Origin of the sequence: Paraburkholderia sp. CNPSo 3076 (assembly GCF_026343935.1) — a bacterium.
In the GTDB taxonomy this organism is placed as follows: domain Bacteria; phylum Pseudomonadota; class Gammaproteobacteria; order Burkholderiales; family Burkholderiaceae; genus Paraburkholderia; species Paraburkholderia nodosa.
The window spans coordinates 1-56151 of sequence record NZ_JAPMAL010000003.1 but is presented as its reverse complement, the minus strand read 5'-3'; the positions used below and the strand labels follow the sequence as shown (position 1 = coordinate 56151).

General features: G+C 66.5%; 52 protein-coding genes and 1 pseudogene (1 of these 53 only partly in view). 23 read left to right on the top strand and 30 right to left on the bottom strand.

The window, feature by feature from the left end:
• Nucleotides 1-1275, bottom strand: partial view of a methyl-accepting chemotaxis protein gene (locus M3A49_RS04030; RefSeq protein WP_266227826.1) — the 5' portion only. 273 nt of this gene lie to the left of the window's left edge; 1275 of the gene's 1548 nt are visible here — the first part of the coding sequence; its start codon is at nt 1273-1275; its stop codon lies beyond the left edge, outside the window.
• Between the two features lie 418 nt (nt 1276-1693).
• Between M3A49_RS04030 and aepX the strand changes: the two genes are divergently transcribed.
• From aepX to M3A49_RS04015, 3 genes are read left to right on the top strand one after another with little or no spacing between them, the layout of a single operon-like run.
• Nucleotides 1694-3400 carry a phosphoenolpyruvate mutase gene (gene aepX / locus M3A49_RS04025; protein ID WP_266227561.1) on the top strand — a complete coding sequence of 569 codons (1707 nt, stop codon included), beginning with the start codon at nt 1694-1696 and terminating at the stop codon, nt 3398-3400.
• Nucleotides 3397-4596 (top strand): phosphonopyruvate decarboxylase, encoded by a 1200-nt coding sequence (gene aepY / locus M3A49_RS04020; protein WP_266227560.1) that lies wholly within the window; start codon nt 3397-3399, stop codon nt 4594-4596. Before aepX ends, aepY begins: the two co-directional genes overlap by 4 nt.
• 10 nt (nt 4597-4606) lie before the next feature.
• Nucleotides 4607-5674: a 2-aminoethylphosphonate aminotransferase gene (locus M3A49_RS04015; protein ID WP_266227559.1), complete on the top strand. Its 1068-nt coding sequence runs from the start codon at nt 4607-4609 to the stop codon at nt 5672-5674.
• Nucleotides 5675-5746: 72 nt separating this feature from the next.
• Here M3A49_RS04015 and M3A49_RS04010 read toward each other — a convergent pair whose 3' ends face one another.
• Genes M3A49_RS04010 through M3A49_RS04000 form a run of 3 tightly spaced genes read right to left on the bottom strand, consistent with a single transcriptional unit; the run spans nt 5747 to nt 8891 of the window.
• The gene (locus M3A49_RS04010; protein ID WP_266227558.1) at nt 5747-7204 is read right to left on the bottom strand and encodes a YfcC family protein; all 1458 of its coding nucleotides are present in this window, start codon (nt 7202-7204) and stop codon (nt 5747-5749) included.
• A 20-nt stretch (nt 7205-7224) separates the two neighbouring features.
• Nucleotides 7225-7995, bottom strand: coding sequence for an IclR family transcriptional regulator (locus M3A49_RS04005; protein ID WP_254357100.1), 771 nt, complete (start codon nt 7993-7995; stop codon nt 7225-7227).
• 8 nt (nt 7996-8003) lie between these two features.
• Nucleotides 8004-8891, bottom strand: coding sequence for an N-formylglutamate amidohydrolase (locus M3A49_RS04000; RefSeq protein ID WP_309249195.1), 888 nt, complete (start codon nt 8889-8891; stop codon nt 8004-8006).
• 445 nt (nt 8892-9336) lie between these two features.
• Between M3A49_RS04000 and M3A49_RS03995 the strand changes: the two genes are divergently transcribed.
• Nucleotides 9337-10437 carry a porin gene (locus M3A49_RS03995; protein WP_028202542.1) on the top strand — a complete coding sequence of 367 codons (1101 nt, stop codon included), beginning with the start codon at nt 9337-9339 and terminating at the stop codon, nt 10435-10437.
• Nucleotides 10438-10454: 17 nt separating this feature from the next.
• Here the strand turns inward: M3A49_RS03995 and M3A49_RS03990 are convergent, their stop codons facing one another.
• The 8 genes from M3A49_RS03990 to M3A49_RS03955 all read right to left on the bottom strand — a co-directional run bounded on the left by M3A49_RS03990 (nt 10455) and on the right by M3A49_RS03955 (nt 20047).
• Nucleotides 10455-11684 (bottom strand): PepSY-associated TM helix domain-containing protein, encoded by a 1230-nt coding sequence (locus M3A49_RS03990; RefSeq protein ID WP_266227557.1) that lies wholly within the window; start codon nt 11682-11684, stop codon nt 10455-10457.
• 263 nt (nt 11685-11947) lie between these two features.
• Nucleotides 11948-12097, bottom strand: a complete 150-nt coding sequence (locus M3A49_RS03985; RefSeq protein WP_169739093.1) for a hypothetical protein — start codon at nt 12095-12097, stop codon at nt 11948-11950.
• A gap of 121 nt (nt 12098-12218) precedes the next feature.
• Nucleotides 12219-12806: a nucleotidyltransferase family protein gene (locus M3A49_RS03980; protein WP_254357098.1), complete on the bottom strand. Its 588-nt coding sequence runs from the start codon at nt 12804-12806 to the stop codon at nt 12219-12221.
• Nucleotides 12807-12967: 161 nt separating this feature from the next.
• Nucleotides 12968-15199 (bottom strand): xanthine dehydrogenase family protein molybdopterin-binding subunit, encoded by a 2232-nt coding sequence (locus M3A49_RS03975; protein ID WP_266227556.1) that lies wholly within the window; start codon nt 15197-15199, stop codon nt 12968-12970.
• A complete protein-coding gene (locus M3A49_RS03970; RefSeq protein ID WP_266227555.1) occupies nt 15196-16209 on the bottom strand; it encodes an FAD binding domain-containing protein in 1014 nt (337 codons plus the stop codon). Before M3A49_RS03970 ends, M3A49_RS03975 begins: the two co-directional genes overlap by 4 nt.
• A 16-nt stretch (nt 16210-16225) precedes the next feature.
• The gene (locus M3A49_RS03965) at nt 16226-16942 is read right to left on the bottom strand and encodes a (2Fe-2S)-binding protein (protein ID WP_266227554.1); all 717 of its coding nucleotides are present in this window, start codon (nt 16940-16942) and stop codon (nt 16226-16228) included.
• A gap of 353 nt (nt 16943-17295) precedes the next feature.
• Nucleotides 17296-18948 (bottom strand): FAD-dependent oxidoreductase, encoded by a 1653-nt coding sequence (locus M3A49_RS03960; protein WP_266227553.1) that lies wholly within the window; start codon nt 18946-18948, stop codon nt 17296-17298.
• A 163-nt stretch (nt 18949-19111) separates the two neighbouring features.
• Nucleotides 19112-20047, bottom strand: coding sequence for a LysR family transcriptional regulator (locus M3A49_RS03955; RefSeq protein WP_266227552.1), 936 nt, complete (start codon nt 20045-20047; stop codon nt 19112-19114).
• A gap of 97 nt (nt 20048-20144) precedes the next feature.
• Between M3A49_RS03955 and M3A49_RS03950 the strand changes: the two genes are divergently transcribed.
• Nucleotides 20145-21215 (top strand): zinc-binding dehydrogenase, encoded by a 1071-nt coding sequence (locus M3A49_RS03950; RefSeq protein ID WP_266227551.1) that lies wholly within the window; start codon nt 20145-20147, stop codon nt 21213-21215.
• 83 nt (nt 21216-21298) lie between these two features.
• Here M3A49_RS03950 and M3A49_RS03945 read toward each other — a convergent pair whose 3' ends face one another.
• Complete coding sequence (locus M3A49_RS03945; RefSeq protein ID WP_266227550.1) at nt 21299-22591, bottom strand: aspartate carbamoyltransferase; 1293 nt, start codon at nt 22589-22591, stop codon at nt 21299-21301.
• A gap of 451 nt (nt 22592-23042) precedes the next feature.
• Between M3A49_RS03945 and dapA the strand changes: the two genes are divergently transcribed.
• Nucleotides 23043-23897 (top strand): 4-hydroxy-tetrahydrodipicolinate synthase, encoded by an 855-nt coding sequence (dapA, locus tag M3A49_RS03940; protein ID WP_266227549.1) that lies wholly within the window; start codon nt 23043-23045, stop codon nt 23895-23897.
• Nucleotides 23898-24089: 192 nt separating this feature from the next.
• Here the strand turns inward: dapA and M3A49_RS03935 are convergent.
• The 6 genes and pseudogenes from M3A49_RS03935 to M3A49_RS03910 all read right to left on the bottom strand — a co-directional run.
• Nucleotides 24090-24320, bottom strand: a pseudogene (locus tag M3A49_RS03935) (DUF2866 domain-containing protein); the annotation flags it as partial.
• Nucleotides 24321-24584: 264 nt separating this feature from the next.
• A complete protein-coding gene (locus M3A49_RS03930) occupies nt 24585-24785 on the bottom strand; it encodes a DUF3562 domain-containing protein (protein WP_028202533.1) in 201 nt (66 codons plus the stop codon).
• Between the two features lie 257 nt (nt 24786-25042).
• On the bottom strand, nt 25043-26104 hold the full coding sequence (locus tag M3A49_RS03925) for an alkene reductase (protein ID WP_266227548.1): 1062 nt from the start codon (nt 26102-26104) through the stop codon (nt 25043-25045).
• 100 nt (nt 26105-26204) lie between these two features.
• Complete coding sequence (locus tag M3A49_RS03920) at nt 26205-26528, bottom strand: ArsR/SmtB family transcription factor (RefSeq protein ID WP_028202531.1); 324 nt, start codon at nt 26526-26528, stop codon at nt 26205-26207.
• A gap of 107 nt (nt 26529-26635) precedes the next feature.
• A complete protein-coding gene (locus M3A49_RS03915) occupies nt 26636-27916 on the bottom strand; it encodes an MFS transporter (protein WP_266227547.1) in 1281 nt (426 codons plus the stop codon).
• Nucleotides 27917-27942: 26 nt separating this feature from the next.
• Entirely contained in the window at nt 27943-29391 is a 1449-nt protein-coding gene (locus M3A49_RS03910) for a M20 family metallopeptidase (RefSeq protein WP_266227546.1), read from the bottom strand.
• Between the two features lie 134 nt (nt 29392-29525).
• Between M3A49_RS03910 and M3A49_RS03905 the strand changes: the two genes are divergently transcribed.
• On the top strand, nt 29526-30425 hold the full coding sequence (locus M3A49_RS03905) for a LysR family transcriptional regulator (RefSeq protein WP_266227545.1): 900 nt from the start codon (nt 29526-29528) through the stop codon (nt 30423-30425).
• 12 nt (nt 30426-30437) lie between these two features.
• Here the strand turns inward: M3A49_RS03905 and M3A49_RS03900 are convergent, their stop codons facing one another.
• A complete protein-coding gene (locus M3A49_RS03900; RefSeq protein WP_254357087.1) occupies nt 30438-31019 on the bottom strand; it encodes a cytochrome b in 582 nt (193 codons plus the stop codon).
• Between the two features lie 262 nt (nt 31020-31281).
• On the opposite strand from M3A49_RS03900, the gene M3A49_RS03895 reads away from it, so the two are divergent.
• Together M3A49_RS03895 and M3A49_RS03890 are read left to right on the top strand one after the other, a co-directional pair.
• A complete protein-coding gene (locus tag M3A49_RS03895; RefSeq protein ID WP_266227544.1) occupies nt 31282-32760 on the top strand; it encodes a methyl-accepting chemotaxis protein in 1479 nt (492 codons plus the stop codon).
• 166 nt (nt 32761-32926) lie between these two features.
• The gene (locus tag M3A49_RS03890) at nt 32927-33364 is read left to right on the top strand and encodes a hypothetical protein (protein ID WP_266227543.1); all 438 of its coding nucleotides are present in this window, start codon (nt 32927-32929) and stop codon (nt 33362-33364) included.
• Between the two features lie 194 nt (nt 33365-33558).
• Here M3A49_RS03890 and M3A49_RS03885 read toward each other — a convergent pair whose 3' ends face one another.
• Nucleotides 33559-34245 carry an NADPH-dependent F420 reductase gene (locus tag M3A49_RS03885; protein WP_266227542.1) on the bottom strand — a complete coding sequence of 229 codons (687 nt, stop codon included), beginning with the start codon at nt 34243-34245 and terminating at the stop codon, nt 33559-33561.
• A gap of 103 nt (nt 34246-34348) precedes the next feature.
• Between M3A49_RS03885 and M3A49_RS03880 the strand changes: the two genes are divergently transcribed.
• Nucleotides 34349-35335, top strand: coding sequence for a LysR family transcriptional regulator (locus M3A49_RS03880; RefSeq protein ID WP_266227541.1), 987 nt, complete (start codon nt 34349-34351; stop codon nt 35333-35335).
• Here M3A49_RS03880 and M3A49_RS03875 read toward each other — a convergent pair whose 3' ends face one another.
• Nucleotides 35336-36169: an isocitrate lyase/PEP mutase family protein gene (locus M3A49_RS03875; protein WP_266227540.1), complete on the bottom strand. Its 834-nt coding sequence runs from the start codon at nt 36167-36169 to the stop codon at nt 35336-35338.
• A gap of 302 nt (nt 36170-36471) precedes the next feature.
• On the opposite strand from M3A49_RS03875, the gene M3A49_RS03870 reads away from it, so the two are divergent.
• Nucleotides 36472-37467, top strand: a complete 996-nt coding sequence (locus M3A49_RS03870; RefSeq protein WP_254358218.1) for a LacI family DNA-binding transcriptional regulator — start codon at nt 36472-36474, stop codon at nt 37465-37467.
• A gap of 6 nt (nt 37468-37473) precedes the next feature.
• On the opposite strand, the gene M3A49_RS03865 is transcribed toward M3A49_RS03870, so the two are convergent.
• Nucleotides 37474-38220, bottom strand: coding sequence for an IclR family transcriptional regulator (locus M3A49_RS03865; protein ID WP_266227539.1), 747 nt, complete (start codon nt 38218-38220; stop codon nt 37474-37476).
• Nucleotides 38221-38419: 199 nt separating this feature from the next.
• Here M3A49_RS03865 and M3A49_RS03860 point away from each other — a divergent pair, with 199 nt between their 5' ends.
• Entirely contained in the window at nt 38420-39607 is a 1188-nt protein-coding gene (locus M3A49_RS03860) for a pyridoxal phosphate-dependent aminotransferase (protein WP_266227538.1), read from the top strand.
• On the opposite strand, the gene M3A49_RS03855 is transcribed toward M3A49_RS03860, so the two are convergent.
• The 3 genes from M3A49_RS03855 to M3A49_RS03845 all read right to left on the bottom strand — a co-directional run bounded on the left by M3A49_RS03855 (nt 39604) and on the right by M3A49_RS03845 (nt 40845).
• Nucleotides 39604-40008 (bottom strand): nucleotide triphosphate diphosphatase NUDT15, encoded by a 405-nt coding sequence (locus M3A49_RS03855; RefSeq protein ID WP_266227537.1) that lies wholly within the window; start codon nt 40006-40008, stop codon nt 39604-39606. The genes M3A49_RS03860 and M3A49_RS03855 overlap by 4 nt on opposite strands.
• A 100-nt stretch (nt 40009-40108) precedes the next feature.
• On the bottom strand, nt 40109-40342 hold the full coding sequence (locus tag M3A49_RS03850; protein ID WP_069261806.1) for a hypothetical protein: 234 nt from the start codon (nt 40340-40342) through the stop codon (nt 40109-40111).
• A gap of 38 nt (nt 40343-40380) precedes the next feature.
• Entirely contained in the window at nt 40381-40845 is a 465-nt protein-coding gene (locus tag M3A49_RS03845) for an Lrp/AsnC family transcriptional regulator (RefSeq protein WP_266227536.1), read from the bottom strand.
• 136 nt (nt 40846-40981) lie between these two features.
• On the opposite strand from M3A49_RS03845, the gene M3A49_RS03840 reads away from it, so the two are divergent.
• Nucleotides 40982-41608, top strand: coding sequence for a LysE family translocator (locus M3A49_RS03840; RefSeq protein WP_254358224.1), 627 nt, complete (start codon nt 40982-40984; stop codon nt 41606-41608).
• 88 nt (nt 41609-41696) lie between these two features.
• On the opposite strand, the gene M3A49_RS03835 is transcribed toward M3A49_RS03840, so the two are convergent.
• Nucleotides 41697-42203 carry a DUF1993 domain-containing protein gene (locus M3A49_RS03835; RefSeq protein WP_028202511.1) on the bottom strand — a complete coding sequence of 169 codons (507 nt, stop codon included), beginning with the start codon at nt 42201-42203 and terminating at the stop codon, nt 41697-41699.
• A 444-nt stretch (nt 42204-42647) separates the two neighbouring features.
• On the opposite strand from M3A49_RS03835, the gene M3A49_RS03830 reads away from it, so the two are divergent.
• Nucleotides 42648-43151, top strand: a complete 504-nt coding sequence (locus tag M3A49_RS03830) for a hypothetical protein (RefSeq protein WP_416338917.1) — start codon at nt 42648-42650, stop codon at nt 43149-43151.
• Nucleotides 43152-43505: 354 nt separating this feature from the next.
• Complete coding sequence (locus M3A49_RS03825; protein ID WP_266227535.1) at nt 43506-43775, top strand: RNA-binding protein; 270 nt, start codon at nt 43506-43508, stop codon at nt 43773-43775.
• A 17-nt stretch (nt 43776-43792) separates the two neighbouring features.
• On the opposite strand, the gene nadE is transcribed toward M3A49_RS03825, so the two are convergent.
• Complete coding sequence (nadE, locus tag M3A49_RS03820; protein WP_266227534.1) at nt 43793-44671, bottom strand: ammonia-dependent NAD(+) synthetase; 879 nt, start codon at nt 44669-44671, stop codon at nt 43793-43795.
• Nucleotides 44672-44826: 155 nt separating this feature from the next.
• Here nadE and M3A49_RS03815 point away from each other — a divergent pair, with 155 nt between their 5' ends.
• Entirely contained in the window at nt 44827-46107 is a 1281-nt protein-coding gene (locus M3A49_RS03815; RefSeq protein ID WP_416338916.1) for a L,D-transpeptidase, read from the top strand.
• A gap of 41 nt (nt 46108-46148) precedes the next feature.
• On the opposite strand, the gene M3A49_RS03810 is transcribed toward M3A49_RS03815, so the two are convergent.
• Nucleotides 46149-47063: a DMT family transporter gene (locus M3A49_RS03810; RefSeq protein ID WP_266227821.1), complete on the bottom strand. Its 915-nt coding sequence runs from the start codon at nt 47061-47063 to the stop codon at nt 46149-46151.
• A 202-nt stretch (nt 47064-47265) separates the two neighbouring features.
• The gene (locus M3A49_RS03805) at nt 47266-48840 is read right to left on the bottom strand and encodes an ABC1 kinase family protein (protein WP_266227533.1); all 1575 of its coding nucleotides are present in this window, start codon (nt 48838-48840) and stop codon (nt 47266-47268) included.
• A gap of 178 nt (nt 48841-49018) precedes the next feature.
• On the opposite strand from M3A49_RS03805, the gene M3A49_RS03800 reads away from it, so the two are divergent.
• The 7 genes from M3A49_RS03800 to M3A49_RS03770 all read left to right on the top strand — a co-directional run bounded on the left by M3A49_RS03800 (nt 49019) and on the right by M3A49_RS03770 (nt 55630).
• The gene (locus M3A49_RS03800; RefSeq protein ID WP_028202504.1) at nt 49019-49774 is read left to right on the top strand and encodes a DeoR/GlpR family DNA-binding transcription regulator; all 756 of its coding nucleotides are present in this window, start codon (nt 49019-49021) and stop codon (nt 49772-49774) included.
• 431 nt (nt 49775-50205) lie between these two features.
• Nucleotides 50206-51288, top strand: a complete 1083-nt coding sequence (gene phnS / locus M3A49_RS03795; protein WP_266227532.1) for a 2-aminoethylphosphonate ABC transporter substrate-binding protein — start codon at nt 50206-50208, stop codon at nt 51286-51288.
• Between the two features lie 78 nt (nt 51289-51366).
• Nucleotides 51367-52476, top strand: coding sequence for a 2-aminoethylphosphonate ABC transport system ATP-binding subunit PhnT (gene phnT / locus M3A49_RS03790; RefSeq protein ID WP_416338915.1), 1110 nt, complete (start codon nt 51367-51369; stop codon nt 52474-52476).
• Nucleotides 52454-53368: a 2-aminoethylphosphonate ABC transporter permease subunit gene (locus M3A49_RS03785; protein ID WP_254358229.1), complete on the top strand. Its 915-nt coding sequence runs from the start codon at nt 52454-52456 to the stop codon at nt 53366-53368. Before phnT ends, M3A49_RS03785 begins: the two co-directional genes overlap by 23 nt.
• The gene (phnV, locus tag M3A49_RS03780; protein ID WP_266227530.1) at nt 53358-54233 is read left to right on the top strand and encodes a 2-aminoethylphosphonate ABC transport system, membrane component PhnV; all 876 of its coding nucleotides are present in this window, start codon (nt 53358-53360) and stop codon (nt 54231-54233) included. Before M3A49_RS03785 ends, phnV begins: the two co-directional genes overlap by 11 nt.
• Before the next feature lie 157 nt (nt 54234-54390).
• Nucleotides 54391-55002, top strand: coding sequence for a GntR family transcriptional regulator (locus M3A49_RS03775; protein ID WP_254358234.1), 612 nt, complete (start codon nt 54391-54393; stop codon nt 55000-55002).
• A 73-nt stretch (nt 55003-55075) separates the two neighbouring features.
• A complete protein-coding gene (locus M3A49_RS03770) occupies nt 55076-55630 on the top strand; it encodes a phosphonate degradation HD-domain oxygenase (RefSeq protein WP_266227529.1) in 555 nt (184 codons plus the stop codon).
• The last annotated feature ends 521 nt before the right edge of the window (nt 55631-56151 follow it).

The window sequence follows — 56151 nt, the reverse complement described above, 5'->3', positions numbered from 1 at the left end:
GCCTTCGGTCACGGTGCCGGTCGACTTTTCGATCAGCGCCTTGATTTCCTTCGCAGCGGTGGCGGAGCGCTGCGCGAGGCTGCGCACTTCGGCGGCTACCACTGCGAAGCCGCGGCCCTGTTCGCCCGCGCGTGCCGCTTCCACGGCCGCGTTCAAGGCGAGGATATTGGTCTGGAATGCAATGCCGTCGATCACGCCGATGATGTCGCCGATCTGCTGCGAGCTCGTCGTGATGTCGCCCATGGTGCGCACGACGTCGTCGACTACGGCGCTGCCGCGCGTCGCGACGTCGGCGGCCTGGCTCGCGAGCGATGCCGCATGCTGGGCGCTATCCGCGTTCTGGCGCACGTTGGCCGTCATCTGATCCATGCTCGACGCGGTCTGCACCAGCGCCGCCGCCTGTTCCTCGGTGCGCTGCGAGAGATCCGTGTTGCCGGCCGCAATCTCGTTCGCGCCCACGTTGATGTTTTCCGCGCCGCTGCGCACGCGCGAGACGGTTTGCACGAGCGCCGTCTGCATCGTGGCGAGCGCACGCATCAGGCTGGTCTCGTTCGTGCCCTGCACCTGCAGGCGCAAGGTGAGGTCCCCCTCGGCGATGCGGTTGGCCGCGTCCACCGCGCCTTCCAGTTCGCCGCCGATACTGCTGCGCACGCTGCGCACCACGAGCACCATCACGGCGGTGGCGGCGCCGCCCAGCAGGAAGGTCACGCCGAGCCAGCGCAGCAGGCTGTCGTAGAACTCGGCGCGCACGTCGTCCATGTACATGCCCGTTACGATCACCCAGTCCCACGGCACGAAGCGGTGGCCGAAGCTCAGCTTGGGAACGGGTTCGCTGTGGCCCGGCTTGGCCCAGAGGTAGTCGAGGAAGCCGCCGTTCGGGCCGCTCGCGGCATTCACGAGACCGGTGAACACGTGAGTGCCCGCGGGGTCGGTGAAGTCGCTCAGGTTCTTGCCGTCGAGCTCGGGCTTGATCGGATGCATCAGCATGACCGACTGCGAGTTGTTGATGCTCAGATAGCCGTCGGTGCTGTAGCGGATCGAGCCGATCACGGTGAGCGCCTGCTTCTGGGCGTCGGCTTCGGGCATGACGTTGCGTTGCGAGAGGCCGTAGTAGTAGTTGGCGATGCTCATCGCTTCGTCGACGAGCGTGGTGAGCTGCGCGCGCCGCTCGCGGATCATCGACTCGCGGCTTTGCCAGGCGCCAAAGGCGACGATCAACAGCAGGCCGATCCAGAGGATCGCGATCATCGAGCGGAGCTTCTTGTTGAGGGTCATGGTCTGCATGGTCGGTCGGGTATTTCACAGGGCAGGATCGGTTCGACTGGCGATACGTTGCCGCCAGAGTGTGTTTACGGCCCACGCAAACGTGCGCGAGACCCAGGGGGAACCCTGCTTAGGCAGATTTTCTTCATACAAAACAGAGATCTTTGATCTGGATCATATGACGCGACGCTGAAACACCTGCGAACGCGCCGACAAAAGCCACAAATTTCACTGTAACTCCATGATTTGCCACTCTCTGCGGTGATCGACTGCGGATAGGAATCATTTCCGTTATAGTCGCGACTTTGCCCCCGGCCGGCCGGACTTCGAGGCCCGCGATGACGCCGGGATGAAGGACCTTTCCCAACGATGCGACGCACACGGCGCAGTTCCCGCTGCCGCCCTCATGACGTCCACTGGAGCAACAAGAATGAACGCACGCGAACCCGCCCTGGTCCCCGCCGCTATTGCCACATCGCGCAGCGCGCGGCTGCGCCAGATGCTGACCAGCAACGAACTCGAATTCCTGATGGAAGCGCACAACGGCCTTTCCGCACGCATTGCGCGCGAAGCGGGCTTCAAGGCGATCTGGGGCTCGGGCCTCTCGATCTCCGCGCAGTTCGGCGTGCGCGACAACAACGAGGCGAGCTGGACCCAGGTGGTCGACAACCTCGAATTCATGGCCGACGCGAGCGACCTGCCCATCCTGCTCGACGGCGACACCGGCTACGGCAACTTCAACAACGTGCGCCGTCTCGTGCGCAAGCTGGAGCAGCGCGGCATTGCGGGCGTGTGCATCGAAGACAAGCAGTTCCCGAAGACCAACAGCTTCATCAAGGGCGAGGCGCAGCCGCTCGCCGACATCGACGAGTTCTGCGGCAAGATCAAGGCCGGCAAGGACTCGCAGACTGACGAGCACTTCTCGATCGTCGCGCGCGTCGAGGCGCTGATCGCGGGCTGGGGCATGGACGAAGCGCTAAAGCGCGCCGAGGCGTACCGCCTGGCCGGCGCGGATGCGATCCTCATCCACAGCAAGCTCTCGAAGCCTGACGAGATACTCACGTTCGCGCGCGAGTGGGCGGGCCGCGGCCCGCTCGTGATCGTGCCGACCAAGTACTACAGCACCCCGACCGACGTGTTCCGCAAGGCGGGCATCAGCACGGTGATCTGGGCGAACCACCAGATCCGCGCGGCCGTTTCGGCCATGCAGTCTGTCACCAAAACGATTTACGACACGCAAACGCTCGTCGACGTCGAAGACCGCATTGCTACGGTTAACGAAATTTTCCGTCTGCAGGACGCCGACGAATACTCGCAAGCCGAGGACCGCTACCTTTCGGCTACGTCGCGCGGCGCAGGCTCGGCGATCGTGCTGGCCGCGAGCCGCGGCTCGGGTCTCGACGTCTACACCGAAGACAAGCCCAAGGTGATGCTGCCGGTTGCGGGCAAGCCGCTCCTGCGCTGGCTCGTCGATGCGTTCAAGAAGCAGTCGGTCAACGACATCACAGTGGTGGGCGGCTACAAGGCCGAAGCCATCGACACGGCGGGCATCAAGCTCGTGCGCAACGAGCGCTTCGCGCAGACGAACGAGCTCGCTTCGCTCGCGTGCGCGGTTCGCGCGCTCGAAAACGACACGGTGATCTCGTACGGCGACCTGGTGTTCCGCAGCTACATCCTGCGCGATCTCGTGGAAAGCGAAGCGGACTTCAGCGTGGTGGTGGATTCGTCGCCCGAGTCGGAGAACAGCAGCACGCGCGACTTCGCATGGTGCTCGGCCGCCGACGAGCGCGATCTGTTCGGCAACAAGGTGTCCCTCGACCGTGTGGCGAGCGATCCGGCCGCGAACGGCGCGGCCCCGCATGGCCGCTGGATTGGCCTCGTGAACGTGCGCGGCGCGGGGCGCGCGAAGCTCGCGAAGAAGCTCGCACAACTGCAAACGCGCGCCGACTTCGACACGCTCGACATGCCGGCGCTGCTCAACGCGCTGATCGCAGATGGCGAGAAAATCGAAGTGCAATACGTGCACGGCCACTGGCGCGGCGTGAACGACCTCGAAGACTTCCGCCGGGCAGGAGATTTCGCTCAGGGCGTCTATACGCACGCGCAAACGCCGCTGGGCGCGGAGGGCCAGGCATGATCGAAGCCGCACAGTTTGTCGAAGCGGCGCGCTCGCGCGGCTTCGAGTGGTATGCCGGCGTGCCGTGCTCGTACCTCACGCCCTTCATCAACTACGTGCTGCAGGACGACTCGCTGCACTACGTGAGCGCGGCCAACGAAGGCGACGCGGTCGCGGTCATCGCGGGCGTGGCGCTCGCGGGCAAGCGCGGCGTCACGATGATGCAGAATTCGGGCCTCGGCAACGCCGTGAGCCCGCTCACGTCGCTTACGTGGACGTTCCGCCTGCCGCAACTGCTGATCGTGACGTGGCGCGGCCAGCCAGGCGTGGCCGACGAGCCGCAGCACGCGCTGATGGGCCCGGTCACGCCGCAGATGCTGGAAACGATGGAAATTCCGTGGGAGACGTTCCCCACGGAAGCCGATCAGATTGCGGCGGCGCTCGATCGGGCCGTCAAGCACATGGACGAAACGGGCCGCCCGTACGCGCTCGTCATGCAGAAGGGCAGCGTGGCGCCATACGAACTCACGGGCGGCGGCGCGATGCCGGCAAAGCACGCGCTGAGCGTCGCGCAGGCCAAATGGAGCGGACGGACTCCTGATCAACTGCCCTCGCGCCAGCAGGCGCTCGAGCGCGTGATCGCCGCGACGCCTGCCGAGTCGACGGTGGTCGTCGCCTCGACGGGTTTCTGCGGCCGCGAACTCTACGCGCTCGACGACCGCTCGAACCAGCTCTACATGGTGGGCTCGATGGGCTGCGTCACGCCGTTCGCGCTCGGCATCGCGCTTGCGCGGCCCGACCTGAACGTGGTCGCGCTCGATGGCGACGGCGCGGCGCTCATGCGCATGGGCGTGTTCGCCACGCTCGGCGCCTATGGCCCCGCGAACCTCACACACGTGCTGCTCGACAACGGCGCGCACGATTCGACGGGTGGCCAGGCCACCGTGTCGGGGCAGGTGTCGTTCGCCAACGTGGCCGCCGCGTGCGGTTACGCCGACGCCGTGGAAGGCGACGATCTCGCCATGCTCGACAGCGTGCTCGCCGCCGCGCGCGAACGCGCGATGAGCGCTTCGGGTGTCGAAGGTACGCGCTTCGTACGCCTGACGATTCGCCGCGGCACGCCCGACGGCCTGCCGCGCCCTACGATCACGCCGCCCGATGTCAAGACGCGCCTCATGCGCCACATCGGCGCCGCTGTCGACACGTCAGCTAAATAAGGAACTACCGATGCTGCTGCTCAATCCCGGCCCGGTCACGCTCACCGAACGCGTGCGCCAGAGCCTCCTCCAGGAAGACCTGTGCCATCGCGAAAGCGAGTTCTTCGACGTGCAGGAAGAGGCGCGCACGCGCCTCGTGGGCGTCTACGATCTCGACCCCGCGCAATGGCAGGCCGTGCTCATGACGGGCTCCGGCACGGCTGCGGTCGAAAGCATGATCTCGACGCTCGTACCTGCGAACGGCAAGCTGCTGATCGTCGAGAACGGCGTGTATGGCGAGCGCATCACCGCGATCGCGAAGCAGTACGGCATCGCGCATGAGGTCGTCAAGCACGACTGGATGCAGGCGCCGGACCTCGCGCGCATCACGGCCGCGCTCGACGCCGACAAGTTGGTCACGCACGTCGCGATCATTCATCACGAAACGACCACGGGCCGCCTGAACGATCTGCGCGCACTGGGCGAGGCGTGTCGCGAGCGCGGCGTGCAGATGCTCGTGGACGGCGTGAGCAGCTTCGGTTCCGAAGCGATCGATTTCGGCGACGCGAGCATTGCGGCGGTGGCGGCGACGGCGAACAAGTGCCTGCACGGCGTGCCGGGCGCGGCCTTCGTGGTGGTGCGCCGCGCCACGCTCGCGCAAGCGCATAGCCGCGCGTACTATCTCGACCTCAAGCGTCTTGCCACGCTGCAGGATCAGCGCAATACGCCGTTCACGCCTTCCGTGCATGCGTATTACGCGCTCGTCGAGGCGCTGCGCGAACTCGCCGACGAAGGCGGCTGGCAGGCGCGTCACGCGCGCTATGCAGCGCTTTCCGGGCAGGTGCGCGCGGGGCTCGCCGCGCGCGGCATGGAGTGCGTGCTGCCGAAGGACGAATCGTCAGTGGTGCTGCGCGCTTTCCGCTTGCCCGCGGGCGTCGATTATCCGTTGCTGCATGACGGGCTCAAGGCGCGCGGCTTCGTGATCTATGCGGGGCAGGGCGGCTTGTCGGCGGAACTGTTCCGCATTTCGACGATGGGCGACATTCACGCCGCCGATGTCGAGCGCTTGCTGGCGGCGTTCGATGAAGTGACGCGTTAAGAGCGTATTTCGAATATTGCGAAAGCGATTGGCGGGCGGCTTCGGCCGCCCGTTTGCTTTTGCGGCCGGGCTTCAATATCCCGTGACCACCGCAAGCGCCAGTGTCGCCGATGAGAGCACGAGCAGCACGAAAAAGAGCGGCAGAATGAAGCGTATCCACTCGCCAAAGCCCACGCGCGCCGTGGCGAGATACGCGAGCAGCATGCCAGAGGTGGGCGTGACCATGTTCGTGAGGCCGCCGCCCAGCACGAATGCGAGCACCGAGGTCTGGCCGCTCACGCCAGAAAGCTGTGCGATAGGCCCGATGATCGGCATGCTCACCGCGGCTTTGCCCGACACCGAGGGAATGAACACGTCGAGCAGCATCTGCACGGCCATAAGTCCGTTGGCGACCCAGACGCTCGAGCGTCCGTGCGCGAGGCGCGTGAAGTAGTCGATCAGCGTGTCGAGCACGAAGCTGTTCTGGAGGATCAACTCGACGGATGCCGCAAGCCCGATCAGGAGACCCGCGAGCACCATGCCCTTCATGCCGTCGACGAAGGCCTCGGACGCGCTGCGCGAATCGAGCCGCCCCACGAGCGCTGTCACGATGCTGATCGCCACGTAGAACGCGGAAAGCTCGACGTTGCCCCACTTCAGTTCCCGCGTGCCGAACACGAGTGCGGCAGCCGCAACGGCGAGGATGACGAGCGTCGCCTTGTGGCGGCGCGAGAGCGGCGTGGGCGCATGCAGCGCCTCGACGGCGGCCTCGCGCCGGTAGCCGCTGCGACGCACATAGAGCAGCAGATACGCGACGCCGATCGTCAGAAACACCACGAACACGCCAAGCCGCAACGCCAGCCCGCTGAAGAGCGGCACGCCGACGATAGGCTGCGCCACCGCGAGCGAAAGCGGATTCGTGACCGAGGCGATGTAGCCTATCTTCGCCGCAATCGCGACGAGCGCCACCGCGAACAGATTCGAGAGGCCGAGCCGTTTCGCGAGCAGCATCACCATCGGAATGATGACCAGGTACTCCGAAATAAATCCGAGCAGCGTGCTGCCAAGCCCGATCAGGATCATGAGCAGCGGCGCGAGCACGTAGACGTTGCCGGCGGTAAGCTGGAGCAGGCGGTCGATGCCGGCGTCCACTACGCCCGTGCGCTTCATGACGCCGAACATGCCGCCCACGAACATCACCATGACGATGAGCGGCGCGTTCTTGATGAGCCCGTTCGGTATGGCGACGAACACCGAGACGAGGCTCGCGGGCGCCGCATGGTCGGGCGTGCTCTTCGTCACTGCCGGCGCGACGAGCGTGGCGAGATCGCCGCTTTTCGGCACCACATGGTAGGTGCCTGGAATCACGAGCTTGTCGTGGCGCTCGAAGCGGCCCGCGTCGACGAACCAGGTCATCGCCAAGGCGGCGGCGAGCACCCAGAGCATCATGACGACAGGGTGCAGCATCTTGCCGTGCGGCCTCGTTTCCTCTTTCGCGCCTTCTGCGGGCGGCGTGTCTTCACGCGGGGAGGAGGGCGGAGCGGTGATCATAAGGAATCCTCCATGCGCGCTCAGGCGGAAAGCGCCGCGGCGCGTGCGCCCGTATAGCCGAGTTCGGCGGAGATCGCCTCGGCGCAGGCCTGAAGGCGTTCGAGGTAGTCGGGAATCTCGGCGCGGCCAATGCGCATTTCCGGCCCCGAAATGGCGACGGCCGCCACCGTCGCGCCCGACATATCGCGCACCGGCGCGGAGATCGCCACTGCGCCGGCCGTCACTTCGCCGAGACTCACGGCGTAGCCCTTGCGCGCGATCGCATCGAGTTCCTCGACGAGTGCGATCAGGTCCGGCGCCTCGGGCATCTTCTTCATGCGCGCGAGATAGTCGGTGCGCACGGCACCGGGTGCGAACGCGAGCAACACCTTGCCCGAAGCGCCGTGATTGATCGAGCGGCGGTTGCCGACCGCGCCGACGGCGCGCATCTGGTGCGTGGTCTCGCAACGCGCGACGCAAACCGTCTCGAGGCCCTCGCGCACGCGCAGCACGATCGTCTCGTTGATGGCCTGGTTGAGCGCGAGCATGTGGCGCGAGGCCGAGCGCACGAGCGTGTTCTGCTGCGTGGCCGCCACGCCGAGCACGAAGGCTTGCGGGCCGAGCGCGTAGGTGGCGGTTTGCGCGTCCTGCACGACATAGCGGTGCAGTTCCAGCGTGCAAAGCATGCGATAGGTGCGCGATTTGTTGATGCCCAGTTGCGTGGACAACTCCGTTACGCCAAGGCCGGGATGCTCGGCCACATAGCTGAGCAGTTTGAGCGCGTTGTCGACGGCATCGACGATGTAGGTCATGGCTAAGCTCACTTTGCGTTGAGTTGCACACGCACCCAGTTGGCGAGGGCGTCGGCGAAGGCGTCGAGGTCGCGCTTGAGCGTGTCGAAACCCGCATGCTTCGCAAACGCGGCTTCGTCCATGTAGAGCGCGCGGTTCAGTTCGATCTGGATGCTGTGGCGGTTGCGTGCCGGATCGCTCACGGCGCGCAGCAGGTCGCCGCCCTGGTACGGCTCGTTGATCTGCACGCGATAGCCGGCGGCCGCAAAGTGGTCGGCGACCCATTGCGTGAACGCCGGATCCGATGTCGTGCCGCGCCGGTCGCTGATGACGAAATCGGGGCGCGCCTCGCCCGAGTCGACGTTCATTTCGTTGCCGCGCGATTTCATGGAGTGACAGTCCACATGCCACAGCGCGCCGTGCTGCGCGTAGGCCGCTTCGGCCGCCTGCGCGAGCGCCGCGCGATAGGGGCGGTAATACGCGTCGATGCGGTGCCGGACTTCATCGACGGAAAGCTTGCGCTCGTAGAGCGGCACGCCGGGCAGCGCGTAGCGGCGGATCAGGCCCATACCCCGCTGCGTGTACGGTTCGGGCGCGAGCGGCTCGGGCCAGGGCTCGGCGAGGAGTTCGGCGTCGATGTCGGTGATGGCGCGGTTCGGGTCGATATAGGCGCGCGGAAATCGTGCGCCGATCAGCACGCCGCCGCGTCCGGGGACGCCGCCCCACAGTTCGTCGACGAACGCGTCCCACGAGCTGAGGATCGCCTCGCGCGGCGCGACGGTGCCGAAGTCGTCCGGCAAGGTGATGCCGCTATGCGGGGAGTCAAACACGATCGGCAGGGGCGCGGCCTGTGCCGCAACGATGAAGCAGGGCGCGTGTTCGTTTGCGTGGGAGGAAGGTGGGTTGGTGTTCGTCATCGCTAGTCAGTTGCCTGTCGCATGTTTTAATGATTAAAACAGCGTTTCAATTTCAATAGACAGCGTAGCGCGCGATAAAAATTGGGCCGATTGGGGTTTCCCCTGGAATGGCTCGGTAAAAATGGCGAATTGAACCAGCGGTAAAGGATTGCAGCGTTTTTTACGGACGCCGCGACGCCCCACTCAGTGTCGCGGGTGTGGGACAGATTCTTGACGAGACGGAAAGCCGGCCCGAATAATAAATAATACGCTGTTTTAAACAATAAAACAAGCGGGCGATAAGACGAGCCGTCGCCAACGGGGAGCGCAAGCGGGCAGCCGTTGCTCTGCGCCGCGCAGCGAGGCCGTTTCATCAGGATTACAAAAGATAGATCGCACCTCGCGGCGCGCATCTGGAGATCAACGTCAATTCACGGCACATCGAATGCCAGAAGGAGAAAAACGCATGTTTCAAGCATCCCGGCGCAGCCTCGCACTCGTCATCGGCGGTCTCGGTCTCGCGGCCTCGCACGCTAACGCGCAGTCGAGCGTCACGCTTTACGGCATCGCCGACGGCGGCTTCACCTACACGAGCAACCAGGGCGGCAAGTCGAACTTTCAGGCGACGGCCGGCAGCGAGCAGGGCTCGCGCTGGGGCCTGCTCGGCAGCGAGGATCTGGGCGGCGGCAATCGCGCGATCTTCCGCCTCGAGAACGGCTTCAACCTGCAGACCGGCACCGCGAGCGCGAACGGCCGCATCTTCGGCCGCCAGGCGTGGGTGGGGCTCGCGAGCGACCGCTGGGGCTCGCTCACGTTCGGCCGCCAGTACAACGCGGCGCAGGACTCGCTCGAACCGCTGCAAATGGCCGTGGAGACTTCGCAGTACGGTACGCACCCGTTCGACACCGACGACCTGAACAACACGTTCCGCACCGACAACTCCGTCAAGTACGTCACGCCCAAATTCCACGGTCTGACGATCAACTCGATGTACGGTTTCAGCAACAACGCAGGCAACTTCGGGACGAACCGTTCATGGAGCGTGGGCGCGAGCTACGCGGGCGGCCCGCTGCAGTTCGGCGCAGCCTATGTGCAGCTCGATCATCCGGCTACGGACACGACCGGCGCGATTCCTTCGGACAACTACTTCACGTTCCTGAAGGGCATTACGCAGCAGCGCATCTGGGGTGCGGGCGGTGTTTACACCTTTGGTAATCTCGGCGTGGGCGCGATGTACACGAACGTCGCGTTCGAACTGACGCCGCAAAGCCAGTACCAGCACTATCAGAACGCGGAAGTCAGCCTGCGCTATGCGATCACGCCGTCCATCCATGCCGCGATCGGCGAAACCTGGACGGGCGTGAATGCGAACGGCCAGAAGGATAGCTGGCACTACTGGCAAACGACCAGCGCGCTGCAGTACTTCCTCTCGAAGCGCACGGACGTCTATCTCGACCTCATCTATCAGCGCGCGACGAATGCCGTGGCGCAGATCGAAGGGACCTCGGGCGCATCGAGCAACGGCAACCAGTTCCTCGCGGTGACGGGCATCCGCCACAAGTTCTGATCGGCTGACCCGGGTGGTCAGTTCGCGGCCCGCTCGCGCGTGCCGATCGTGCTGGCCGCCTTCGCTTGCTTCGCGGGCTTGCGCCGCGCGCGCGCCTTCTTGAGCCAGATGAGCACGCCGGTCACGCTGAGCATCGCGACGACAAGGCCGGTAAAGCTGATGGCGATGCGTCCCGGCAGCCCGGCGATGCGCCCCGAATGCAACGGAAACTGCGCTTGCATGAAGATGTCGCCTGCGCTGCCGTGGCCGGGAATCTGCCTGCCGAGCACCTGGCCCGTGCGCGCGTTGATGATGAGCCAGGCATTGCCGAGGCCCGCGTCGCCGTGATCGTTGCCCGCCTCGAAGTAGCCCACGCCATACACGCCGGAGGTGGGCAGCCCGAAGACTCCGCCGGGCGGCGCCATGATGCCTTCGCGACGGCCCATCCCGGCGGCTTCGGCCACGATGCGTTCGCGCGCAGCCGTTGCTTCGTCAGGCGTGAGCGCAGGGCCCGGCGCGACGATGCGGAACGGGTCCGGCGCGAGGGTCGAGAACACCGACGCCACGGGGCGCACGACCTGCGCGCCGAGGTTCATCGAAATCGATGTCACGGCCACGACGATCAGGAGTCCCCAAAGCCACACGCCGCCCGAACGGTGCAGATCGAACGTGAGCGCATAACCGCCGCGCTTCACGCGAAAGGCAAGCGACTTGCGCCAGCTTTTCAGGCTCGGGAATGCGAGCGCGATCGCGATGAAGCCGTCGAGCAGCCATACCATCCCGACCACGCCCATCGTCCATACGCCGAAGTCGATGCCCATCTTCGTCGGCATGAACAGCGTGTAGTGGAGCTGGTAGAGAAAGGGGATCAGGTTCTGGCGCGCAAGCGAAGCCTTGCCCCACATGCGGCGGCCTTGCTCCTCGCCTGTGACGGGATCGAGCGCGACCTGGTTGAAGTCGAGCGCATAGGGCGCCTGGCTTGCGGGGTTTAGGCGCGGCGCCACCTGCGCGATCCAGGTGTGGCCGGGCTCGACGGAAAGCGGCATGAAGGTCACGACCGCGTGCGGTTCCCCGGCCTCGAGGCGCTTCGCGAGTTCGAGCGCGGGCAGCGGTGTGCCCGGCGTCGCGCTACGGAAGAACGACGGGTTGAGCAACGCATCGAGTTCGTGGTCCCACGCGATCACCGCGCCGGTGAGTCCGGCGAGGAACAGGAAGGCTGCGGTGCCAAGACCGAACCAGCGGTGCAGGCGGACCAGCAGCGGTCTCATGCGAAACCTCGGGACGCCGGCCGGCGCGCGGGGGCGAACGCGATCACAATTGGGCTCACGGCAATCTTGAAAGTTACTGCAAATAGGAATCGTTTGCATTCTACGGATCGACCGTCGAAGGCGCAAGCTTTGCGAAAGGCGGGGATATGGGGTCGGAAGAAGCGCGGAGCGCGCAAGGATGACTGCGGCGCTTGCGAACCGTCGTCGCGGGCGCTGCTACGGCCGTGAGACGCGATGCCCGGCCGTGGAGACCGGGCGCGCCATCACACGGGGTCCTTGTCAGGCGGTCCCTCGGGCTGCTGCGGTTCGTCGTTGTGATGGCCCGGTGCCGGCGGGGCGAGCGGGTCGCGTTCGGGGTCCCGCGTCGGATCGGCGAGTGGATCGGGAAGCGGATTCGTGTGCGAGCAGATCATCGCGAGGTCCTCTTGCGCTAAAGCGTGTGGCCGTGTGGTGCGCGTCAGCTTATAGCGTAGGCGATCGATTGCATGCCTGGCACTCGCAATTGAACAATCGCAGCGCGCGAGTGCGCGCGAATCAGAGCCCGTTGAGGTCGGCCGGCGTGTCGACGTCGCGCAGAATGCCTGGGTCGTCGACTTCGATGCGCGTCAGCGGCTGTGTGCTCAGCAGGGCGCGTGCGCCCGCGTCGCCATCGAGCGCGACGAGCGCCGCGCGATGCGGGTAGCCGAAGCCCACCGGATGCCCGCGCTGCCCACGATAGAACGGCGCAACGAGCGATGCGCCGCCATCCAGCGCACGCGCCACGGCTTCGATCGATTCGACGGCAATGCATGGCATGTCGGCCAGCGCGACGATCCAGCTTTCCGCTTCATGATCGGTTTCCACGCCGGCAGCCAGGCTCGCGCCCATGCCGCGCGCGGCGTCGGGCGCGAACACCACGTCGCAGCCCGCATCGTTGAGCACATGCGCGAGTGTTTCCGCCCCGGGACGCACCACGGCGATCACCTTGGGTACGACGCGCAGCAGCCGTTGCGCGGACTCGCGCGCGACGCACGTACCTTCTGGAAGTGGAGCGAGGAGCTTGTTGCGCAGACCGTTGGGATCGAAGCGCGAACCGGTGCCGGCGGCGAGCAACACGCCGGTGGCGAACGAAGCATAGGCCATGGGTGTGGTACGCCCGCGAAGAGGGTGAGCAGTGATTGTGCGGCGCAAGCGCACGTGAGGCAAGCCCCGTGCGCGGCATTTGCCTGGCTTTCTCCTGCATTTACCGACCGCTCATGCACTATGCGGGTGCAGGACCTGCATGGCAGGCCGCACAGTGCCGATCATGCGAGTGAGTTCATCTGCGGAACGACCTTGTCGAGCGTGATCGGCAAATCGCGCACGCGCACGCCGGTGGCGTGATAAACAGCGTTCGCAATGGCCGCCGGGACGCCGGTAATACCGATCTCGCCGATGCCGCGCACGCCAAGCGGGTTGAAGCGCAGATCCGGTTCGCCGACGAACAGCACGTCCAGTTCGCCGATGTCCGCGTTCACGGGCACGTGGTATTCGGCGAGATTGTTGTTCGCAATGCGCCCCATGCGCGTGTCGAAGAGGCCCTCTTCGTGCAGGGCTGTGCCCACGCCCCACACCATGCCGCCCATCAACTGGCTGCGCGCCGTTTTTTCGTTGAGCACGCGTCCCACGTCGTACGCGCCGACGATGTGCGCCACCTGTACCGTTCCGGTATCGGCATCGACGTGCGCTTCGGCGAACACCGCGCCGAATGAGTGAAACGCATACTGCTGCTTTTCCGCGCCTGGCTTCGTCGCGACCTGCGCCTCGACCGGCTGGCCGCCCGCGCGGGCGATGACGGCGGCGGCCGGATCGCGGCGCGAGCTGTCGCTGCGGCTCACGACCCAGCCGTCCTGCACGGTCACGTCGTCGTCGGCGAGTCCGTAGACGGGTGAGCCGCGATCGGCGCGCGCGAGCGCAATGAGCTTGTCGCGCACGGCTGTGCATGCGGCCTGCACGGCGGGCGAGACACTCGCCGCCGACTGCGAGCCGCCCGAAACCGGTGCGATCGGCAAGGTCGAATCGCCCAGCGCAAAGCGGATGCGATTGGGCGGGAAGCCGAGCGCGTCGGCGGCCACCTGGGTCATCACCGTGTAGGTGCCGGTGCCGATGTCCTGAGTGCCCGACGCGACCATCGCGTTGCCGTCGGGCAGGATGCGCGCCACGGCGGCGGCTTCGCTGCGATTCGCGGGATAGGTCGCGCTCGCCATGCCAAGGCCGATGAGCGTGTTGCCGTTGCGCATGGCGCGCGGCGTGGCGATGCGCCGCGACCAGTTGAAGCGCTGCGCGCCCGCCTCATAACATTGGCGCAGCGCCTTCGAGGACCACGGCTTGCCGTCCTGCGGTTCGCTTTCTGCGTAGTTCTTCAGGCGCAGCGCAACCGGGTCCATTTTCAGTTGCCACGCCAGCTCGTCCATAGCCGATTCGAGCGCGAACGAGCCCGTGGTTTCACCGGGCGCGCGCGTGAAGGTCGGCGTGCCGACATTCAGGGGTACGACACGATGACTCGTGCTGCAATTGGGCACCGCGTACATCATGCGCGTAACGAGGCCGCACATCTCGAGCCAGTCTTCGAACGTGGACGTGTGGGCAAGCGTGTCGTGGCGCAGGCCCGTGAGTGTGCCGTCCGCGCGCGCGGCGAGCGCGAGATGCTGCTCCGTGTGCGGGCGCGAGCCGACCGGCCCGAACATCTGCGGCCGCGCGAGCGCGAGCCTCACCGGGCGTCCCGTCTGCTTCGCGGCCATCGCGCACAGGCTCACATGCGACCACGACGAACCCTTGCAGCCGAAGCCGCCGCCGAGGAACGGCGAAATTACGCGCACGTTGTCCGGCGCGATGCCGAAGACGGCCGCCACCGCGTCGCGCGCGCCGCTCACGCCCTGGGTGGCGTCGTAGAGCGTGAGGTCCGGGCCGTCCCAGTGCGCCATCGTCGCATGCGGTTCCATCGGGTTGTGGAACTGCGTGGGCGTGGTGTAGACGGCCTCGAAGCGCACCGCGCCTTCGTGTAGTCCAGCTTCGACGTTGCCGCGCGTCGATTCGACCGGGCGGCCCATCGGGCTTGGCGGCGCGTGCGCGTCGCCTTTCGCACGGTTGAAGTCGAGCGTGGCCGGTGTCGGCGCGTAGACGATGTTGACGTGGCGCGCGGCATCGGTGGCGTGTTCCAGCGTGTCGGCCACCACGACCGCAACCGGCTCGTTGCTGTAGCGCACGACGTTGTCCTGCAGCAGCGTGAGGTGTCGTCCCGCCGGCGGCTTGAGTGGCGAGCGCCCGCCGTTGGGCAGCCGCATCGCGCTCTGGTACGTCATGACGAGCAGCACGCCGGGCATGGACTGCGCGCGGCTCGTGTCGATCGAGGTGATGGTGCCGCTCGCAATCGTGCTGGTGACGAGCACGGCGTGGGCGAGTCGCGTCTCTGGGAAATCGCTCGCGTAGAGCGCGCCGCCCGTGACCTTGAGCATGCCGTCGATGCGATCCATCGGTTGTCCGGTCAACGTGCTCATGCGAAATCTCCGGTGTTGTTGCCTTGCGTGCCGGCGGCGAGCATCGTGGAGCGGACGATCGCGCGTTGCGCGAGCCCGAGCTTGAACGCATTGCCGCTCAGCGGCTTTGCCTGCGCGAGTTCCGCCGCAGCGGCCTCGCGTAACGTCGACTCGTTGAGCGTCTTGCCCGCGAGATGCTGCTCCGCCACGCTCGCGCGCCAGGGCCGATGCGCCACGCCGCCCAGCGCGATGCGCGCCGTGCGGATGCGGTGTCCGTCGAGTTGCAGCGCGCTCGCGACCGAGACGAGCGCGAAGGCATAGCTCGCGCGGTCGCGGATCTTGAGGTAGTGCGCATGCTCGCTGAACAACGCTGGCGGCAAGTCGACCGAGGTGATCAGTTCACCTGATTGAAGCGTCGTGTCGAGATCGGGCCGGTCGCCGGGCAGGCGATGAAACGACGCGAACGGAATCGTGCGCGCGCCGGCCGGACCGCTCACCTGCACGGTGGCGTCGAGCGACGCGAGGGCGACGCTCATATCGGACGGATTGACAGCCACGCATTGTGCGCTTGCGCCGAGGATCGCATGCATGCGGTTGAAGCCGCCAATCGCCGCACAGCCGCTGCCGGGCGCGCGCTTGTTGCATTGGGTGAACGCAGTGTCATAGAAATACGGGCAGCGCGTGCGTTGCATGAGATTGCCGCCCACGGTCGCCATGTTACGCAGTTGCGGCGAAGCGCCGGCGAGCAGCGCTTGCGAGAGCAACGGGTAACGCGTGCGCACAAGCGTGTGATTGGCCGCGTCGCTGTTGCGCACGAGCGCGCCGATGCGCAGGCCGCCGTTGGGCAGCGTTTGAACCTGGTCGAGCGCCTCGATGCGCGTAATATCGATGAGCGTCACCGGATGCGCGACGCCGCCTTTCATGAGATCGAGCAGATTCGTGCCGCCGCCGATGAACATCGCACCTGGACGCTGCGCGGCGGCAATTGCGCCGTTCACGTCGGCGGCGCGCTGGTACGAGATGGCATCCATTTCTGTGCCTCCGTGCTCAGGCGCTGGCCGTGTGCGCGTCGCGCACGGCGGCCACGATGTTGACATAGGCGCCGCAGCGGCAGATGTTGCCGCTCATGCGCTCGCGTATTTCGGCATCGCTCAGTTGCGCGGGGCGTGTGCGCACGTCGGGCGTGGCGGCGCTCGCTGCGCCTGCCGCGAATTCGCTCAGGCATGCCGTTGCCGAACACAACTGGCCCGGCGTACAGAAGCCGCACTGGAAGGCGTCGTGCTCGATAAAGGCGCGCTGCACGGGACTCAACGTGGCCACGCCCGCGAGCCCTTCGACCGTGGTGATGCGCTGGCCTTCGTGCATCACGGCCAGCGTGAGGCAACTGTTGATGCGCCGTCCTTCGACGAGCACCGTGCAGGCGCCGCACTGGCCGCGATCGCAGCCCTTCTTCGTGCCGGTGAGGCCCGCATAGTCGCGCAGCGCATCGAGCAGCGTGACGCGCGGTTCGATATGCAGCGCGTATGCGCGGCCGTTGATGTCGAGCCGGGCCGGTTGCGCGGGCGCGGGCGGCGGCGCTTCGGTTGGGGCCGTGGCCGGCGGCGCATTCTGTGCATGCAGATGAGGCGTCGCGCTCAACGCGGCAGCGGCGGCCGCCGATTGCAGGAAGCGGCGGCGTGCGACGTCGGCGGGCGCGCGGGAGGGGGAAGCTTGGGAGGCGTCGTCGCAATCGCACGGCGCATCGAGGGGACGTTCGTTGGACATGACGATTTGCGGACTCCAGGATGAAGACGGAACATAATCCGGGACTTCAGGCGCTGGCCGCGCGGGGTTGCGCAGGGCTTCGTCGCGCAGCGGCGCGCTTCTTTCGTGAAGCAATTCCGATGCCGCGGTGGCTCGGCCGGGCACTGCAGAACTGCAAATTGCACTTCTCGAACACGAAAGTAAAGCGCTTACGCGTGAATTTTTCGCTGCCTGGTGCTTGATGGCGCAACGCTGTCGCATGGCTGACGCCAGCCCGGCGCGAAGCTGGCGTCGTGGACAGAAACGCAATGCGGCAAGCGGTAAAAGCGTATTGAAAGATCGTGCGCGGCGCGAGCGCGTTGCTTCGCGCAACGCTATGCGCGGTCTTCCTGAAGGTAACGATGCACGAAGGCGATCGCCATGCTGCCTTCGCCAACGGCAGAGGCTACCCGCTTGACCGGGCTCAGCCGCACGTCGCCGCAGGCAAAGATGCCGGGTACGCTCGACTCGAGCAGGTAAGGATCGCGCCGGTGCGACCAGCGCCCGGCTTTCACGCTATCGTCGCCGGTCAGCACGTAGCCGCGCTTGTCGCAGGCGATCTCCTGCGGCAGCCAGCCCGTTTCCGCGTCCGCGCCAATGAATACGAACAGGCCGCCACATTCGCGGCGGCTCACGCTTGCGCTGGCCGTATTGAGCACGTCGATGGCGTCGAGATGCGTCTCTCCATACACGCCGACCACTTCCGAATTCAGTTCGACGCGGACGTTCTCCTTTCCCACCAACTGCTCGACGAGATAGCGCGACATCTTGTTCTCGAGCGACTCGCCGCGCACGATGAGCGTCACGCCGCGCGCATGATTGGCGAAGTACAGCGCGGCCTGTCCCGAAGAATTGCCGCCGCCGATCAGATACACGTCGAGTCCGTGCGTGCCGCTCGCCTCACTGCGCGCCGCGCCGTAATAGATGCCTTTGCCGATGAAGCGGTCGAAGCCTTCGATCGCAAGACGCCGCCAGGTGACGCCCGTCGCGAGAATGAGCGTGTGCGCGCGCACCACGTCGCCGCCGTCGAGGTGGACTTCGCGCGCGGCGGTATCGACGCGTGCAACCGCGCGCGTGACGAGGATTTCGGCGCCGAGGCGCCTTGCCTGCTGCAACGCGCGGCTCGCCAGTTCGTCGCCGGAAATGCCGCCAGGAAAGCCCAGATAATTTTCGATGCGCGAAGAGGTGCCCGCCTGGCCCCCCGGGGCTTCACGCTCGACCACAATGGTACGGAGTCCTTCCGACGCACCATAGACAGCGGCAGCAAGGCCAGCCGGGCCGCCGCCGATAATCAGCGTGTCGTATTCCGCGAGACGCGGCTGGGTTTGCAGCCCCAGGCGTTCCGCCAGGTCGCGCGTCGCGGGGCGGCTCAGCAGGGTGCCGTCGGCGAGGCGCAAGGCGGGGCAGTGCTGGTCCTCGGGGCAGGGCCCGTTCCAGCGTGTTTTGAGTTCGGGCGCGTCGGGCGTCATCCACTCGCAGCTGATCTGGTTGCGCGCGAGAAATTGGCGGAGGTTCGCGCAAGCCGGGTCCCAGCGCGCGCCAACGAGCGTGACGCGTGTTTTCGGCGGCTCCGCGGAAAGGCCCTGCAATCCGCCTATGCGTTCGCGGGCGAGCGCGCCCATGCGCGTGGCGACGTCTGACGAGGCGGCGGCGAGCGCGTAGTAGTGCTGCGCGTCCACGCGCATGACGCGCGAGGGCACGGCTGCGCGATACGCGCCGGGAAACGGCGAGCTGAGCGCAAGCGGCACCTCACCGAAGATCGTGCCGGGCAAGCGCCATCCAAGCGTGCGCTCGATGCCGTCAAAGAGCTTGACGACCTCCATCTTGCCGGACAGCACGGCATAGAGCGCACGCTCGCCGCCTTCGTGCACGGCGTACTCACCGGGACTCAGGTGCAGGTCCGCGGAGGTGTGGGCGAGGCGTTCGAGTTCGGCTTCGGGAAGCGTGGAGAACAGCGGGATCGCGCGGATTTCGTCTGTGGTCAGCATGGCTTCGCAAGTCGCGGACAAGCAGGAAACGACGATGGGACAGCGGCGCGGGGACCGGGCCTTCGTGTTGCGGCGCGGCCGTTTTTTTGACATCTCATGCAGTATAGGCGGCGCGCATGCGGACAATCGCCGAATTAATCGACTGACGAATTGCGCACGAGTGTCATTCAAGAGGATCGCTAACGATGTCGTCGGTGTCTAGTGCAGCCACGGCCTCGCGCAGCCAGACGAGCGCCGGATCGGCGTGATTGCGCGGATGCCATGCCGCATGCATCGAAAAGCCGCGTGCCTCGAACGGCAGCTCGAACAGGTCCACGCGGTCCTCGTGGCGTGCGATGAGCCGGTAAGGCAGCGTCGCCACGTAGTCCGTGCGCGCGAGCACCTCGGGCACGAGCGTGAAATGCTGAACCGAGTGCGCCACGCGGCGGCGGCGGCCAAGCGCTTCGAGATGCTCATCCATGAAGCCGAAGAAGCTCGCGCCGCTGGTCGAAACGAGCACGTGCTCGAGCGCGCAATAGCTGTCCAGGTCGAACGGGGCCGCGCCGCGCGGGTGGCCTTTGCGCTGCGCCACGACGAAGCGTTCGTCGTAGAGCTTTCTGGCCTTCAGCGTTGGCGGCACCTGCTGCGCGGAGCCGAGCAGTAAATCGATTTCGCCGCGCTCGAAGCGCTCCGCGAGCGACCCGGATTCAATGGCGATGAACGCCAGCTGCAGTCCAGGTCCGGCCAGACGCGGCCACGCGATCATCAGCGGCAGGCCGAGCACGGCCACGCACTGGTCGCTCGCGGCGACCACAAAGCGCCGCATGCCCGTGAGCGGATCGAACGCGGGCTCGCGGCGCACCACCGTTTCGAGCGTCTTGAGCGCCGCATGCAGCGGCTCCATGAGTTCGAGCGCGCGCGCCGTGGGCGTCATGCCGCGGCCATTGGCGGCGGGAATGAGCAGCGGGTCGTCAAAGAGCTGGCGCAGCCGCGCGAGCTGCGCCGAAACGGCCGGCTGCGTGAGATTCAGGCGCGCGGCGGCGCGCGTCACGTTCGACTCGGCGAGCAGGGCGTCGAGCGACACGAGCAGGTTCAGGTCGACGCCAGAGAGATCAATCACAGTGATACGTGGAATGTCGGCAATTGATTTCAAGAATACGTCTTGCTCGCCTAGAGTTCAATCCGTCAGATGCGCACCCTTTCTGCTAGGAGAAGCCATGAAAGCCTGGATGCTCGATCAACCCGGCCAGCCGCTCGCACTGCGCGACGTGCCGCAACCCGAACCGCGCCGCGGCGCGTTGCTGGTGGGCGTGGAGGCCGTGCCGCTCCTGAGCTATACGCGCCAGTACGTGCAGGGCAAGCTGCCCTACGGCTACCCGCAGGGGCCGTTTTCACCGGGGACCAACGGCATCGGCCGGGTGCTCGCCGTCGGCGCAGGCGTGTACGGCTATCGCGTCGGCCAGCGCGTGGCGCTGAGCCCCTACTGGGTTGCCGACGAAGCGCTGCGCGAACCCGCCCAGGCGCTGCTCGGGCTCACGGCGATCAGCCCGGACAGCGCGCCCATGCTCGGCGATTTTCCGCACGGCACGCTGCGCGAGGCGGTCGAGTTTCCGGCCTCGACGGTGTTCCCGCTCGATGGCCTCGATCACGTCCCCTCGGCGCAGCTCGCGGCGCTCGGCAAGCTCGTGGTGCCGTTCGGCGGCCTGCGGCGCGGCCGGCTCGCGGCAGGCGAAACCGTGGTGGTGAACGGCGCGGCCGGCGCATTCGGCTCGGCGGCCGTGCTCGATGCGCTCGCACTCGGCGCGGGCCGTGTGGTGGCGCTCGGGCGGCGCGCGGCGGCGCTGGCGCCGCTCGCGAAGCTCGGCGGCGCACGCGTGGTCACCGTCGCGCTCAGCGGCGAGATGGCGCGCGACGTGGAGGCGATCCGTGCCGCCGCGAACGGCGGCGCCGATCTCGCCTTCGACATGGTGGGCCACGCCAGCGACCCGGGCGCCACGCTCGCCGCGCTGCGCAGCCTGCGCCGCAACGGCCGCATGGTGCTGATGGGCAGCATGGAGGTGGAGTTGCCGATCAAGTATGGCGAGATGCTCATCAACAACTGGGAGCTGATGGGCCACTTCATGTACAGCGGTGCGGACTACCGTGCGCTGATCGCGCTCGTGCAGTCCGGGCAGCTGCCGCTCGAGGCGATCGACGTGCAGCGCCACGCGTTCGATGCGCTGGAGAGCGCGATCGACGCGGCGGAAAAGGCGCAAGGGCTGACCTGCGTGACGGTTTGCACGTCGTAAATCGTTTGAGCACGCCATAAACAAATCGGCCCGCAAGTGCGCTTGACGCTTGCGGGCCGCTGACGTTGCGAGTGCAACGACGCTCAGTCGATGCCGTGGAACACGGCGTCGTCCGGGCCGAGGTACGCGGGCGGACGCCACACGGCGTCGCGCATCGAGTGCTGCACGAGATTTTCCACGCCCAGCAGTACCGCGAAAATCGCCATGCGCACCGGAATGCCGTTGTCGGTCTGGCGGAAGATCGCAAGGCGCGGGTCGTGGTTCAGATCGGTCGAGAGATCGTTGGCGCCCGGGCGGCTGTCGCGCGGCAGCGGGTGCATCACGAGCGTTTCGGCGCTGCAGCACTCGTCCATCAGCGCCTGGTTGATCTGGAATTCGGGCGTGTAGCCTTCGAACGACTCGTCGGCGAAGCGCTCCTTCTGGATGCGCGTGGCGTACACCACGTCCGCGCCGCGCAGACCCGCGCGCAGATCATGCGTCTGCTCGACTACGTGGCCGTTGGTCGAGATCTTGTCGACGATGTATGCCGGCATTTCGAGCTGCGGCGGCGAAATGAGCGTGAACTTGATGCCGCGATAGAGCGCAAGCAGTTTCACGAGCGAGTGCACCGTGCGGCCATACTTGAGGTCGCCCACGAGCGCGATATGCGCGCCGTCGACGATCTTGCCGAGGCGCGAGAACTCACGCTGGATCGTGTAGAGGTCGAGCAGCGCCTGGCTCGGGTGCTCGCCGGGACCGTCGCCGCCATTGATCACGGGGATGTTCACGGCGCGCGCGAATTCGGCCACCGAGCCTTGATCAGGATGCCGAATCACCAACGCATCCACGTAGCCGGCCATCACGCGGCTCGTGTCGTAGATCGATTCGCCCTTGGCCATCGAAGAGAACGTGAAGCCGGTCGTGTCGCACACCGAACCGCCCAGGCGGCAGAACGCGGCGCCAAAGCTCACGCGTGTGCGTGTGCTGGCCTCGAAGAACAGGTTGCCGAGCACCGCGCCTTCGAGGACGCGCGAGATTTTCCGGCGGCGCGCGATGGGCTGCATGATGTCGGCCACGCGGAACAGGGCTTCGACGGATTCGCGCGCGAACTGGTCGACGGAAAGCAGTTGCGGCTTGCCCTCGAACTGCATCTGACTGGCGAGCGAACGCGAATCTACGCTTTGCGTATAGTCTTCGCGCGGCTCGCCGTTGCCGACGATTTCCGAAACGAAGCGCTCGACGATCTCCGGCATGGCGCGCGATTCCTGCGACTCTTCGGGCAGCAGCCATGTGTCGAGCGCACGACGCGACACGCCGATGCGGCTCGCAAATGCGTCGCGGGTCATGTTCAGACGCCGCATGGCGTCACGGAGGAAGGATTGTTGCGGAACGCTCATGCTGGCACCCGTGATTGCTGGTTAATGTACGCGGTGCGTATATTAGTTCGGTGGCGCGAGAAGTCAAGTTCTTTTGTCGGAAGAGCACTCGAGAGACCTTGCCGCGCGAGTGAGCGCGTACCGCGCGCGTAGCACGTCGCCTGCTGGCGCGCGCCCGAACACGTGCGATCTCGTTTACACTGCGCGACATGCTACGTAACCCGCTCCGCCACGATCTGCAGAATGTCACCGCCGCCACGCGCGCGGTGCCGTCGCTCGCGCAGGCCGCAACGGTGTGGGTGAAAGCCAAAGCCAAAAAACAGCCGCTCATCTGACCGGAGTCTGCTGTTCCGTCAGATGTGCGACGGAACAGCCAGCCGAAGGCGCCCTGCCTTCCGCCTCACTCCCGGCTTGCTTCCCTCCTGCGCACCGCTGAACGGGCCTTCCATACGGTCGAGTTCAAGGGAAAGTCATGTCTGAGTTTTCGGGTATCTGGATTCCGCTCATCACGCCGTTCAACGCCGGTGCAGTCGATCATGCTGCGCTCGACGCGCTCGTGCGCCACTACGTCGAGGCCGGCGTGGCCGGCTTCGTCGCGCTCGGCACGACCGGCGAGCCCGCCGCGCTGAGCGACGCGGAAGCGGACGACGTGCTCGCCACCGTACTGGCGTCGGCGGGCGGCCTGCCGGTCGTGGCGGGCGTGAGCGGCAATCATACGGCGGCCGTCTGCGAGCGGATCGCGGCGCTCAACGAGCGGCCCATCGCCGGTGTGCTGGCGGCTGCGCCTTACTACATCCGCCCTGCGCAGGCGGGCGTGATCGGCCACTTCGCGGCGCTCGCCGATGCGAGCCGCAAGCCCCTGATCGTCTACGACATCCCCGCGCGTACGGGCGTGCGAATCGAGTTGCCGAGCCTGCTCGAACTCGCCGCGCACGAGCGCATTGTCGCGGTGAAGGACTGCGGCGGCTCGCTCGACAAGACGCTTGCGCTGATTCTCGACGGCCGTTTGCAGGTGCTCTGCGGCGAGGACATCGACATGTTCGGCGCGATGTGCGCGGGCGCGAGCGGGGCGATTGCGGCGTCGGCGCATTGGCGCCCGGAGCGTTTCGTGGGGATGGCGCGCGCGCTGCGGGAAGGGCGTCTCGCCGATGCGCGCGCGATCTGGCACACGCTCGTGCCGCTCGTGCGCGCGGCGTTCGCGGAGCCGAATCCGGGGCCGGTGAAGGCGGGGCTGGCTGCGTGCGGGCTGATCCGCAATGAACTGCGCGCGCCGATGACGCGTGTGAGCGGTGAACTGGAGGCGTCGCTGGCGCGCCTCGTGGTTTGACGCCGCCCGTGCGGGAAGGAGGCGTGGCGGGATGAGATGCTGGGGGAGGAAGCGCGGCGCGTGCCGCCGCGAGTACGCCGCCCGAAAGCGGCGCCTCTAGCGCGCCGCGCGTGCGTTTGCGGCGCTGGACGCGCGACGGCGGCGCGTGCGAGGGCGTTCGACCGCGGCGGGTTCGCCGTTTAGCAAAATGCGGCGGCCGGGCACGTGCTGCGCGACGAGGCGGGCGATGTCGAGCGCCGTGCTTTCGGCGGGCACGACCTGGCGGCGGGCGCTGTCGTCGAGCGGCGTCGTCCATTCGACGAGCCGGTAGGCGCGGCCCCACGGATGCTGGAGCGGCGTGGAGACCCGGCACGACGCGACTGTCGAAGCCGCGCCATCGCGCAGCAGGGACTGCAGGTGCACCAGCACATCGTCTTCAACCATGACCTCGCTCCTCCTAGGCTTGCCGCACAAAAAAACGCCGCCGATCTTCCGGCGGCTCAACAGGGGTTGACCCTATGGTTGCAGCAAAGAATTAAACCAACCTTAAGAGAGGAAGTTGGGCGATGCGTGCCGGGGTGTGCCCGAGTGGGCCAATGCATGCGACGGTGCGAGCCCTATGCGGGCGCGCACCGCCCAGAAAAACGCGGCGGGGTGGAGCGGCCGGCCTCTGTGTGGCCGGCGCAAAGACAAGCTGACAGGCGGTGACTAGTGCGGCTTCGTTCCATTTTGCCGCAGCGTCGCGCGTGTCTTGCGCGCGGCGAAAAGCGGCAGATAGTCCTGGATGCGCGCTTGCGCTCGATATTCATTGAGCGTGTCGGCGTAGATGCGCGCGACCGTTTCTTCCGGCGTGTTGGTTTCTTCGGCGATGGTATGGACGATCTCGGAAGCGTCGGCGGTCTTCGGCATGACTTGGCTCCGATCAGCGAGGAGGGTTGGTAGGCGGCTTTGTATTCAAGGATATCCGGGCGCGGGATACCAATTGAATCCGCCTATCGAGCAAAATCGCCGCACGCACGTCGAAAGCGTGATCTGTCTGAGCTTTAACGCCCGCTCGCACGCGAGTCCCGTATTTTCAGGACTTCCAGCGAAAAACGGCCACGGCGAGACAGAATGCCTGCGCCGTGGCCGCCTGGTGGCATGCGGCCATGGGCCGCATGCGTTCTTTACGCCGCGCTTTCGAGCGACGGGTAGTCCGTGTAGCCCGTTTCGCCGCGCGCGTAATACGTCGACGGATTCGGCGCGTTGAGCGGCGCGTTCAGTTCGAAACGGCGCGCCAGATCGGGGTTCGCGATGAAAAGCTGACCCCACGCGACCGCGTCGGCTTCGCCTGCGGCGAGCACGGCCTGCGCCGATTCGAGCGAGAACCTTTCGTTGGCGATGAACGGACCGCCGAATTCGGCTTTCAGCTGCGGCCCAAGACGGTTGTCGCCAAGCGATTCGCGCGCGAACAGGAACGCGATTTTGCGCTTGCCGAGCTCGCGCGCTACATAACCGAACGTTGCCGCCGGATTCGAATCGCCCATCGTGTGGGCGTCGCCGCGCGGTGCGATATGCATGCCCACGCGATTCGCGCCCCACACATCGATACACGCGTCGGTGATTTCGAGCAGCAGGCGCGCGCGATTTTCGATCGAGCCGCCATAGGCGTCCGTGCGCTGGTTGGTGCTGTCCTGCAGGAACTGGTCGAGCAGATAGCCGTTCGCGCCGTGAATTTCCACGCCGTCGAAACCGGCCGCCTTCGCGTTGACCGCGCCCTGGCGGAATGCAGCGATCACGCCGGCGATCTCTTCGGTTTCGAGCGCGCGCGGCGTGACGAAGCCGCGCTGCGGACGCACGAGGCTCACGTTGCCTTGCGGCGCGATGGCGCTGGGCGCCACCGGCAGGTCGCCGTTCAGGAACACAGGGTCGGACACACGGCCCACGTGCCACAGCTGCATGAAGATGCGGCCGCCGGCGGCATGCACCGCATCAGTCACGATCTTCCAGCCTTCCACTTGCTCTTGCGACCAGATGCCAGGCGTTTCGGCATAGCCGACGCCTTGCGGCGTCACCGAGGTCGCCTCGCTGATGATGAGGCCGGCCGTGGCGCGCTCGGCGTAGTACTTCGCCATGAGTTCGTTGGGCACGCGCACTTCACCTGCGCGTTGACGCGTGAGCGGGGCCATGATGATGCGGTTCGGCAGCGTGAGGTCGCCGATCTGGATGGGGTCGAAAAGCGTTGCCATGTAGGGTCACCTTGTCTGCGGGCGCGGCCCGCGGGCTGAAAAGCGATACGGGAATCGAAACGGACGATGCAAATCCAGCGGATGTTTCGTCGCCGGGCAATCACAACTGCGCGTTCATATGGGCGATAAACGCCTCGATGACCGGCTCGTTGCGCTTGAAGAACACCCACTGCCCCACGCGTTTGGACGTGACGAGTCCGGCCTTCTGCAACACGGCCAGATGGGCGGACACCGTGGATTGCGAAAGCTCGCAATGCGCGTCGATCTTGCCCGCGCAAACGCCGTTTTCGAGCGGCAGCGCCTGGTCGCCGAAGTGCATCTGCGGCTCGCGCAGGCACGCAAGAATCTCGCGGCGCACGGGATTGGAGAGCGCCTTGCAGATCGCGTCGACGTCCAGATCGGGAGTGGTAGAGGGGTTCTTCATCGAGGCTGCATCGTAACTGTCCGAATCATATATCGGAATTCTACGATATGGGCGATGACACTGATTTCAATAGGGTTGTCGACACATTTCCCTTTTCCTCGCTCGATTTACGCCGTCGCCCGCTGCGCAACCGTGGCCGCGACGCGCACGCGGCTTACATACGCCAGCGCGGACAAACTGATCATGGCGGTCGCAATCAGCCAGTAACTCGGCGCGCTCTTGTCGCCGGTGGCGCTCAGCATCCACGTGACGATGGCCGGGGTGAAGCCGCCGAATACGGTCACGCCGATGTTGTAGCCGATCGACATGCCGGTGGCGCGCGTCGCGGCCGGGAAGATTTCGGCCATGAGCGCGGGCAGGGCGCCGAAGTAGATCGACTTCAGGAGCGCGAGCCACGCAATCAGCACGAAGAGCGGCACGGCACTCGCATGGCTGGTCGCCCAGGCGAAGCCGGGGTAGGCGCTCGCGAGAAAGAGGAGCGCCACGCAGATCATCTGCGTGCGCCGCCCGATGCGGTCGGACAGATGCCCCGCGAACGGCGTGACGACGGTGAGAATCACGCCGCCCGCCATTGTCGCCGCGAAGCCGGTTGCCGCTGGCAGATGCAGCTGGCGGATCGCGAACGTGGGAATGTATTGCAGCAGATAGTTGACCGCCGTCGAGACGGTCATCAGGCCGATCGCCGTGAGCACGAGCCGCTTTTGCTGGCCCAGCACTTCGCGCACGGGCGTTTCGGTGCGCGCGGTGCGCTTGAAGTCCTCGGCGTCTTCAATGAAGCGGCGCAAATAGAGACCCACGGGACCAATCAGTAATCCAAAGAAAAACGGCAGACGCCAGCCCCAGGCCGCGAGGTCGGCAGGCGCCATGAGGCGGGCGAGACCATAGCCGAACGAGGCCGCGAGCAGTGTGGCGAGCCCTTGCGTGGCGAATTGCCAGCTCGCGAAAAAACCGCGCCGGTGCGGCGCATGCTCGATCAGCATGGCCGTGGACGCACCGAACTCGCCGCCCGCCGAAAAGCCCTGGATGAGCCGCGCGGCGAACACCGCGAGCGGCGCGGCGAGACCTATCGTCGCGTAGTCGGGAATCAGCGCGATGATCGCTGTGCCGACCATCATGAGGCTGACCGAGAGCATCAGCGCGGCCTTGCGTCCGCTGCGGTCGGCATAGGCGCCGAGCACCGCGCCGCCGAGCGGCCGCACGAGATACGACGCGCCAAAGGTGCCGAACGTGAGCAGCATCGAAACGGATTCGTTGACCGCCGGAAAGAAATGCTTGCCGATGTACACCGCGAAGAACCCATAAATGGCGATGTCGAACCATTCGAGCGCGTTGCCGGCGGACGTGGCGATGACGAGCCTCGCAAGGCTCACGGGTTGTTTTGCGGACATGGCGGCAGGCACCTTTATCTTGGTCGTCAGGCGAGGGCGTCGGTGGGTTGCGTCGCGTGCGCTTTCGCCGATGCGCGGGTCGCGGCGAGACGCGCGGCATCGTCGCCGAGGTCCCACCAGAGTCCGGCCATCACGGCGAGCGCCTCGCGCGCGACGGAGCCGAGCAGGTGTTCATTTGGCGCGTGCTGCGCGCAGGCCGGATACGAGTGCGGGACCCAGAGCGTCGGCAGGCCGAGCGTGTACGCGAATACATCGTTCGGCACCGTGCCGCCGAGGTTCGGCAACAGCGCGGGCTTCTTTCCAGTCGACGCACGCAGTGAATCGAGCGCCCAGTGCACCCAGGCATCGTCGGGGTCGAGCCGCGTCGCGGCGGACGTCTGCGTGACCCGCACCTGCACGTCGTCAAAGCCAAGCCGCGCGAAGTGCGCTTCGAGATGCTCGCCCACGCGCGCGGCGTCCGTGCCCACCACGAAGCGCAGTTGGCAAGTGGCCTTGGCCGTGGGCGGGATCGCGTTGACCGGCGCATCGGGGTTGCCGGTCTTGAACGCGAGCACTTCGAGCGTGTTCCAGGCGATCACGCGCTCGGTGGGCGTGAGGCCAGGCTCGCCCCAGTCGGGATCGATCGCGGGGGCGTCTTCGTCGCCGCCGAGCACGATGTCGCCAAGCGCCTCGCGCACGCTCGCAGGCACGGGCGGCGGACGCAGCCCGTCCACGGCGATGGCGCCGCGCCGGTCGACCAGGCTCGCGATCGCGTGCGACAACACGACGGCCGGATTGCGCAGCGCGCCGCCCCAGTTGCCCGAGTGATGCGCGCCACGGCGCAGATCGACGAGCAGTTCGAACGTTACGCCGCCGCGCGAGCCGAGGAAGAGTGTGGGGCGTTCGGCCAGCACGCGGGGGCCGTCTGAGGCGATGAACACGTCCGCCGCGAGCGCGTCGCGATGGGCCGCGCAAACCGCGTCGAGGCCCGGCGAGCCGATTTCCTCGCCGGTTTCGAAGATCAGCTTCACGTTGTAGCCGAGCTTGCCGCCGCGCGCGTCCAGCACCGCGGCGAGCGCGGCGAAGTTCACGGAGTGCTGGCCTTTGTTGTCGGCGGTGCCGCGGCCATACCAGCGGTCGCCTTCCACGGTGACGGTCCAGGGCGCGAGACCTTCGCGCCACTGCTCGTCGTAGCCGCGCACGACGTCGCCGTGGCCGTAGGTCAGCACACCCGGAAGCGCAGGGTCTTCGATGCGCTCGGCGATCAGAAACGGCGCGCGCCCGCCCGCGGGATTCTCGACCACGCGGCACGTGAAGCCGAGCGGCGTGAGGGAGGGCATTACCTCGTCGGCGAGGTAGGCGACGAGCGCGCGGGCCTGCTCCGGATTCTGGCTTTCGGTGCGAAAGCCCACGCGGCGCTGGAGGTCGGTGAAGAACGCGCCGGAATCGTAGACGCGCACGGCGCGGTCGATGGCGGTTTGTCGGGTCTCGTTCAAAAGGGCTCCTCTCATGCCTGGGTGCGGGGAATGAAAGCAGTCTAGGAACGTCAAAAATTCGCAACAATTTCAAAATTTGCGGATAGCATTGCCGAAATGGCAACGCAATGAACGCCCACTGAGCGGATAAGCCGATGCTCCATGGAATCGCCTTGCGCTACTTCGTCGAGGTCGCGCGCACCGGGTCGCTGGCCGCGGCCTCGGAGAACCTGCACGTCGCCGTTTCGGCGATCAGCCGGCAGATCAGCAAGCTGGAGGAAGACGTCGGCACGGCGCTCTTCGAGCGCATGCCGCGTGGGATGGTGCTGACCGAATCGGGCGAGCGGCTGGCCGAGCACGCGCGGCGCGCGCTGCTGGAGGGCGACGCGGTGCTCGCCGAGATCGCCACGGCCAAGGCGCTCGGGCACGGCATCGTGCGAATCGGCTGCACTGAGGGCTTTACGCGCTCGTTCCTGCCCCACGTGCTCGCGCAGCATCACGCCGCCGCGCCTCACGTGCATTTCAATCTGCGCTCGGGCACGCCTTCGCAGGTCGAGCAGTGGGTGGCCACGGGCGAGGCGGACCTGGGGCTGGCGTTTTCGAGCGGCGACCCCGCGAAGGTCTACGTGCAGTACAGCGCACAGGCGCCGGTCTGCGCGCTGCTCGATCCGGGGCATCCGCTGGCGCAGCGCGCCTCGCTCACGCTCGCGGACCTGCGCGACTATCCCGTCGCGCTGCTCGAGCGCGGCAACACGGCGCGCCAGCTATTCGACGAGTGCTGCGCTCGGCACGGCATCAAGCTCGAGCCCATCCTCACGAGCAACAATTCGAGCGCCTTGCATGCGTTCGCGGCGCTGGCGGGCGCGATTACGCTCGGCAGCCGGCTCTCGCTTTCGGGCCTCGTGGACGATCTTTCGCTGGTGGCGAAGCGCTTCGACGAACCCACGCTCAACCAGCGCAACCTGTGTGTGATGACGATGCGCGACCGGCGACTTTCGCGCCCCATCGAGGGGGTGCTGAGGGCCCTGATCGTGGCGATCGAACGCGCGTTGTGATGACCCGGCGCGTCAGCGGTTGCCCGCGCGCCCCGTCATGCGTCCCAGGATGTCCACGCGCTGCACCAGTTGATGGTAGATCACCGCGAGCACGTGCCCGGCGATCAGTACGTACGTCAGGTACGCCAGCCAGTAGTGGACCTTCGAGCCGAGATGGCCGAGCGCCTTGTCTGCCGGCACGACGGCGGGAACCTGAAACAGCCAGAACCAGTTCACCGGATGGCCGCCGCCATACGAGTTGATATATCCACTGATCGGCATGGCAAAGAGAATCAGATACAGCAAGCCATGACCGATATGCGCGAGCTTCTGCTCGAACGCCGGAATGCGTTGCGGCAGCGGCGGCGCGGAGCCGGAAAGCCGTGTCACCACGCGGATCAGCGTGAGCAGCAGGACGGTCAGGCCAATCGATTTGTGGAAATTCACCCAACTGCCGCGCGACGGGTCATGACGGTCCATCGTCGTCATGTACCACGCCACCGGGATCACCACGAACATGCATAGCGCCGTCAGCCAATGCAGCACGCGTAGCGTCAAGCCGTAGGTGGGACGTGCGAACGACAACGCGGAAACGGAGTGTGGGCTTCGGGACATGGTAAAGGCCTTTTCGCAGTCGAATTGACCAAGCCTGCCACAAAAACGGCTCTGCGGAACATCCCCGGCCGATGCAGTTTTGTTAGGTCCCGTTACAACGGCTGTCGCCAAAATGACATTGGATGATAAGTCAACCAGAATTCTTCGATGGATTTCCCTTATCTAGTTGTCGGTTGACCTGCCGATAAATGCGTAAAGTGATTCGGCTTGTCTGTCTCACCTTGGCCGTAAGTTGCATTGTCAATCAGGAGTCGGGAATTCCATGTCCAGCAATTTCGCAGAAGCCCCGTTTGGCGAGGCGTACGCCGCAGCCAATGCCGCTCGCCGGCGAGCGGCCGTCGAAAGCCCGCTCATGAACGCGCGCAAACGAGCCGACAGGGCTTGCGCGCTGGTCAACTGGATTCTTCTGGCCGGCGCCTTGGGGATCGGCTGGCACTTCGACGCGCTCACACCCGTGCTCGTCGTCGGATTGCCGCTGGCGCTCGTGTCCACGCTGCTCGCACTTGCCCTGCCGGGGCACAAGATCGCCAGGATGGGTTCCGCGCTCACCTTCATGGGCGGCGCGGCCCTTTTGATCGACGTGGGGGGCGGGCAGGACGAGTTTCACTTCGTGGTGTTCATCCTGCTTTCGCTGCTGCTTGCCTATCGCGACGTGCAGGTCGTGCTGCTCGCTACCGGCTTCATCTCCGTCCAGCAACTCGCGTTCAACTATTTTCAGGCGTGGGGCTGGCCTGTCAGAGTCTTTGCGCAGACGGGCTTCGATGTCGTGGCGCAGCACTGGGCGTTTCTCTGGCTGCAAACCTTGTTCATCGCGGCGATTTCGGCGCGCCAGGAGCGCGACGCGAACATTGCGGGCGAACTCGCGGCCATGTCGGAGGGGATCGGCCAGGCTTCGGGCTACATCACGCTGAGCGAGCAGGCGCGGCCCGCAAGCGACGTCGCCGGCGCATTCCACGCCACGCTCGCGGCCGTGCGTAAGACGCTGCTGCAGGTGCGCGATAGCGTGAGCGAAGTTTCGGAGTCCGTAGCGGGAACCAGCGCGCGTAACGCCGTCCTTTCGGAGCGGACCGGGCAGCAGCGCCGTTCGCTCGAAGGCATGGTCGCGGCAATGGAGCAGCTCAAGCAAAGCGTGCACGAGAGCGTCGATCACGCAATGACGGCCAGCGCGCTGGCGGGCTCGGCGAGCGAGGTCGCGACGCAGGGGCGCGGGGCGATCAAGGCGGTGATCGAGACGATGGGCGACATTTATCGCTCGTGCGAACGCATTACCGACATCATCGGCGTGATCGACGGCATCGCGTTCCAGACCAACATTCTCGCGCTCAACGCTTCGGTCGAGGCAGCGCGTGCGGGCGATCAGGGGCGGGGGTTCGGGGTGGTGGCGGAGGAGGTCCGCACGCTGGCCCAGCGCAGCGCCTCGGCGGCGAAAGAAATCCGGGTGCTGATCGGCGAGTCGGTCGATCGCGCCCGCACGGGCAATGGTCTCGTCGAAAGCGCGGGCAACACGGTGGGCGAGGTGCTCGAAAGCGTCACGCGCCTGTCGGCCATCGTTCACGAGATGGCGACGGCCTCCGGCGCGCAGCGCGCGGGCATCGACCAGATGGGCGAGAACATCGCCGGTATCGACGCGGCGATACGCGAAAACGCGGCGCATGTCGCCGACACGGTCGAGCAGGTCAGGCAGCAGCATCGCCAGACAGAGCTGCTCGCCAGCGCGGTCAAGGTGTTCCGGCTGGATTGAATGTCCTCGCGAGCGATTTCAGGGAGCGACCCTTCGGCGTGGGCGACCGTCCGTTCTGCCGGACCATTTTGTTACACCTCTTACGGCGCTTGGCCCATGGCGTTACAAAGCCCTTTCGCGTTGGCCGCTATACTCGGTTCCGTCTCAAAAACGTAAGAGAACAACTATGTCGAAGAAAATCATCCAGATGGTTGCCGTTGCTGCGCTGACTGCTGCGGCCTCGCTGCCGGCGCTGGCCGGCGATATGAACAACGCACTGGGTGGCGCGCTCGGCGGCGTCGCCGGCGCTGCCGTAGGTGGCGCCGTGGGCGGCAGCACCGGGGCGGTGATCGGGGGCGCGGTGGGCGGCGGCGCGGGTGGCGCGGTCACCTCGAATCGTCGCGAGCGCACGGGCGCCATCATCGGCGGCGCGCTCGGCGGCGGCGCGGGCACGGCGGCGGGCAACGCCATGGGCGGCCGCACGGGCGGCCTGATCGGCGCGGCAGTGGGCGGCGGCGCAGGCTCGGCGCTCGGCGGCAATATCTCGCGCTCGAACTCGTACGCCGACGACTATTCGCGCGGCTATCACGGCAAGCACCACAACAAGCACCGTCACTACGACTAAGCACAGCTTGCCAGGCGCAACGGCGACGCCCCGCTGCGCCTCGTTATTTCGCGCCGCCGCCTCCGGCGGCGCTCGCCGGGCCGTTCTGGCCCGCGCGGAACCTCCTCCCCTCTCGAGTTCGACCTCATCCGGGTGCCGGCGGCTTCGCGCTATTTGATTCGGTATGCCAGGCGATTGCCCGGCTTCGGTGAGCGTCAATCCTGCCGCGGTTTGCGTCGCCATGAGCCATGCGGCAGCTCCTTGTCGCGCTCGGCCGCGGCGAGCGCGGCGCGCAGTTGCGTGTGGTTCAGTGCAATGCAGTAGGCAGGTTTTGCGCGCTCGAAGCGCCAGCTATCGGCAAGCGAACCCGCGTCGAGCGCGTCGAAATCGAGCTGTGCGTGCAACGCGGCCACGAGTGCCTTCGCCGCTTCGTCGTCTGCCGCGACCGGTAGCGCGCGCCGTCCGCCAGCGACAGGCGGCCGCTCTTCGCGCGGCAGGTCGTACGCAAGAATCGCACTGAACGCCTTGACCACCCGTGCGCCACTGAGCTGCAGCGCAACGCGCTCGCTCGTGGCCTCGCGGTGTTCGTCGAACGCAGCAATGGCGCCGTCGCGCGCCGGATAGTAATTCATGGTGTCGATGACGACTTTGCCGGTGAGTGCTTTGATCGGTATCTCGCCGAGCGCGGCCAGCGGCAGCGCCGCGATCACGATCTCGCCGAACGCCGCGGCCTGCTCCAGCGTGCCGATCCGGCAGCCCAGCGCCGCCGCTTCTCCCGCGCGCGCCTTCGGATCGCGCGACGAGAGCATCACCTCATGCCCCGCCTGCGCGAGAAGTTTGCCCAGCGTCGAGCCGATCTCGCCCGCGCCGAGAATGCCGACAGCCAATCGATGTTCGTTCATGGGAAGCCCCGTGGTTTGCTATGGAGACCCCAGCGTAGCGCCGAAACTCCCATGCGATAATCGGACATCCGGGTGAAACACTTGAAATGGCGGGTTTCCAATCGTGGACAAATTGACCAGCATGACCGTGTTCGTGAAGACCGCCGAATCCGGTTCGTTTACGGCGGCGGCGCGCATGCTCGCGATGACGCCGCAGATGGCGGGCAAGCACGTCGACGCGCTGGAAAAGACGCTAGGCGTGCGCCTGTTGCAGCGCTCGACGCGCAAGCATGCGCTCACGGAAGCCGGCCGCGCCTATTTCGAAGCCTGCCGCCGCGTGCTCGAAGAGGCGGCCGCCGCTGAGGCCGTCGCACTCGCACAGACCGCCCACCCGCAAGGCACGCTGCGCGTGACGGCGCCCGTCGCGTTCGGCGCCTTCCGGCTTGCGCATGAAATCAAGGCCTTTCTCGCAGATTGCCCGGACGTGAAGGTCGATCTCGTCCTGAGCGACCGGCAGTTCGACCTCTTGCAGGACGGTTTCGATGTCGCGTTTCGCATCGGCGCGCTGCCCGACTCGCAACTGGTCGCGCGGCCGCTCGCGCCCTATCGGCTCGTGCCGTGCGCCGCGCCGGCTTATCTCGCCGCACACGGCACGCCGGCGCATCCGCGTGAACTCACGCGGCACGTGTGCCTCGATTATGCGTTCGACAGCTTTCCGGCGCCCCAAACGTGGATCTTCAAGGACGGCGACACACAGATCGAAGTCGAGCCGCGCGGCCAGCTGCGCAGCAACGACACCCGCGCGCTGATCGCGGCGGCGGAGGCGGGCGTGGGAATCGTGCTGGCGGGCGAGCCGAACCTCGCGCCGTCGGTGGCGGCGGGGCGGCTCGTGCCGCTGCTCGAGGCGTATGCCGCGCCGGTGCGGCCGATGCATCTGCTTTACGCGGATCGCCGCGCGCAGGCGCCCAAGCAGCGCGCGTTCGTGGCGTGGGCGCTGGCGTGCTTTGGCGAGGCCGGCAGCGTCACCGGCGCGCGGGCGCCGGCGTCGCCACATGTTCGTCGTTCGGTGCGCAAGCCGCGCGCGCCACGCACCATCACGCCCGCAGCGTAGTCAGGTCTCGCTACGGAAGGCGGCGTTGAGCGTCGCACCGGCGGCCGCGCCTTCGAAGCCGTCGAAACGCCCTTCATTGAGCCGTTGCGCCGCATGCATGAAAGCGCCCCACGCGGTGCGGGCGAGCGCGCCGCCCACGCTCACGCGGCGCACGCCGAGCGCGGCGAGATCGTCGAGCGTGAAGGCCGACTTCGCGCCGATCAACACGTTCACGGGCTTCGGCGCGACAGCGGTGACGACGGCCACGATCTGCTCGCGCGTCTGGATGCCGGGCGCATAGAGGCAATCCGCGCCCGCCTGCGCGTACGCCTGCAAGCGCGCGATGGCGTCGTCGAGGTTGGGCACGCCGGCCACAAAGTTTTCCGCGCGGCCAACTAGCACGGTGTCGCCGCCGCGCGCGTCGATGGCGCGGCGCGCCGCGCGCATGCGCTCGACGGCGATCTCGATCGGCAGCAGCGGCGCTGCGTCGTCGCCGGTCGAGTCTTCCACGGAAAGCCCGGCGACGCCGGTCTCGACGGCGAGGCCCACGCTTGCTTCGACGCCTACGGGATCCGTGCCGAAGCCGCTTTCGAAGTCGGCGTTCACGGGCAGGTCGGTGGCCGCGACGATCTCGCGCAGGTGCGCGAGGATCGCGTCGCGCGGCAGCGTGTTGTCGGCATGCCCGCGCGACCATGCGAACCCGGAGCTGGTGGTCGCGAGCGCCTTGAAGCCGAGGCCCTGGAGATAGCGTGCGCTGCCCACGTCCCACGGATTCGGCAGCACGAAGCAACCGGCGGTGTGCAGTGCGCGAAACTCAGCGCGTTTCTCGGCAATGGTGCGGGCGGGTCCTGACATGGCAAGTTTCCTCCTGGCTCGTGGGTGTGCGGCGGGGCGTCTGCGCGGGCGTGCGCATCCTCCGGCGCCGGTCACCGATTGTGACCGAATTCCTGGATTCCCGAATCGAACGGCGCTCGCTTGCGCAGCGATTTTGCACAAAGATAAGGATCGCGAATTAAATGAACGCCTACGAAGGCGATGGTATGCAACGGCGCGAAACGAGGAAAAGAACGGCGCAGCCGTTATGATATGCGTTCTTTTTATTTTGCCGTCCAGCCGCGATGTCCAAAACCAGCGCTCCGAAAGCCACGCCGCCCCGCATGTCCGATGTCGCTCGTCTCGCGGGCGTTTCGAAAATGACGGTGTCCCGCGTGATGGCGGGGCGCAGCGCGTCGGAGGCGACCCGCGAACGCGTGCAGCGCGCCATCGACGAGCTGGGCTACGTGGCCGATGCGGCGGCCGGCGCGCTTTCCTCAGGGCGCTCGTCGTTCGTCGCGGTGCTCGTGCCATCGCTTTCCAGCTCCAACTTCTCGGACACCGTGAGCGGCCTCACCGCGGTGCTTGAACCGCAAGGGCTCGAACTGCTGATCGGCGATACCGACTACTTCCTCGATCGCGAGGAGCGTCTCGTGCGCCAGATGCTGCGCCACCAGCCGCGCTGCATCGCGCTCACGGGCGCACAGCATACGGACGCCACGCGCACGCTGCTGCAGCGCTCGGGCGTACCGGTCGTCGAGATGTGGGATCTGCCCACGGAGCCGATCGACATGGCCGTGGGCTTTTCCAACGTGAGCGCCGCGCGCGAGATGGTGCGCTATCTCGCGGACAAGGGGCATAGCCGCATCGGCTTTCTAGGCGGCGCGGGCGACCTTGACCGGCGCGGTCTCGACCGGCTCAAGGGCTTTCAGATGGAAATGAAGGCGCTCGGGCTCGAAAGGCACCGCGTCGTCCAACTCGGCGACTCGCCGGTCACGATGAGCCACGGCGCGCCCGCCATGGCCGAGCTGCTCGAGCGCTGGCCCGACACGCAGGCCGTGATGTGTGTGAGCGACATGTCGGCGTTCGGCGCGATCATGGAGTGCCAGCGGCGCGGCGTCAGCGTGCCCCGTGATATGGCGGTTGCCGGCTTCGGCAACTTCGAGATCGCGGCGTGCTGCCATCCGGCGATCACCACGATTTCGGTCGATGCCTACGGCATTGGCCAGCGCACGGGCGAGGCGATCGTCGCCGCCCTCGCGGCAGTGGACGGCGCGGGCGCGTCGCATCCCGTGAAAACACGCATTCAGTACACCGTCGTGCCGCGCGCGAGCGCTTGAGCCTCTTCAAAGCCCCTTGGCGATACGCTGCGCCATCTCGACCACCGCGATGGCGAGCCGCTTTTCGCGGCGAGCGTCGAGCCGCTCCAGCGGCAGGCTCGCGCTGACCGCCACACGCTTGCCAAGCGCCGTCACGCCGACGAACGCCGCGAAGCACGCGATGCCCGCCGTCACTTCTTCCCGCTCGTGCGCGAGGCCGGAGCGGCGTATCGCGGCGAGCGCCGCTATGAGGTCCTGCTTGCGCGTGATGGTGTTGGCCGTCACAGCGGGAAGCTGACGCGGCAGGATGGCGTTGACTTCATCATCGGAAAGGCTGGCGAGCAGCGCCTTGCCCAGCGCGCTGCAGTGCGCCGGTAGCCGCGAGCCGAGATCGGAGACGAGACGCACGGGCCGCGCGGGGTCCTCGCGCGCGAGATACACGACCTCCGCGCCGTCCAGCACCGCAAGCTGAACCACTTCGTTATGCGTCGCGACGAAAACGGTCGCTTCCTGGCGGAACACTTCCTGGAGCCGATCGTGCCGCACGTAAGTGCTGCCTAGCTCGAACAACGTGAGGCCGACGATATAGCCGTCGGTGCGCTTTTCGATCCAGCGCCGGCGCTCGAGCGAGTCGAGCATTAGATAGAGCGTGCTGCGCGAGAGGCCAGTGGCCTGCGCGATTGCCGCTGCTCGCATCGGGCCTTGAGCGTGCGCGAGCAGGTCGAGAATATCGTGTATGCGCCGGAGCGCCGGAACTTCATAGGGTGAGGACATGGAGCCGCGCGGCGGATTTGCCGACCAAAAGATCATCCAACAGGCTGGAAATACTAACACCACGTTGGATACCCGTATGAGCGCATCGACATTTCTCAGTGGCATCGTTCCTTGGTATCGTTGCACACACGAATCAACGGAAACGGTTTGAACGCCACGACGCGCGAGGCGCGCCGTATGTTCGGGAGAGTCGCGAAAGATGAAGTATTCGAATCTGGTCGAGCGGTTGCAGGGCCGTCGCACGACGGCGTGGGAGATCCATCACGCAGCGGTGCAGGCCGCGGCGCGTGGCGAGGACGTGATCGTGCTGAGCGTGGGCGACCCCGACTTCGGCACGCCCGCGCCCATCGTCGAGCGCGCCGTGGCCGCGCTGCGCGAGGGCGATACGCACTACTCGGCCATCCTGGGCCGCGAGCCGCTGCGCGAGGCAATTGCGCGCGAGCATGCTCAGCAGAGCGGGCGCGCGGTCGGCGCGCAGAACGTGATTCTCTGCGCGGGCGCGCAGAACGGCTTGTTCGCATCGTCGCTCTGTTTGCTGGAGGCCGGCGACGAAGTGCTCGTGCCCGAGCCGATGTACCTCACCTACGAGGCCGCGATCCGCGCGTCGGGCGCGACGCTCGTGCCGGTGCCCGTCGATCCCGAGAACGGCTTTCATCTCGACTGCGACGTGCTCGATGCCGCCGTCACGCCGCGCACGCGCGCGATCTTTTTCGCGACTCCGTGCAACCCCACCGGCGCGGTGATGCCGCGCGCGCACCTCGAACGCGTCGCGCAACTGGCGAAGCGGCACGACCTGTGGGTGCTCTCCGACGAGGTCTACGCTGACCTCACGTTCGAGCGCGAGCACGTGAGCATCGCCGCGCTCGACGGCATGGCTGAGCGCACGGTCACGCTCGGCAGTCTCTCGAAGTCGCATGCCATGCCGGGCTGGCGCCTGGGCTGGGTGATTGCGCCGGAAACGATGATTGCGCATCTGGCGCGGCTCGCGCTCTGCATGCTCTACGGGCTGCCCGGTTTCATTCAGGAGGCGGCGATCACGGCGCTCGACAACCGCGCGCCGATCGTCGCGCAGATGCGCGAGATCTATCGCCGCCGGCGCGACATCGTCTACGAGCGGCTGGCGGGCGTGCCGGGTCTCAAGTGCCTGTTGCCGGAAGCGGGCATGTTCATGATGATCGACATCCGCGGCACGGGCCTCGACACGCAGGCGTTCACCTGGCAGCTGTTCGAGGCGCAGAAGGTTTCCGTGCTCGACGCAAGCGCGTTCGGCGAGACCGCGAACGGCTATGTGCGGCTGGGTTTCGTCGTGGACGAAGCGAGGCTCGTCGAGGCCTGCGAGCGCATCGCGGCGTTTGTCCGGGAGCGCGCCGCGGCCGCGACGCGCTAGCGGGTCTCGAAGTAGAGGCGGGTGGGCTCGAACAGATCGGCGGGCAATGCATCCCGCGTGAACCACGCCCACCGCGCGCACTTGTCGGGCTCCGCGACGACTGGCGTGCCCGGCGCGGCGGCCTCGACGAACAGCGTCACATGACGCACGCGGCCGGCTTCGAGCCAGCCGCTGGCCCAGCCGGCGGCTTGCGCCTCGATCATTTCCAGGCCGGTTTCCTCACGCAGCTCGCGTGCGGCCGCGGCGAGCGGATCCTCACCGGAGTCGACCTTGCCGCCGGGGAACGCCCACGTGTCGCGTCCCCATGCGCTTTTGCGCAGGCCGAGCAGCCACGCGTCGCCGTTGCGTACGACGACGCCCACGCCGAGCACGGTGACGGGAGCGTTCAAGTCATCAGTCATGCTTTGTCGATATTGATCTGGAATCCGAATCAATGGCGAAGCCGATCGCAGGCTGCACGCCGCTCTGCCTTTGCGGGGCGCGCAGCAAAAGCGGGCAGGTTCAGCGTTCGCCGTCGAAGAGATCGTTGAGCATCTCGTCGAAGGCGGCCTGGGCGTCTTCCAGTTCCTGGAGCGCCATGTCGAAGGTCTGCAGCGCGAACTGCGACGGCTTGCCGTCGCCTTCCGGCGGAAACTGCGACTGCAGCGAGGTGAACGCCGACTTGACGCGTTGGGTCGCGGTCAGTACGCGCTCCATGGCGGCGGCTTCTTCGGCTCGTGCCTGTTCTGGGGTCATCGAAAGCTCCGTTCTTGCGTGAATGGGGTTGAGTGCGTTCAGGGCAGGGGCAGTCCGCCCTCGGCCTTCACTTCGCGCAGCGACAGCGCCGATTCGACCGAGGTGACGCCGGGCAAGCTGCGCAGCTGGTCGCGCATGAAGGTGCCGTAGTCGTCGAGATCGCGAGCCACTACCTGCAAAATATAGTCGGCCGTGCCGGATACGTTGTGGCACGACAGAATGCGCTCGATCGCCAGCACCTCGCGCTCGAAGCGGTCGGCCAGCGCGCGGTCGTGCACGGCGAAGCGCACCGAGACGAATCCCACCACGCCATAGCCGAGCGCGCGGCGCGAGAGCACGGCCTGGTAACGCTCGATATAGCCGTCCTGTTCGAGGCGCTTGAGGCGCCGCGCGCACGGCGTTTCGCTCAGGCCCACCGTTTCGGCGAGCCGTGCGTTCGGCATGCGCCCGTCGGTTTGCAGCGCGCCGAGTATCGCCCGGTCGAGTTTGTCGAGGTCGCTCATGGCGGTTAGGGGAGTTCTGGTGTGAGTTCGGGAATCTTAGCGTATTCCACTATTCTATGGCTAAAGTGGTATGAAAATCGCCATAAATCGCTCTGCGTGTAGCGGCAAGATAGAGCCTCTTTCACGCGAGGCCAACATGATTTCCGCCCACCTGCTGTTGATGTTCATTGTCGCCCTGATTATCGTCTGCGCGCTGCCCGGCGCCGACATGGCGCTCGTGATGCAGACCAGCATGAGCCGCGGCACGCGCAGCGGCTTCGCGGCGGCCTGCGGCCTGGGACTCGCGCGCGCGACCCACGTGACGCTTTCGGCCTGCGGTCTCGCGGCCTTGCTGCGCAACGCGCCGTGGCTTTATGAGGTCGTGCGCTACGTGGGGGCGGCGTATCTCACGTGGATCGCCGTGCAGATCTTCCGCGCACCGGCGTTCGCGATGCCCGAGCAGGAGGGCGTGGCCGTAGCGCGGCCGCTGCGCGCCGATTTCGCCAAGGGCCTGCTCACGAACCTGCTGAATCCGAAGGCGCTGCTGTTCTGCTCGGTGCTGCTGCCGCAGTTCATCCGGCCCGAGGCGGGCTCGGTCTGGCTGCAGGTGTCGGTGCTGGGCGTGCTGCTGGTTGCCGTATGCGCGCTCTTCGACGTGATCTACGTGCTGGGCGCCGCGCGCATCGCCGTGTGGTTGCGCGGCCATCCGCTGGCGCAGACGGTCCAGAAGTGGGCGTTTTCGTCCGCGTTGATCGGCTTCGCGCTGCGGCTCTCGCTCGATTAACGCCGCTGCCGGGAACGACCGTTGCGAGAAGGCGCGCGGCGCGCAAGGCGCCGCACGCCTTTTTATTGCTTGCGTTTAGTGGCTCGCGTTAGCGCCCGCCAAGATAGTCGAGCTTGCCCAGCTCCACGCCGTTGTGACGCAGGATGTCGTAGGCCGTGGTGACATGGAAGAAGAAGTTGGGCAGCACGAAGCCCAGCAGATAGCTCTGGCCCGTGAACTCGATCGGGCCGCTGCGCATCTTGAGCGTAATGCTGCGCGCTTCCGTGCCGTCGATCTGCTCCGGCTTGAACCCGTTCAGATAGTCGATGGTCTTCTGGATACGGGCATGCAGTTCGTCGAAGGTGACCTCGACGTCCTCGAATTTCGGGGCCTCCACACCGGCGAGGCGCGCGGCGCAGCCCTTTGCGGTGTCTGTGGCGATGTGGATCTGACGCAGGAGCGGCAGCATGTCGGGGAAGAGCCGCGCGCCCGTCAGCGCGGTGGGGTCGATCTGCTTTTCCGCCGCGTGCGCCTGCGCCTTACCGATGATGTTTTGCAGATTGGTGAGGCCGCGCACGAGCACGGGCACCGATGCTTGATACATGGAAATGGACATGGGGTTTCCTCGTTTCTTCGAATGCGCGCGATGCGCTCCGCTCTGGAGCTGACCGGGCGGCCCATTATGCGCTATCGCGTCGCGTGCTGCCATCGGCCAAACGGCCAGCATCGGCGCGATGGCCAGGCATTTCTCCGGGCGCATAAATTACCTGGGATTACAAAGCAAAAATTCCTTGTGAAACCTTGAGGTTGCGAGTGCTCGCGGCGAGGCAGTGCGGGCCGCCACGCGATGTGCGCAACAGCATGCCTGCAGGCCGATGTGCGCAATTGCCCTGACAATATTTGATTGTGGTTTAATAGCCCGGCACCAACCATCCATTCCGCATCGTGCAGCACGATGCGCTCAACCATGAACGCAGAAAAGGCAGCAATACGCCGCATCGCGCGCCGCATGGCAGAAGGCATTGTTTGTCGCACTGGCGCGCCGCGGTGGCGCGCGCGAGTGTTGCGCGTTTCGCTGCTGGCGCTCGCTACGGGCAGCGCGGCGCAGGCCGCATTCGCGCAAGATCCACGGCTGCTCGATACGCGCGTCACGCAGGAGTCGGTGACGGACACGATCTGCCGTCCGGGCTACGCCGATACGGTGGCGCCGCCGTTCGACGAGACCATGGCGCTGAAGGACCGCATGCTCGCGGCGCGCGGCATCGACGCCGACGACGGCGTGGGCTACGCGCTCGACCGGCACGTGCCGATCGTCCTCGGCGGGTCGCCGGACGCCACGGCAAACTTCGACCTGATTCCCTGGGGCGGTCACGCCGGCGAGCGCCGCAAGTCGCTGCTCACGGTGCGCCTGAAGCGCTGCGTGTGCGCGGGGCGCATGACGCTTTCCCAGGCGCAGGCTGCGATCTCCGGCAACTGGGTGCACCAGTACGATCGCCTCACCCGCATGGACTGCGGCGGGTCGGCCGACGAGACGACCTCGGCAAGCCGCGACGACGGGTCCTGAAGCGCCGTTTCGCGCGCACCTTTCCTCCCTCGGGCACGCTGATTGCGGACCGGATCACACATGCGCAGCAGGCAATCGGGCGGCAATCGGTTAGCCGTCTGCCGCCAGACAATATGCCGCAGCGCACCGCTCAGCAAATGCGACTATGCTGACATTCATCAACACAAGGGAGTCACAATAATGCTCACGTCCAGTCTTTTGTTACTTGGCGTCGCTGCCGTGCTCGGCCAGGTGGCGTGGACCCGTACCCGCGCTCACGCGAGCCTGCAGCCCGTGCGCGTACGCGCGACGCAACCCCGTCGGTTCCGCTGAGCGCTGCACGTCGACTCCGAATACCCCGCGAGGTAGGCCGTCATGCACCTGACCGTCTGGAATGTTCCTGAAACCTGCAGCGAGCAGGATGTGCGCAGCTTTTTCGAGCGCGAACTCGGCAAGTACGCCAAGGGCATCACCGTTTATGACGCGGGCACGCCCAACGCGCACGCGGACCTCGAACTCGATTCCGAAGTGCCCTACGTGGCCGACGCCGTGGCGCGCGAACTTCAGTCCCGCCGCCTCGCGGGCGTCGCGCTGAGGGTGAGCGCGCCGCCGTTCGACGACGAGGAGCCGCCGCCACGCAACTGAGCCGTTCGCGCCGCGCTTCAGCCGCCGTCGTCGGCGGTGTCGTGCGGTGTATAGGGCAGCGCCCGCTTGTGGCGCGTCGCCTCGTAAAAGCGAAAGATCGTCTCGTAAGCGCGTTCGCTCACCGGTTTGCCTTCCAGAAAGTCGTCGATCTCGTCATAGCCGATTCCGTAGGCGTCTTCGTCAGCATGCAGCGGGCGCAACGTCTCCAGATCCGCAGTGGGCGTTTTCTCCACCAGCGTAGCCGGAGCGCCCAGTGCCCGCGCGAGCGCGCGCACGCGCCGCTTGTTCAGGCCCGCGAGCGGCAGCACGTCGGCGCCGCCGTCGCCGAACTTCGTGAAAAAGCCCATTAGCGATTCCGCCGCGTGATCCGTGCCGATCACCAGTCCCGCTCGCGCACCGGCCACCGCGTACTGCGCGATCATCCGCTCGCGCGCCTTGATGTTGCCGTGAACCATGTCCTGCGCGCTCTCGTCGGCGAAGGCGAGGCCGCTCGCCGTGAGCGAGGCGAGCATCGCGTCGGCGGGGGGGCGCATGTCGACGGTCAGGATTTCGTCCGCGGCGATGAAGGCGAGCGCGGCGGCGGCGTCCGCTTCGTCGCGCTGGCTGCCGTAGGGCAGACGCATCGCGATGAAACGTGCCGCCGTCTGGCCCCGCGCGCGCAGGCTTTCCACGCTCAGCTGCGCGAGGCGCCCGGCCGTTGCGGAGTCGATGCCGCCGCTGATGCCCAGCACGAGCGTCTGCAGCCCGCTCGCCTGGAGGCGCTGCCCGAGAAAGCGCACTCGGTGCTCGATTTCGGCTTGTGCGTCAAAGCGCCCGGCGACATTCAGTTCGGCGATGATGCGTCGCTGGCGGGCGAGGCGTTCGGCTTCGGGGTTGGCGTCCGGTCTGGTGGACATGGGCGGTTCCTCAATCTGGCTGCGCACGCGACATATGCGCGCAGTCTGCGTTGTCTGGTCTAATGTCGGGTGGTCGTGGCGCTGTCAGCGACGCCGCAGGGACGGTGCCCGACGTATCCGACTTCAGACAAGACGCACAATCGGCCGGACTCACGATGAACGACAATTTTTCGCGGCGCATGGGCGCTCGCGTACGCGGTGGCGTCCGGGGCGACGCCCCGAAACTTCCCCATCATAGAGCGCGGTGGTCGGGCGCGCCGGCGCGCCGCGCAATAGTCGCCGCACTCTGCAGCTGGTTTTACGCTTCGTGGGCGGCAAGCGCCGCTTACGCCTCCGACGCCGCGACGGCTTCCGGCGCGCATGTTGCCTCGGGCGCCGTGCGCAGCACGTCGGCGCAGGCGGCGTCGAAGCCGGCCGCTTCGGGCCCATCGGCTGTATCGGCTGCTTCGGGTGCATCGGCGGCTCGGCCGGTTGCCAAAGCGGCTTCGGCGGCTTCCGCTGCTTCTGTGCCCGCGCCTGCTTCGGCGGCTTCGAGCGCTTCGAGTGCGTCTGCCGCTTCGTCGCCGCAGCCGGCTTCCGCGGCCTCGGCCGCGTTGGCCGCCTCCGCGCCTCCCGCGCTCGTGCTGCCCATTCACCGGATGCTCACGCCGGAGGAGGCCGCCGAGGAAACCCGCGGCGCACTCGAAATGCGCAAGCGCTTCGCGCGCAACGTCAACCGGCGCCTGCATGTGCCGCTGGCCGAGCAGCGCGCCTACGGCCAACGTCTCCAGGCCGCGCTGGAAGAGAAGAACCTCGGCGCGCTGGCGGGCGAGTTCGTCATCCTCGTCGATCGCAGCGCGAATGTGCAGGCGCTCTTCATCTACTTCCGGGCCATGCCCGACGAGCCGTGGCTGATGATTGGCGCGTCACCGGTCGCGACCGGACGCCCCGGCGAGTTCGACCACTTCCTCACGCCGCTCGGCGTGTTCGAGCACACGCCGCTGAACATGGACTTCCGCGCGGAAGGCACCATGAACCAGAACAACATCCGCGGCTATGGCCGACGCGACATGCGCATCTACGACTTCGGCTGGGTGGACGGCGAACGCGGCTGGGGCAAGGGCGGCTATTCGCAGATGCGCTTCCAGATGCATGCCACCGACCCTGACCGCCTCGAGCCGCTGCTTGGCATCCGCCACTCCAAGGGCTGCGTGCGGATTCCCGCGACGCTCAACGCGTTCATCGACCACTACGGCATCGTCGACGCCGAATACCAGGCGCTGGTCGACGAGGGCAAGTCGCTCTGGGTCCTCCACTCGGACCGCGAGATCACGCCGTGGGCGGGCCGCTTTGTCGTCGTGGTCGATTCGGAGCGCAAGACGCGTCCGGCGTGGTCGCCCGCACCCGGTGGCAAGGCGCGCGCGAAGGTGCCGGCCGGCGCCGACACCGCCGACTGAGCGCGCGATCCGGCGAGGGCGCGCCAGCGCGTGCGCAGGCGCTACGCGCGCCGCGCGAGTAGCACGCCCGCGAGCGCGACGCCGAAGCCCGCCATCTGCACGGGCGTGAGTGTTTCGCCGAACAGCAGCCAGCTTTCGAGCGCCGCGAGCGGCGGCGCGAGAAAGAGCAGCGCCGTGGCGCGGGCGGCGTCGCCGTGGCGCACCATCCACACGAGCAGCGTCACGCCCGCGCCCGAGAGCATCGCAATGCCCCACGCCAGCGAGAACCACAGGGTCGGCGTTGAGATCCAGCGCGTCTCGCCGAGCACGAGCGCGAGCACGGCGGCGACGATGGCTGCGCCCAGGTTCTGCACGGCGCTCGCGCTGCGAATGTCGGCTTGCGCGAGCGAAGTCTTCTGGTAAAGCGTGCCCGCCGTGATCGATCCGACCGACACCACCGCGACCACCACCACGAGCAGCGGATTCGCGTGAGCGTGCGTGTGCGCAGTCGCGGCAGCGGCGTCCGTGATTGCGCCGCCGCCGGCGTGCATGGCGGCGTACAACTTCGGGCTCAGCACGAGCACGACGCCGGCGAGGCCGAGCGACATGCCGGTCCAGCGCCGCGGCGGCAGGCGCTCGCCGAACGTGCGTGCCGCGATGGCGGCCGTCAGGAGCGGCTGGAGCGCGCCGAGGAGCGCCATCACGCCCGCGCTCAAGCCCTGCGCGACCGCCCAGTAGCCCGCGCCCAGATAGACGCCCTGCAGGAGCGCGCCGGCGAAGAGATGCTTGCCGATTTCGCGTCCGCGCGGCCAGGGCGCGCGCATCGCCAGCGCGACGATCGTGAACAGCGCCGCCGTGCCTACGAAGCGCGCCAGCAGGAACAGGTTGGGATCGGCGTAGGGCGCGATGGCGCGCGCGACGACGAAACCCGTCGACCACAGGACGACGAAAAAGGTGGGGGCGAAGGTGGCGAGCATCGGTGTCGAAGTGGGCGCGCGCTGACGCTGCGCCCGAAGAAACACGAAAGGCACGGAGTATCGCGCGACGTGCAGGTTGCGGTCTTGTTCAGGACTGCACTGGCCCGGACGCGTGCCGCTCGATGATATGACGCAACTAACCGCCTAGCCCGTGCCGCGCCAGCTAATGCAGACATCACGAAGCCGGAAACGCTAGCAGCGGCTAGCTTCCAAACAACACCGCCGTCATGCCGATCAAGCCGCCACAGACCGCACAGGCGAGCAGCAGCGCGCGCGTGCGCCGATGTTCGCGGCGCCAGGCGTCGAGCAACGCGGCCTGCTGCGCGGCTTGTCCCGCAGCGGGACCGAGTCCGCCCTTCGCGTGGTGCTCGAGGAAGTGGAACACCATCTGCGGCACGCGCGGTGCGATTTGCGCGAGGTGGGGCAACTCCTGCGAGAGTCGCCGGATCCAGCCGCGGTGGCCGAGATCTTGCCGCGCGATATCGGCGAGCGTGTGTCGCGCGATGCCCCACGCATCGACGCCGGGATGAATCGAGCGGGCCAGCTGCTCGGCCTGGCCGAATGCGCGCTGCGCGGCCACGAGGCGCGGCGAGACTTCGCCCCCGAACGGCTGCACCGAATGCAGCAGATGATGGAACAGCGCCCCTGCGCTGCGCTCGTCGGTGTCGCTCGCGAAATGCGCTTCGCTGCGCGTGCGCAATTCGGCCTCGATCTGTTCGGTGCGTGCATGCGTGGGCACATGACCCGCCATGTGATGCAGCGTGGCGAGCCGGCCGTAGTCCTGTTCGAACAACGCGGTCGCGCCGTGCACGAAGAATTCGCGTTCAGGCGAAGAAAGGCTCGTCATCAGCGCGGCGCCCGCAAGCACGAGGCGGCCGCGCGTCTCGGGTTCGACGCTCACCGCGACCCGGCTGGCGTCGAGGGCCGCATGGAAGAACCCGTGCTCGAACGCCTGGCGCGTAACCACTTCGATCAGATGGGCCGCCACCTGCGTGACGTTGATGTGGTGCTCGGCAAGCCCGGCGATATCGGTCGCGCGCACGGTGTCGATGTGCTGCACGGCGATCGTCTGAGGGGTGCAGAGGTCCCAGATCACGTCGGGCACGACGATGCGCGGGTCATCGCCGAGCTGATGGCCGCTCTGGCTCAGATTCGCGGCCTGGGCGCGCAGGTCGAAGCGGCGGTGCAGATCGTCGCGCAGCGCCTGCGCGAGCGCGTGCAGCTGCAGCTTGCGCGCGGCGCGCGAAAAGCGCTCTATCCAGCGGGCCACGGCGCACAGGAGCGCGGCGTCGTCGTCGACTTCCTGGACCTGTTTTGCGCGCAGCACGCGCAGCGTGATCGTCTGGTGGCCGTTCACCGGCAGCGCGAGCCGCGCAATGTGTGTCTGCTCGCACCAGCCGTTGTGGGCCGGCTTGGGGTCGATCCACGTGAACACCGTTGCGGGCGGTTTGCCGAGCGCGGCCCGCAGCGTGGTGTCGAGCGTCTCGCCCGCGAGGGGTGCTTCGAAATGCTCGATGGAGTCGATCGCGTCGTGCAAGGTCGCGCCCGCGAGTTCGGGGCGCGTGGCGAGCGTTTGCGCGAAGGCCGCGGCGAGCGGTGCGAGACGCGGCAGCGAACCATGCAGGCGCGAGGCGAGACGCGGGTCGCCGTGCAGGTTCGAGGCGAGCGTGAGGAACCAGTGCAGCTTGTGATGCTCGGGCGCGGCGAGCCAGATCAGCCTGAAGCCATAACGCAGTGCACAAAACAGCAGACGCAGTTGACGAAGTCGTGAACGCATGAATTCCAATGGTCATCGCATGAGCGCGCGGTCTCCACGAGATTAGCAGGGATGCGCCCGCGATGGCAGGGCGGGCTCGTTCTGCGCATGCGTAATACAATACGGCGGCTTTTCCGGATTCACGCCGGACTCACTTCATTACCCGCGTTTTTTCCACGCACGACCCGCGCCCATCGAGATGCTCGCAGAACAACGTCACCAATACATCCTCTCGCAAGTGAACCGGACGGGCGCGCTTTCTGTGGCGGATCTCGTGCGCGAACTGCGCGTCTCGCGCGAGACGATCCGGCGCGACCTCAATACGCTCGCGGAGCGCGGGCTGCTCGTCACGACTCACGGCGGCGCGCTCTCGAGCGATCGCCGCGAGCCCGATCTCGACGTGCGCGAAGCCGCCAACGCGAGCGCCAAGCGCGCGATCGGCGAACGCGCGGCGGAGTTCGTGCCCGACGGCGCCTCGGTCATCATCGATTCCGGCAGCACCACGCATGCGCTCGCGCGCGCACTCACGGACCGCCATCGGCTCACGGTCTATACCAACGACTGGCGCATCGCGCTGTTGCTCGGCCGCCGCAACGAAAACCGCGTCACGCTGCTGGGCGGCGAGCTGTCCGACCACGAGGAGGCGACCTTCGGCCTCGACACCGTGCAGCAACTCGCGCAGTACCACGCCGATTTCGCGTTCGTCGGCGCGGGCGGCATTACTGCCGACGGCTGGCTCACCGACTATTCGCGCATGGTCGCCGAGGTGCGCAGCCGCATGCTCGCGGCCACGGCCTGCGCGATCGTCGTCGCCGACCATTCGAAGTTCGGGCGCGTCACGCCCGTGCGCATCAACGGTTTCGAGCAGGCGCGCTACGTCATCACCGAGCTTGCGCCCGAAAAGAGCGTCGCGCGCGCGATTACGGCGCGCGGGCCCGAACTCGTCATCGCCTGAGTCTTCCTGCGGCGTGGCGCGACGCGCGCTGTGTTTGCCCGTTTACACGTCTGCATGGCTGCCGTCAAACCGCTGCCGGCGGAATCATCACGCGTATGTGGCTTGTCGAATATTGGCGAATTGTGGAATTTTTTGACAAACGCCACAATCGTCATGCGCGTGTCATCAAAACCTGTGATTCTTGCGGGGCCCGTCCAGATGGGCCGGTAAGCGAGGCGAGCGGCAATTCCGCGGCTTCGCCGGGCCGGCCGGTTCAGATGGAAAGCGTCGGATTGTAGACAATCTGCAATCCACGACGCGAGACCATCACCAGACGGGCAATGACAGGCGGCGCAGTCCGCCGAAGTTCGGATTGTTCAGCCCAGTTCGATCCATTCAATCACAAACGCATCGGGTATCCCGAGCATCTGGTTTTGCCTTCGGAGAGTGACATGAACCACACGAATTCCCATCGCGCGGGTTTTGCACGCAAGCTGCTGCCGATCGCGGCCGCCGCAGCGCTGCTGGGCGCAGCAGCGAGCGCGCATGCCGCCGACGCCGTCGTGCTGTACACAGCCGACGGCCTCGAAAATCTCTACAAGGACGTGCTGCCGGCCTTCGAGAAGAAGGAAGGCGTCAAGGTCAACATCGTGACGGCGGGCAGCGGCGAAGTGGTGAACCGCGCGAACGTCGAGAAGGACTCGCCGAAGGCCGACGTGATCGTCACGCTGCCGCCGTTCATCCAGCAGGCGCAGCAAAGCGGCCTGCTCCAGCCGTACCAGAGCGTGAACTACAAGAATGTCCCGACGATCGCAAAGGCGACCGACGGTTCGTGGGCGACGTTCGTGAACAACTACTTCTCGTTCGCGATCAACCCCGATGTCGTGAAGAACGAGCCCAAGACGTTTGCCGACCTGCTGCATCCGGACTACTCGGGCAAGGTCGCGTACTCGAACCCGGCCACGGCGGGCGACGGCATGGCCGTGATCATCCTCACGACCTCGCTGATGGGCGAAGACAAGGCGTTCGACTACCTCAAGAAGCTCGAGCAGAGCGCGAAGTTCCACACCAAGGGCACGGGCTACCTCGACGTGCTGCTCTCGCGTAACGAAATCTCGGTGGCCAACGGCGACCTGCAGATGGATCTCGACGACGCAGCCAACGGCGGTCTCTCGCTCAAGCCGATCTTCCTGGCGGCCGACGCTGGCGGTCATCCCGCGACGTTCCAGCTGCCGTACGCAATCGGCCTGATCAAGAACGGCCCGAACCAGGCTGAAGGCAAGAAGCTGATCGACTACCTGATGTCGACGGACGTACAGTCGAAAGTGCCGGACATCTTCGGTATTCCGGGCCGCACGGACGTGGCGCTCACGGGCAAGAACGGCGAAGCCGTCAAGCAGGCCATCAAGGGCGTGACGCTGATTCCGGTGGACTGGAACCAGGTGATGGCGAAGAAGGCCGACTGGACGACGCGCTGGAAGAACGAAGTGATCGGCTCGTCGGGCAAGCAGCTCGAAGTCGTGAAGCCGAAGTAAGCAACTGTACCTGCAACTTTGTATGGGACCAGAGTAAGGCGCCAAAGCGCCAACTCTGGCCGACAGGAGATGAACCCGGTGAATACCGCAAGCCTCGCGCCGGCCGGCATGGCCCGCGCGCTGCCGGATGTGTCCGGACTGACTGACGCCACGGACGCCTCCGGCGCTGCGGGCGTGCAGATCGACCACCTGAGCGTGCGCTTCGGCGCGCGCACTGTCCTCGACGATCTGTCGCTCACGATCCGCCGCGGCGAACTGTTGACCGTGCTGGGCCGCAGCGGCTGCGGCAAGACGACCTTGCTGCGTTTCATCGCCGGGTTCATCGAAGCCGATGGACTCGCGGGCTCGCTCACCGTGGCGGGCCGCGACCTGACCCATGTGCCGCCGCATCAGCGCAACCTGGGTCTGCTGTTCCAGAGCTATGCGCTCTTCCCGCATCTCTCGGTGTTCGAGAACGTCGCGTTCGGGCTGAAGGCGCGCCGCGTGCCGTCGCGCGACATCGCGCGGCGCGTGGCCGACGCGCTCAAGCTCGTGCAACTCGGCGACGCGGGGCACATCATGCCCGCGCAGCTCTCGGGCGGTATGCAGCAGCGCGTGGCGCTCGCGCGTGCGCTCGTGATCGAGCCGGATGTGCTCCTGCTCGACGAGCCGCTCTCGGCGCTCGACGCCAATCTGCGCGCTTCGGTGCGCTCCGAATTGAAGGCGCTGCACGAACGCCTGCCCGATCTCACGATCGTCTGCGTGACGCACGATCAGGACGACGCGCTCGTGCTCTCCGACCGCACGCTGCTGATGCGCGACGGCCACATCGCGCAGCTCGGCACGCCGCAGGAACTCTACGACTCGCCCAACGACGCCTACGTGGCCCGTTATCTCGGCGCGGCGAACCTGCTGCCGCCGAACGTCGCGTTCCCGGTGGGCGACGCGCGCCACGACGTGCGCGACAAGCTCGCCTGCCTGCGCCCCGAAAGCCTGCGCGTGGTGCCGCTCGGCGAAGGCTCGCTGCACGGCACGATCGAATCGGTCGAGTGGTATGGCTCGGTGCTCTCGGTGCCGGTGCTGCTCGACGCGATGCCGAACGAGCCGGTGCTCGTCACCATGCAGCGCGGCCACGGCATGACGCCGGCGAAAGGCATGCGTGTGTCCCTGCGTTACGAGGCTGATGATGTCGTCCTTATCAACCCCTGATTCCGCCCTGGCTCTGCCCAGCGCCGACGCACACGCGGCCGCCGTGCGCCGCCGCGAACGACGCGCGCAATGGCATATCGCGTTTCTGCTCGTGTTCGTGCTCGGGCCGCTCGTGGTCTATCCGCTCGTGCGTCTCGTGCTGCTGAGCCTTTCGGGCGCGCATGGCTTGAGCTTCCACGCGTACGAGACGTTCTTCGGCAATCCCGATTCGCGCGGCGTGATCGTCACGACGCTGTGGATCCTGTTCCTGAGCGCGGGTCTGGCTTCCGTGCTCGGCGTCGCGCTCGCCGCGCTACTGTTCTTCAAACCGTTTCCGGGCGCGCAACTCGTCACGCGTTTTCTGGAACTGTTCGTGGCGTTCCCGTCGTTCCTCGTCGCGTTCACGCTGATTTTTCTGTACGGCTCGCAGGGCTCCGTGAGCATCGGGCTGCAACGGCTCTTTCATTTGCAGGCGCCGCCGCTCGACTTCCTGTTCGGCATCGGCGGCGTGGTGCTCGCGGAAGTGGTGTTCTACGCGCCGTTCGTCGTGCGCCCGACGCTCGCCGCGTTCGCGCTGCTCGACATGCGCCTGATCGAAGCCGCACGCAGTCTCGGCGCGAACAGCCGGATGGTCGCGCTGCGCGTGATCCTGCCGCTCGCGTGGCCGGGTATCGCGGCGGGCACGATCCTGTGCTTTCTGCTGACGTTCAACGAGTTCGGCATTCTGCTCGTGCTCGGCAGCGCGCACCTCATCACGCTGCCGGTGGCGATCTACAGTTCGGCCACGGTCGATCTCGATCTGCCGACAGCCGCCGCAGGCGCCGTGGTCATGCTCGCGATGTCGCTTTCCCTGTATGCGCTGTATCGGCGCGTGAATCGCCGCAGTCATGGAGGCGCGCGCAATGTCAACTAATCCCGTCGCCGGTTCCGAACGTATCGCGCTGCCGCCGAAGCATCTTCGTGCGCGGCCTGTCGAGCGCAGCCTCATCTCGCGCGTTGCCAGCGCGGCACTGCTTGGCTTCGCGGCGCTGCTGTGCTTCTGGCTTTTCGTGTTGCCGGTGATCGTCGTCGCGTTGTCGAGCGTCGCGTCGCACTGGTCGGGCACGATCTTGCCCGACGGTTTCAGCACGCGCTGGTTCGAACGCCTCGGCTCGAGCGACTTCGATGCGCTCGCAACGAGTCTCGAAGTCGGCTTCGGCGTGGCGGTGCTCGGCACGGCGCTCGGTCTGTGGCTCGCACTCGCGCTCGAAGGGCGCGACCGGCGCGGTCTGGGCGCGGTCGTCGATACGCTCGCGATGGTGCCCAACGGCGTGCCGAGCGTGGTGCTCGGGCTCGCGGTGTTGATTGCATATCACAAGGCGCCTGTGGATCTGTCGAGTTCGGCTGCGATCGTCGTATTCGTGCAGCTCGCGCTTGTGTTGCCGTTTTGCTATCGATGCGCTTCGGCCGCGCTGCGTCCCGAGCTGACCGTGCTGCGCGAAGCGGCAGCGAGTCTCGGTGCGCCGCCTTCGATGGTGCTGCGCCGCGTGGTGCTGCCGCAGCTCGTGCCGGCCATCCGCGCGAGTCTCGCGCTGGGCTTCGCACTGTCGCTCGGCGAGCTGGGTGCGACGCTCACGGTGTATCCGCCGGGCTTTGCGACGGTGCCGATCGTCGTGGTAGGCGCCGTCGAGCGCGGTTACTATCTGCCGGCTTCGGCGCTCTCGCTGGTCCTGTTGCTCGTCTCGCTGGCTGCGCTGGTGCTGATCGCGTCACGTGTGCCGCGCCGGCGGGCGGACTGAGCGGATGGATGCCATGCGGTTCGATGCGCCGCAGGCGCGCAACAGACGGACAAGGCAGGACATGCCAGATTCGATGAGCGAAGAGCGCGCGAGTAGCGGCAACGCGGGCGATCCTGATCGCGATCCTCAGACATTGTCCGACACGACGCCGCTTGCCATGGTGCGCCAGCACTCGCTCACTGCGCTGGTGCGCGACGAGATCGAGCGACGCATCGCGGCCGGCATGCTCGCCCCCGGCGACAAGCTCAACGAAGCCGACTGGGCGGCTCGCCTGGCGGTCTCGCGCGGACCCGTGCGCGAAGCGTTTCGCGCGCTGGAGCAGGCCGGCCTCGTGCGCAACGAGAAACATCGGGGTGTGTTCGTGCGCAGCGTCGGCGCGGCTGAGGCCCAGGAACTTGGCGTAGTGTGCGCAGCTTTATGCGAAGCGGCGTGCCGGATGCTGGCGCCGCGCATCGACGCGGCCCAGGTCGCTGAGTTGCGCGAGCACCTCAACGCGATGCGCGACGCGGCAGTCGTCGAGAAGGGCGAGGCTTTTCTGCAAGCGCGCGACGCGTTTCGCGCGTCGCTCTTCGCCTCGGCTGGCAATGCCAGGCTGCGCGAGACCTATGAGAGGACCGTAAGCGAATTGCGGCTCTCGTCGCGGCGTGCGGCGCCGGCGCACAGCGCAATGGATGCATCGTATGCGGGGCATCGGGCGCTGTTGAGCGCGCTCGCGTCGCGCGACGCCGACGAATCGGCCAGGCGCATGCGCGAGTCCTGCGGCGACTGAGAGCAGAAGGAACGATGGGCGGCGCGCTCGTGTGGGCCGTCGCCGTATTCACGTCATAGAGGAGTTGAAGAAGATGGCACTGAGCCTCGCGGATATTCGTGAGCTGTTCGAGACGTACGGCGCCCAGGCCTATAGCGGCGAGCCGGTCACGCAGCTGGAGCACGCGCTGCAAAGCGGCGCGCTGGCAGAAGAAGAGGGCGCGACCGAAGAGCTAACCGCCGCGGCGTTCCTGCATGATCTGGGCCACCTGCTCAACCGTCAGGGCGAAACGCCGACCGAACGCGGCATCGACGATCTGCACCAGTACTATGCGCTGCCGTTCCTGCGGCCCGTGTTGCCCGATAGCGTGCTGGAACCGATCCGCTTGCACGTCGATGCGAAGCGCTACCTCTGCGCCGTCGATGAAGCGTATTTCGGCTGCCTCTCCGCAGACTCGGTGCGCAGCCTCGAATTGCAGGGTGGCATCTTCAATGCGGATGAGGCGCGCGATTTCGCTGCGCGCCCCCACGCCGAAGACGCGGTGCGCCTGCGCCGCTGGGACGATCTCGCGAAGGTGGCCGGCAAGCCGACGCCGGATCTTGACTACTATCTGCAGCTCGTCGAACGCGTTATGCAACGCCACGTTTGAGGCGATTGCGCTCACGCGTTTTTCCGAATTTCACGCGAGTCAAAAAACCGCTTGCAAGATGTCACCTGCGTGACTAGAATTCCGGTCTTTCGCGCTTTCGATGAAGGCGCGGGGAGACGGGAAGCCCAGGCGAAAGCCTTGTGGCGACTGGGTCTGCGGGTGATTCGAAGTTAAGCGGCAGGTTGAACGAAGTAAAAAAACCTGTTGACGGATCGCCAGACAGTCTTCATAATCTCGTTTCTCTGCTGCTGACGCAGCAACGCAGAAAGAAGCCGGTAGTTAGGTGTTTTTAACGGCGCTTTCGCGATCGATCTTTAAAAATTTACAGCCGATAAGTGTGGGCGCTTGATGCGGTGGCGGCCTGATGTGGTTCTTCGGAGCGATATCGGGAGCAGCAAAAGTATCAAGAGTCTCACACTAAAGTAAGTCAGGTTTTTGAATTTATTCAGATACCTGTCAGCTTTGAGTGAGCGACCGGTCTCGAGAGAGACCGAAAACAGTAACAGGTATTGAACTGAAGA

Bases quoted from the DNA above. Each gene is read 5' to 3' on its own strand.
- aepX (WP_266227561.1), top strand. From the start codon at position 1,694: ATGAACGCACGCGAACCCGCCCTGGTCCCCGCCGCTATTGCCACATCG.
- aepY (WP_266227560.1), top strand. From the start codon at position 3,397: ATGATCGAAGCCGCACAGTTTGTCGAAGCGGCGCGCTCGCGCGGCTTC.
- M3A49_RS04015 (WP_266227559.1), top strand. From the start codon at position 4,607: ATGCTGCTGCTCAATCCCGGCCCGGTCACGCTCACCGAACGCGTGCGC.
- M3A49_RS04010 (WP_266227558.1), bottom strand. From the start codon at position 7,204: ATGATCACCGCTCCGCCCTCCTCCCCGCGTGAAGACACGCCGCCCGCA.
- M3A49_RS04005 (WP_254357100.1), bottom strand. From the start codon at position 7,995: ATGACCTACATCGTCGATGCCGTCGACAACGCGCTCAAACTGCTCAGC.
- M3A49_RS04000 (WP_309249195.1), bottom strand. From the start codon at position 8,891: ATGACGAACACCAACCCACCTTCCTCCCACGCAAACGAACACGCGCCC.
- M3A49_RS03995 (WP_028202542.1), top strand. From the start codon at position 9,337: ATGTTTCAAGCATCCCGGCGCAGCCTCGCACTCGTCATCGGCGGTCTC.
- M3A49_RS03990 (WP_266227557.1), bottom strand. From the start codon at position 11,684: ATGAGACCGCTGCTGGTCCGCCTGCACCGCTGGTTCGGTCTTGGCACC.
- M3A49_RS03985 (WP_169739093.1), bottom strand. From the start codon at position 12,097: ATGATCTGCTCGCACACGAATCCGCTTCCCGATCCACTCGCCGATCCG.
- M3A49_RS03980 (WP_254357098.1), bottom strand. From the start codon at position 12,806: ATGGCCTATGCTTCGTTCGCCACCGGCGTGTTGCTCGCCGCCGGCACC.
- M3A49_RS03975 (WP_266227556.1), bottom strand. From the start codon at position 15,199: ATGAGCACGTTGACCGGACAACCGATGGATCGCATCGACGGCATGCTC.
- M3A49_RS03970 (WP_266227555.1), bottom strand. From the start codon at position 16,209: ATGGATGCCATCTCGTACCAGCGCGCCGCCGACGTGAACGGCGCAATT.
- M3A49_RS03965 (WP_266227554.1), bottom strand. From the start codon at position 16,942: ATGTCCAACGAACGTCCCCTCGATGCGCCGTGCGATTGCGACGACGCC.
- M3A49_RS03960 (WP_266227553.1), bottom strand. From the start codon at position 18,948: ATGCTGACCACAGACGAAATCCGCGCGATCCCGCTGTTCTCCACGCTT.
- M3A49_RS03950 (WP_266227551.1), top strand. From the start codon at position 20,145: ATGAAAGCCTGGATGCTCGATCAACCCGGCCAGCCGCTCGCACTGCGC.
- M3A49_RS03945 (WP_266227550.1), bottom strand. From the start codon at position 22,591: ATGAGCGTTCCGCAACAATCCTTCCTCCGTGACGCCATGCGGCGTCTG.
- dapA (WP_266227549.1), top strand. From the start codon at position 23,043: ATGTCTGAGTTTTCGGGTATCTGGATTCCGCTCATCACGCCGTTCAAC.
- M3A49_RS03930 (WP_028202533.1), bottom strand. From the start codon at position 24,785: ATGCCGAAGACCGCCGACGCTTCCGAGATCGTCCATACCATCGCCGAA.
- M3A49_RS03925 (WP_266227548.1), bottom strand. From the start codon at position 26,104: ATGGCAACGCTTTTCGACCCCATCCAGATCGGCGACCTCACGCTGCCG.
- M3A49_RS03920 (WP_028202531.1), bottom strand. From the start codon at position 26,528: ATGAAGAACCCCTCTACCACTCCCGATCTGGACGTCGACGCGATCTGC.
- M3A49_RS03915 (WP_266227547.1), bottom strand. From the start codon at position 27,916: ATGTCCGCAAAACAACCCGTGAGCCTTGCGAGGCTCGTCATCGCCACG.
- M3A49_RS03905 (WP_266227545.1), top strand. From the start codon at position 29,526: ATGCTCCATGGAATCGCCTTGCGCTACTTCGTCGAGGTCGCGCGCACC.
- M3A49_RS03900 (WP_254357087.1), bottom strand. From the start codon at position 31,019: ATGTCCCGAAGCCCACACTCCGTTTCCGCGTTGTCGTTCGCACGTCCC.
- M3A49_RS03895 (WP_266227544.1), top strand. From the start codon at position 31,282: ATGTCCAGCAATTTCGCAGAAGCCCCGTTTGGCGAGGCGTACGCCGCA.
- M3A49_RS03890 (WP_266227543.1), top strand. From the start codon at position 32,927: ATGTCGAAGAAAATCATCCAGATGGTTGCCGTTGCTGCGCTGACTGCT.
- M3A49_RS03885 (WP_266227542.1), bottom strand. From the start codon at position 34,245: ATGAACGAACATCGATTGGCTGTCGGCATTCTCGGCGCGGGCGAGATC.
- M3A49_RS03875 (WP_266227540.1), bottom strand. From the start codon at position 36,169: ATGTCAGGACCCGCCCGCACCATTGCCGAGAAACGCGCTGAGTTTCGC.
- M3A49_RS03870 (WP_254358218.1), top strand. From the start codon at position 36,472: ATGTCCGATGTCGCTCGTCTCGCGGGCGTTTCGAAAATGACGGTGTCC.
- M3A49_RS03865 (WP_266227539.1), bottom strand. From the start codon at position 38,220: ATGTCCTCACCCTATGAAGTTCCGGCGCTCCGGCGCATACACGATATT.
- M3A49_RS03860 (WP_266227538.1), top strand. From the start codon at position 38,420: ATGAAGTATTCGAATCTGGTCGAGCGGTTGCAGGGCCGTCGCACGACG.
- M3A49_RS03855 (WP_266227537.1), bottom strand. From the start codon at position 40,008: ATGACTGATGACTTGAACGCTCCCGTCACCGTGCTCGGCGTGGGCGTC.
- M3A49_RS03850 (WP_069261806.1), bottom strand. From the start codon at position 40,342: ATGACCCCAGAACAGGCACGAGCCGAAGAAGCCGCCGCCATGGAGCGC.
- M3A49_RS03845 (WP_266227536.1), bottom strand. From the start codon at position 40,845: ATGAGCGACCTCGACAAACTCGACCGGGCGATACTCGGCGCGCTGCAA.
- M3A49_RS03840 (WP_254358224.1), top strand. From the start codon at position 40,982: ATGATTTCCGCCCACCTGCTGTTGATGTTCATTGTCGCCCTGATTATC.
- M3A49_RS03835 (WP_028202511.1), bottom strand. From the start codon at position 42,203: ATGTCCATTTCCATGTATCAAGCATCGGTGCCCGTGCTCGTGCGCGGC.
- M3A49_RS03825 (WP_266227535.1), top strand. From the start codon at position 43,506: ATGCACCTGACCGTCTGGAATGTTCCTGAAACCTGCAGCGAGCAGGAT.
- nadE (WP_266227534.1), bottom strand. From the start codon at position 44,671: ATGTCCACCAGACCGGACGCCAACCCCGAAGCCGAACGCCTCGCCCGC.
- M3A49_RS03815 (WP_416338916.1), top strand. From the start codon at position 44,827: ATGAACGACAATTTTTCGCGGCGCATGGGCGCTCGCGTACGCGGTGGC.
- M3A49_RS03810 (WP_266227821.1), bottom strand. From the start codon at position 47,063: ATGCTCGCCACCTTCGCCCCCACCTTTTTCGTCGTCCTGTGGTCGACG.
- M3A49_RS03805 (WP_266227533.1), bottom strand. From the start codon at position 48,840: ATGCGTTCACGACTTCGTCAACTGCGTCTGCTGTTTTGTGCACTGCGT.
- M3A49_RS03800 (WP_028202504.1), top strand. From the start codon at position 49,019: ATGCTCGCAGAACAACGTCACCAATACATCCTCTCGCAAGTGAACCGG.
- phnS (WP_266227532.1), top strand. From the start codon at position 50,206: ATGAACCACACGAATTCCCATCGCGCGGGTTTTGCACGCAAGCTGCTG.
- M3A49_RS03785 (WP_254358229.1), top strand. From the start codon at position 52,454: ATGTCGTCCTTATCAACCCCTGATTCCGCCCTGGCTCTGCCCAGCGCC.
- phnV (WP_266227530.1), top strand. From the start codon at position 53,358: ATGTCAACTAATCCCGTCGCCGGTTCCGAACGTATCGCGCTGCCGCCG.
- M3A49_RS03775 (WP_254358234.1), top strand. From the start codon at position 54,391: ATGGTGCGCCAGCACTCGCTCACTGCGCTGGTGCGCGACGAGATCGAG.
- M3A49_RS03770 (WP_266227529.1), top strand. From the start codon at position 55,076: ATGGCACTGAGCCTCGCGGATATTCGTGAGCTGTTCGAGACGTACGGC.